This window comes from Streptomyces sp. NPDC102490 (assembly GCF_044765285.1).
GTDB lineage: Bacteria > Actinomycetota > Actinomycetes > Streptomycetales > Streptomycetaceae > Streptomyces.
Genome location: NZ_JBIWJU010000007.1, coordinates 155,686 through 213,356 on the forward strand (window position 1 = coordinate 155,686; position 57,671 = coordinate 213,356).

Below are 57,671 nucleotides of genomic sequence, written 5' to 3' on the forward strand. Positions count from 1 at the left end.
GGTGCAGCGGATCGCGGCGACCGACATCCCGGTGGTGTGCCTGCCGAAGGTGTCGACGCTGATGCGTCTGGAGCACTCGACGCTCCGCGTGCTCCTGCACCCCTCCAACTCCGGGAAGACCTCGCAGGTCCTGCGCATCCCGACCATCAAGCACGCCTTCGTCAACCACGGGGAGAGCGACAAGCTGTCCTCGTGCAACCCGTACGCGAAGGCGTACGACGAGGTTTGGGTGGCGGGCCCCGCGGCGCGCGAGCGGTACGCGCTGGCGGAGGTCGGCGTGGACGACCGGGACGTGGTGGAGATTGGCCGCCCGCAGCTGGACGCCGTACTGCCGTACGCGGGGCCGCCCGCTCCCGGGGCGTTCACCACCGTCCTGTACGCGCCGACCTGGGAGGGCTGGGACGGCAACCCGGGCAACACCTCGGTGGTCGAGGCCGGGGAGAACCTGGTGCGGGCGCTGCTCGCGGACCCGGGCGTACGGCTGCTGTACAAGCCGCACCCGCTGACGGGGTCGGTGGACCCGCGGGCCCGCGCCGCCGACCTGCGCATCCGCGAGCTGGTGCGGGCGGCGAACCGGGAGCGGGGCGGGCCCCGGCCGGACGCGTCGGCGGCCACCGCCCTGGCCCGGCGGGCGGCGGAGCTGGACCGGCTCACCGCGGCCGGTTTCCGGTCGGCGGCGGACCAGGCGGAGCGGATGCTGCGGCAGCCCGCGCCGCCGCCCGGGCGGGCCGAGGCGGTGCGGCGGGCGGCGGTCGCGTGGGAGGAGGCGTACTGGGCGTCGCTGCCCGCGTGGGAGCACCAGGTCGTCGTGGATGCCCGGCCGTCGCTCTACGCCTGCTTCAACCGGGCCGACCTGCTGATCAGTGACGTGTCGAGCGTGATCAGCGACTTCCTGGCGAGCGACAAGCCGTACGCGGTCGCCAACACCAGCACGCTGGCCGAGGACGTGTTCCGCAAGTCGTTCCCGACGGTGGCGGCGGCGACCGTGCTGACGCCGGACGCGTCCGGGGTGCCCGCGCTCCTCCAGTCGGTGCGCCGTCCGGAGCGGGACGAACTCGCCGGGGAGCGCGCCGCGTTGGCCCGGCGTCTGCTGGGTCCGGCCGAGCCGCCGTCCCAGGAGCGCTTCGCCGGCGCGGTACGGGAGCTGTGCGCGGCGGCGGGCCGGCACCGGGCCAGGATGGCGGAGCGGCTCGCCGCGGAGTTCCCCGTCCCCGGCCCGCGGCGCGAACCCGCCCGGCCGTCCGCCCCGTCCGCCGCCCCGGAACCGCGCGGCCACGTCTGAGCCCCGTTCCCGGGCCGTGGTGTGCACCACACCTGTCACAGCATGGTCACGAATCACGGCCCCCGGGAGGGGCGGTCCAGCCCGCTCCCGGTCCCCGACGGCACCGGCCCGGACATCCGGCCGGTGCCGCGCAGGGACAGGTCGCGCCCGGGGCGCGGCCCCTTCGTCGTACTCGCCCTCGTTCCGTCCGGGCCCGTCTCAGCGGGTGCGGAGCCTTCCATGGGCCGTGGAAAAGCGAGTCGGGCACATGGGGCGGAAACCGACGCAAGTCGGTAAAGAGGACAGGGGGTCTGAATGTGAGGAAGTTCTCCAGCCGCTTCCCCGCGGCCCATTCGGGCGGCCGGTCCGGCCATTTCCCGCTGTGGCGGGGCGCAGGGTGTCCGGCTACCGTGCCCGCGGAAACTCCGCGTGAATCCTTTACGCTGATGCGGCGGCGCGCTCCAGGCCCGAGCGGTGCCCGGAGCGCGTTCCGGTCCCAGCCCGCGGTCCCGTGGTCAGTTCTCGGAACAGGTTGTAAGGATGCCCAAGCTCTCTCTCGTTGTCCCCGTGTACAAGGTGCAGGGCTATCTGCCCGAGTGCCTTGACTCCATACTCGGGCAGGACTGCACGGACTTCGAGATCATCGCGGTCGACGACTGCTCGCCGGACGAGTCAGGGGCCATTCTCGACGAGTACGCGAAACGCGACACCCGGATTCATGTGATTCACCTCACGGAGAACGTGGGGCTGGGGCGCGCACGCAACGCCGGACTCGAAAAGGCCACCGGCGATTACGTGTTGTTCCTGGACAGTGACGACACGTTGTCCGACGGTGCCCTTTCGGCCGTCCGGGACCGGCTCGAGACCACGGGCGACCCCGAGATCCTGATCTTCGACTACGCGCGTACCTACTGGGACGGCCGGGTCCGCCCGAACCTGCGGGCCGACCTGCTGAAGGAGGAGGGGCCGGACACCTTCTCCCTCGCCGAGCGCCCCCAGTTGCTCGACCTGCTCCAGATCGTGTGGAACAAGGCCTACCGGCGCGACTTCGTCACCCGGACGGGACTCACCTTCCCGCCCGGGTACTACGAGGACGCCCCCTGGACGTTCTGCTCCCTGATCAGCGCCGAGCGGATCGCCGTCCTCGACCGGGTCTGTGTGCGCTACCGGCAGCGCCGCGAGGGCGGCAACATCCTCAAGACGGTCAGCCGCAAGCACTTCGACGTCTTCGACCAGTACCAGCGGGTCTTCGACTTCCTCGACGCGCACGAGGAACTCACCGAGTGGCGCGGCCCGTTGTTCCGCAAGATGGCAGACCACTACCTGACCATCCTGGAGCGTCCCGGCCGCCTGCCGCAGGACGCGCGCGCGGAGTTCTTCCACCGGGCCTCGGCCGACTACCGCGCCCGGGTACCGAAGGGCTTCACCCGCCCCGGCGGTGGGCGCGGCCACAAGTACGGGATGCTGGAGCGCGACGCCTACACGACCATGGTGAGCGCCCTGGCGGCGGTGAAGCTCCGCCAGCGGGTCAGGACCCGCACCCGCACCGCGATCAACCGCTCCAAGCGCAGCGCGATGGGCGCCTTCTACCAGTCGCAGCTCAGACTGCCGCTCGACGACGACCTGGTGCTGTTCTCCGCCTACTGGAGCCGCAGCGTCTCCTGCAACCCCGCCGCGATCGACGCCGAACTGGCCCGGCTGGCCCCGCACATGCGCCGGGTCTGGGCGGTCCGCGCGGACGACGCGGACCGGGTGCCGAAGGGCGTGAAGGTCGTCCGCGTGGGCTCCCGCGACTACTGGGCGGCCCTGGCCCGCGCCAAGTACCTGGTGAACAACGTGAACTTCGCGGACTCCGTGGTCAAGCGCGAGGGCCAGATCCATGTGCAGACCCACCACGGCACACCGCTGAAGACGATGGGCCTGGACCAGCAGAAGTACCCGGCCTCCACCGACATGGACTTCGAGAAGCTGCTGGAGCGGTGCGACCGCTGGGACTACAGCATCAGCGCCAACCGGTTCTCGACCGTGATCTGGGAGCGGGTCTACCCCTGCTCGTACACCTCGCTGGAGACCGGCTACCCGCGCAACGACGTGCTGGTCAACGCCACGTCCCAGGACGTGCGCGCGGCCCGCGCCGCGCTCGGGCTGGCCGACGGCACCAAGGCGTTCCTCTACATGCCGACCCACCGCGAGTACCAGCCGGGCTTCGTCCCTCCGCTGAACCTGAGCAGGTTCGCCCGCGAACTCGGCCCCGACGTGACCCTGCTGGTACGCGGCCACTACTTCTACGGCAACTCCCCGCACGTCGCCGAGCTGCGCCGCACCGGCCGCATCATCGACGTCTCCGGGCACGCCCGGGTGGAGGAGCTGTACCTCGCGGCCGACGCCCTGATCACGGACTACTCCTCGGCGATGTTCGACTACGCCGTCCTCGACCGCCCGATCATCAGCTACGTCCCCGACTGGGACGTCTACTCCGCGGTGCGCGGCACCTACTTCGACCTGCTCCAGGAACCGCCCGGCGCGGTGGCCACCACGCAGGCGGAACTGCTGGGACTGCTCGCCTCCGGGGGGTACGACAGCCCGGAGACGACCGAGCGCCGGGACACCTTCCGCAGGCGTTTTTGCGAATTCGACGACGGACACGCAGCCGAACGGGTCGTACGACGCGTCTTCCTCGGTGAAGAGAACCTGCCGCCCATCGTCCCCTTCGACGAACGCCACCACGCCCCGACCCCCGCCCAGGCGCTCGAACTGGTCGAGCGGGCCTGACCCCGAAAGGAGATCACCAAGCCATGGCCCCTCGGCTCAGTGTCATCGTCCCCATCTACAACGTCGAGCGTTACCTGCCGGCCTGCCTCGACTCGCTCGCCGCGCAGACCTTCCGGGACCTCGAGGTCCTGATGGTCGACGACGGTTCGCCCGACGGCTCCGCGGCCATCGCCGCCGAGTACGCGGACCGCGACGAGCGCTTCCGCCTGATCCGCAAGGAGAACGGCGGACTCGGAGCCGCCCGCAACACGGGCATAGCCGAGATATCGGCCGAGTCGGAGTACCTGACCTTCGTCGACAGCGACGACGTGATCCCGCCGGACGCCTACCGGCTGATGGTCACCAGCCTCGACGAGTCCCACTCGGACTTCGCCACGGGCAACGTCTTCCACCTCAAGGGCGAGAAGTCCTGGCAGGTGCCGCTGCTGAAGATGCTGGCCGGCGAGGCGCGCAAGCGCACGCACATATCGAAGATCCCCCGGCTGGTGGCCGACCGCATCGCCTGCAACAAGGTCTTCCGGCGCACCTTCTGGGAGAAGCACCACTTCTCCTTCCCCGAGGGCATCCTGCACGAGGACATCCCCGTGGTGCTGCCCGCCCACTACCGGGCCGAGGCCGTCGACATCATCGGCGAGCCGACCTACTTCTGGCGGCTGCGCGAGGGCGAGTCCGCGCCGTCGATCACCCAGCGCCGCAAGGAGCCCCAGGCCATCCGCGACCGGGTCACCGCGGTGAGCATGGTCAGCGACTACCTGTCCCAGCAGCCGGGCCCCGAGTTCGCCGCGTACAAGAACCAGTACGACGAGCGGGTCCTCCGCGACGACCTGCGGCTGTTCATGCGGGTGCTGCCGGACGCGACGGCGGAGTTCCACGAGGCCTTCCTGGAGGCCGCCAACCGCTACCTCGACACCATCGACCCGAAGATCGTCCTGGGTCTGCCGACGGACCTGCGGGTCCAGTGGCTGCTGGTGCGCAAGCACGCCATGCCCGAGCTGATCGCCCTGCTCGCCTCCCAGCGCCGCAAGGAGCCGGTCGAGGTGTCGGGCTCCTTCCGCAAGTACGCCAGCTACCGCACGCTGGAGGAGAGCGGCCTCGAACTGCCCAAGTCGGCGCTGCGCATCGACGGCGACCTGTCGCTGCGTGCCCCGCTGCGGATGGTGTCCTGGCAGGACGGCAAGCTCTACCTGTCCGGCAACGCGTACATCGACAAGATCGACCTGCCGTCGAAGCGCAGCAGCGTCAAGGTCGTCCAGCTCAAGCGGGACGGCTCGCGCCGCCGCATGTACCTGCCGGCCAGGAACGTCTACCGCCCGGAGTGCACCACGGACTCCGGCCAGCAGCGCTACAACTACGACTGGGCCGGCTGGGAGCTGGAGCTCGACCCCGCCAAGCTGCGCAAGGGCGGCAGCTGGCAGGAGGGCCTGTGGCACGTCGGCATCAACGTGTACGCGTCCGGCCTGGTACGCCGCAGCGGCGTCTGGGCCCGCGGCGGCTCCGCCGCCAACTTCCCTCCGTACCAGTGGCTCGACGAGAACTTCCGGATGCTGCCGTCCGTCGAGCGCGGTGCCTTCAAGCTGCGCATCGAGCGCGTCCGCGCCCTGATCACCGACCGTCGCCTGGACGGTGACTCGCTCGCGGTGGCCGGTGAGATCCGGGTGGCGCTCAAGCCGGGCGAGACGGTGGCGCTGCGGCTGACGAACGCCAAGAGCGGCGAGGTCCGCAAGTACCCCGTGGACGTGGCCCAGCAGGGCACCCGGACCACCTTCGACGCCCGGGTGCCGCTCACCGACGTGGCGCTGCTCGGCGACGACACCGTCGAGGAGCACGCCCAGCTGGACCGCCGGCTGTGGAGCACCGCCCTGCTGGCCACCGCGGCGGACGGCACGGAGCGCAAGTTCAGCAGCGTCGTCAAGGAGGGTCTCGAGGACCTGTCCTTCGACCTGCCCGCCTCCTTCGGCGAGCCCGGCGCGCACCGGGAGCTGGCGGTCACCTCCGGCCACAACGGCTACTTGAAGATCATCGGCCGGACCCGCCGGGCCACGATCACCGACGTCGCCCTGCGCGACGGCCGGATCGTGGTCGAGGGCCGCACCAGTCCCGAGCTGGTCGGCGCCGACCTGGTCCTCAAGGCCCGCAACCGCTACGACGAGCGCGTCACGTCCGTGGACTGGTCCGACGACGGCAGCTTCCGCACGTCCTTCGACCCGTCGGTGATGGGCGGCTCCGGCGGGGTCCCGCTCAAGGCCGGCCGGTGGAACCTGCTGCTGCGTTCGGCCGACGAGACCGTGCCGGACGCCGAGTTCGTCATCGACCGCCTGGCCATGCCCCAGTTCCCGCTCCACGCGGAGCTGAACGGGCGCCGCTACTGGTTCGAGAACCGCTGGGGCGACTTCCCGCAGCTCAACTGCCGCTCCGAGCTGAGCGACCTGGAGCGCGGCCCGTACCGCCAGCTCCAGCAGCGCCGCGAGGTCTACGAGCCCAGCCGTGAACTGCCGCTGCGCGACCAGGTGTTCTTCTTCAGCTACAACGGCAAGCAGTACTCGGACAGCCCGCGGGCGATGCACGAGGAGCTGCTGCGCCGGAACAGCGGCCTGAAGTACCTGTGGGCCGTGCGCGACAGCCAGGTCGTCCTGCCGCCGACGGCGGAGAAGGTGCGGATGTGGGGCCGGGAGTGGTTCGAGGCACTGGCCACCTCCCGCTACATCGTCACCAACGGGCACCTGCCCGAGTGGGTGGTGCGCCGCCCCGGCCAGGTGATCGTGCAGACCTGGCACGGCACGATGCTGAAGAAGATCGGTCACGACATCGAGACCCTCTACTTCGACCGCGAGTACCAGAACCGCCTGGCGCTGGAGGCGAAGAACTGGAGCCTGCTGGTCTCGTCGAACCGCTTCTCCACGCCGATCCTGAAGCGCGCGTTCTCCTACGACGGCGAGATCCAGGAGGCCGGTTACCCGCGCAACGACTACCTCTACTCCCCCGACCGGGACAAGATCGCCGCCCAGGTCAAGGAGACGCTGAAGCTGCCCGCGGGCAAGAAGGTCGTGCTGTACGCGCCGACGTGGCGGGACGACCAGTCCCACAGCGCGGGTCAGTACCTGTTCGACCTGCGGATCGACCTGGAGGACGCGCGCCGGCGCCTGGGCGACGACCACGTCCTGCTCATCCGCCGCCACTCCAACGTCGTGGACCAGGTCCCCGGCGCGGGCAACGGCTTCGTGTTCGACGTCTCGGAGTACCCGGACATCGCCGACCTGTACCTCGCGGCGGACATCATGATCACGGACTACTCGTCGGTGATGTTCGACTACGCGCACCTGAAGCGGCCGATGCTGTTCTTCACGTACGACCTGGAGCACTACCGGGACACGCTGCGCGGGTTCTACTTCGACTTCGAGAAGGACTCCCCCGGTCCGCTGATCGGCACCTCCAAGGAACTGGTCGACGCGATCCGGGACATCGACCACGTCCAGGCGGAGTACCAGGAGCGGTTCGACCGCTTCCACCACCTGTTCTGCGACCTGGACGACGGCAACGCCTCCGCGCGGGTCGTCGACCGGATGCTGGAGCAGGCGCGGGAGAGCTGACCCCAGGGCGGAACGGAAAAGGGGCGGGGCCCGGAGGATCATGTCCTCCGGGCCCCGCCCCTTGTGTCCTGCCCCTCGTGTTCTGCCCGACGGGGTCACAGCCGTACGGTCTTCAACGCGAACTGGCACGCGGCCGTGAAGTAGGGCCGCAGTTCCGTACGCCGGTGGGTGGGCGCCGACGGCACCGGCTTGCGGCCGAGCGCCCTGCGGGACTTGCGCACCGCCCGGGTCAGCACGGTCGGCGGCGCCGCCACGGCCTCCTTGAGCACCGGGCGGGCGAAGGTGAACACGTTGATCGGCGCGAGGACGTCGGTCGCCAGCTTGGCCAGCTGCACGCGGGGCGCGTCGGGCGCCGCACGCAGCCAGAAGTCCCAGATGACTTCCTTCTCGTCGTCGTCAGTGTGTTCCCGCACCAGGGCGGCGCAGTCGAGGTCCACCGCCACCCGGCCGTCGCCCTCGTCGCGCAGCGGGAAGGTCAGCACCCGCTCCTTGTCCCGGCGGTGCACGGCCTCCACGATGGCGCCCGCGGCGGGCCGCGCGCCCCACAGATCGGCGCGTACCGCGATGGTCCGTTCGTCGACCTTGACCGGGCCGACCTCGGCGTGCACGTCACGCAGCGCGCTGCGCAGCCGCAGCCCGCCGTCCTCGTGCAGGTACGGCAGCAGCAGCGCCAGGGAAGGACCCTGTGCGCGCGGCAGTTCCACGGAGAGCAGGTCCCGGGTGTCGCAGCCGTAGCCGTCGGTGGTCAGCGCCACCTCGCGCTCGCCCTCGCGGGTGGCCAGGGACAGCTCCCAGGTGCCCTGCGGCAGCCCGGCGTCCCAGGGCACGACGGCGTCGCCCGCGGCGGTGAACGGGAAGCGGTGCGCCTCGCCGCCGGCGCCGCCCTTGCGGAGCACCAGGTCGGCCTGCCCGGCGCTGGGCGGCAGCGTGCCCACGGCGACGTGGACCGAGCCCTCCCGGTCCACCCGGGCCGTGGCGTGGGTGGGCAGCTCCTTGCGGGCGAACGCCTCCTCGAGGATGGCCTCGAAGCGTTCGCGGCTGGCCCGCTCGTGGAAGCGCTCGGCGTTGCGGATGCCGGCGGCGGCCATCTTCAGGCGCAGTCCGTCGTCCTGGACCAGGCGCCGGATGGCCTCGGTCATCGCGTCCACGTCACCGCGCGGGACGATCAGCCCGTCCTCGCCGTCGGTGAGGATGTTGCGCGGCCCGTGGTCGGCGTCCGTGGCGACGACGGGCAGCCCGGCGGCCATCGCCTCCACGATGACGTTGCCGAACGCCTCCCGCTTGGAGGGCAGCACGAAGATGGAGCCCTTGCCGAACTCCGGGGTGACGGGCGAGGTCTGGCCCATCAGCAGGATGCTGTTGGACAGCCCCAGTTCCTCGATGCGGGCCCGCAGCTTCTTCTTCTCGGTGCCGTGGCCGTAGATGCGCAGGGTCCAGTCCGGTGCGTCGGCGTGGACCCTGGCGAAGGCCTCGATCAGCAGGGCGTGGTTCTTGTTGTCGGTCAGGTGACCGGCGGAGACCACCACCTTGTTGGTGCCGCTGGAGCGGATCGTGGAGGCCGGCACGCAGTTGGGCATCACCGCGAGGCGGTTGCGCACCGCGGGCACCTGACGGGCGAGGGCGGCGACCTCCTCCGGGGTGAGCGCCGTGAGGGCGTCCAGGTGCCGGTAGGCCGGGAAGAGCCGCTCCTTGATGTCCTTGGCGTAGATGGCGGGCATCGAGTGTTCCTGGGTGACCTTGAGGTAGTCACCGCGCGCCTGGGTCAGCATGATCGTGTTGCGCGGGCTGGAGCTGACGAGCACGTCGGCGTCGGTGGTGTCGAAGTACTCCAGCAGCCGCAGCTCCGCGAGCCGGCTCACCACCGGCGTCTTGGCACCGGCGTTGGGCGGGTAGATCAGCGGGAACTTCTCGGACAGCGGATTGTCCACGTCGGACACCGGGGAGTGGGGCCGCATGTCGCTGAGCACCCGGACCGACACCCGCGGGTCCAGCGGGAAGTACGACTCGTCGCGCACCTTGCGCAGGGCCACGATCTCGACGTCGTGCCGCTCGGCCAGCGCCCCGGCGAGGTTCTGCGTCGCGCTGACCACGCCCCCCATGTGGCACAAGTCCCGGACGAGGAATGCGATCTTCACTTGGCGACTTCTCTCTGCTCCCGGGAAGGGGCTGGTCAGGCCCTTCCCCCACCCCGGACCACACGGGTGTGGCCACATCCTCCTCATAACGTACACACGGATGTTGGACAGCAGATCACAACCCTGAAACACCTGTGTAACCCTGCGGACGGCAAGGGGCCGTCACGCAGGGCCGTTGTCACAGGCGCCGGGGGCGGCAGCGGCGGGCCGGGGGGTCAGAACGGCTCGAAGCCGTCGAACTCCTCCTGGGCCTCGTCTCGTTCGGCCTCGCGGTCCCGGCGTCGCTGGGCGGCCGGGCGGGGCGCCTCGAAGCGGTGGTCCTCGCCGCGGCGGCCGAGCATCTCGGCGCCCGCCGTGACCGAGGGCTCCCAGTCGAAGACGACCGCGTTGTCCTCGGGGCCGATGGCGACGCCGTCGCCGTTGCGGGCGCCCGCCTTCATCAACCGCTCCTCGACACCGAGGCGGTTGAGCCGGTCGGAGAGGTAGCCGACGGCCTCGTCGTTGCTGAAGTCGGTCTGGCGCACCCAGCGTTCGGGCTTCTCGCCGCGCACCCGGAACAGGCCGTCCTCCTCGCGGGTGACGGTGAAGCCCGCGTCGTCCACGGCCTTGGGCCGGATGACGATCCGGGTGGCCTCCTCCTTGGGCCGGGCGGCACGCGCCGTGGCGACCAGCTCGGCCAGCGCGAAGGACAGCTCCTTCAGGCCCATGTGGGCCACGGCCGACACCTCGAAGACCCGGTAGCCGCGCGCCTCGAGGTCCGGCCGGACCATCTCGGCGAGGTCCTTGCCGTCGGGCACGTCGATCTTGTTGAGGACGACGATCCGGGGCCGGCGGTCCAGGCCGCCGTACTCGCGCAGCTCGGCCTCGATGACGTCCAGGTCGGACAGCGGGTCGCGCTCGGACTCCAGCGTCGCCGTGTCCAGGACGTGCACCAGCACGCTGCACCGCTCCACGTGCCGCAGGAACTCCAGGCCCAGGCCCTTGCCCTGGCTGGCGCCGGGGATGAGACCGGGCACGTCGGCGACGGTGTACACGGTCGACCCGGCCGTCACCACGCCCAGGTTGGGGACGAGCGTCGTGAACGGGTAGTCGGCGATCTTCGGCTTGGCCGCGCTCAGCACGGAGATCAGCGAGGACTTGCCGGCGCTCGGGTAGCCGACCAGCGCCACGTCGGCGACGGTCTTCAGCTCCAGGTGGATGTCCTGGACGTCGCCGGGCTCGCCGAGCAGCGCGAACCCGGGCGCCTTGCGCCGCGCGGAGGCCAGCGCCGCGTTGCCGAGGCCGCCCCGGCCGCCCTGCGCGGCGACGTAGGAGGTGCCGTGGCCGACCAGGTCGGCCAGCACGTTGCCCGCGTCGTCGAGGACCACGGTGCCGTCCGGTACGGGCAGGACCAGGTCCTGGCCGTCCTTGCCGGAGCGGTTGCCGCCCTCGCCGGGCTTGCCGTTGGTGGCCTCGCGGTGCGGGGAGTGGTGGTAGTCGAGGAGCGTGGTCACCGACTGGTCCACGGTGAGGATCACGTCGCCGCCCCGGCCGCCGTTGCCGCCGTCCGGGCCGCCGAGCGGCTTGAACTTCTCACGGTGGACGGAGGCACAGCCGTGGCCTCCGTTACCCGCGGCGACGTGCAGTTCGACGCGGTCCACGAAGGTGGTCATGGGATGTGCCTCCAGTTACTGCTTACTGCGGGGATGTCTCTTGGGTAACACGCGAAAGGCGGACCCGCTTCCCCTCGGGGAAGTGAGGCCCGCCTCGCGAAAGTGTCCGATCAGGCGACCGGGACGATGTTCACGACCTTGCGGCCACGGTGGGTGCCGAACTGCACCGCACCGGCCTGCAGCGCGAACAGCGTGTCGTCGCCGCCACGGCCGACGCCGGCGCCGGGGTGGAAGTGCGTGCCGCGCTGGCGGACCAGGATCTCACCCGCGTTGACGGCCTGACCGCCGAAGCGCTTCACGCCGAGCCGCTGGGCATTCGAGTCGCGACCGTTCCGGGTGGACGATGCGCCCTTCTTGTGTGCCATGTCTCCTCAGTCCCTTACTTCGCAGCCGCGGGGATCTCAGTGACCTTGATCGCCGTGTACTGCTGGCGGTGGCCCTGACGACGGCGGTAGCCGGTCTTGTTCTTGTAGCGCAGAATGTCGATCTTCTGGCCCTTGTGGTGGTCCACGACCTCGGCCTGGACCTTGATGCCGGCCAGCACCCACGGGTCGCTGGTCACAGCGTCGCCGTCAACAACGAGCAGGGTCGAGAGCTCGACCGTGTCGCCTACCTGGGCGGTGGAAATCTTGTCAACCTCAACGATGTCGCCGACAGCAACCTTGTGCTGGCGACCACCGCTGCGCACGATGGCGTACACGCGGATCTCACTCTCTCGCTCGGAACGGCACCCCCGCAGTCCAGCCACCCGGTGACACACGGACAGCCTCTCCCGGCCGGGGCCACGAGGGCCCGTACCCGGAAGGAAAGAGGTTTACGGGGATGTGACGCGTCAGTCGACACGCCGACGCTCAAGATTACGGGGCCGCACGACAGGGGTCAAACCGGGCCCCCGGCGTCAACCGGAGACGGCCGCGACGTACTCGGCGTACGCCTCCCCCGCCCGCGCGGGCGACAGGTCGAGGTGCTCCAGGATCGTGTACCGGCCGGGCCGGGTCTGCGGCGCGAAGCCCACGGCCCGCACGAACTCCGCGTCGTCGAACCCGATCTCCCGGGCGGTCACCGGCAGCCCGTGCCGGCGCAGCGTGTCCGCCGTCAGCAGGGCGCCCTCCCGGTCGCCGCGCAGATACGTCGCGAAGGCCGCGCCGAGGCCCACCTGCTCGCCGTGGCTGGCCGCGCGCCGGGGATACAGCAGGTCGAGGGCGTGGCTGATCTCGTGGCAGGCACCGGACGAGGGGCGGGTGTGCCCGGCGATGGTCATGGCGATGCCGGACAGCACCAGGCCCTCGGTCAGCACGGTCAGGAACGCGTCGTCGCCGCAGCCTCCCGGGTGGCGCAGCACGGCCTGACCGGCCTGCCGGGCGAGGGCGGCGGCGAGGCCGTCGACCTTCTCGCCGTTCACCCGGTGGGCCAGCTCCCAGTCGGCGACCGCGGAGATGTTGGAGACGGCGTCGCCGATCCCGGAGCGCACGAAGCGGATCGGCGCCTCGCGGATCACCGCGAGGTCGACGACGAGCGCGATGGGCGTCGGCACGCCGTAGGAGCCGCGGCCCGCGTCGTTGTCGAGGATCGAGACCGGCGAGCAGATGCCGTCGTGGGACAGGTTGGTGGCCACGGCGACCATGGGCAGGCCGACCCGGGCCGCGGCGAACTTGGCGCAGTCGATGACCTTGCCGCCGCCCAGACCGACCACCGCGTCGTAGCGCCCCGCCTTCATGCCGTCGGCCAGCCGCACCGCGTCGTCGATCGTGCCGCCGCCGACCTCGAACCAGTGGGCGCCGGGCAGGGACGGCTCCAGCCGCCGGCGCAGCCGTGCCCCCGAGCCGCCGCTGACCGCCACGGCCAGCTTCCCGGACTGCGAGATCCGCTGGTCCGCGAGGACGCTCGCCAGGTCGTCCAGGGCGCCCGGCCGGACGTCCACGACGAGCGGCGAGGGGATGAGCCTCGTCAGTACCGGCACGCGGTCTCCTCTCCTCGCCCGTCACCGCGGCGACGCGGCTGTCGTTGATGATGCGCCCGGGAGGACCCGGGGAAACGTGTGGCCCCGTCCGGGCGGAATCCCTCCGGACGGGGCCACACGTTTTTGGACAGGTGCCGGATCAGCCCTCGTCGGTGGCGGCCGTGACCGACGACGGTGCCTGCTGGGCGGCCGCCGCGGTCTTCTTCGACGCCGTCTTCTTGGCCGTGGCCTTCTTGGCGGTCGTCGTCTTGGCCGTCTTCTTGGCGGTGGCCTTCTTCGCGGTCGTCGCCTTCTTGGCCGCGGTCTTCTTGGTGGCGGCCTTCTTCGCCGTCGCCTTCTTGGCCGTCTTGCGGGCCGCCGCCTTCTTGGCCGGGGCGGCCTCGGCGTCGGTCTGCTCCTCGGCCTGCCCGGCCGCGTCCTGTGCCGGGACCGACGGGACGACCACGACGGCCGCCTCCTCGGACGCGGTGGACGTGGTGGGCTTGCGCACCGCGCGGCGCCGCGGACGGGCCGGGGCGGCGCTCTCGGCCACCTCGGCGGCGGCCGGGGCCTCAGGCGCCTGCTCCGGCTGCGCGGACGGCTCCGGCCCCTCGGCCACCACGGTCTCCGGGACCGTCAGGACGGCGGCCTCGGCGCCCTCGGGCGAACCGGCCGGTGCGGACACCTTCCGGGTGGCCCGGCGGCGGGTACGGCCCTTGGGCGCGGCCTCCTCCGGCGCGGCCACCGACGCCTCGGACGGAGCCGGGGCGGGGGCCCCGGAGACCGCGTCCTCGACGGCGGCGGGCTCGGCCAGCACCTCGGCGGCGGGCTCGCGCCGCACGGGACGCTCGACCTCCTCCCGCACCGTGACGTCCTGCGCGGTCGGCGCCTCGGCGGGCGCGGACTCGGCCTTGGCGGCCTCGCCCTGCGCGGCCTTCGGCGCACCGGCCGGGGCGGACGCCCGACGGCTGGCGCGACGGCGGCCACGGCCCCGCGTGGCGGCGGCCTCGGCCTCGGCGGCGCTGCTGTACAGCTCCTCGTCCGCGCTGAAGTCGGGCGCCGGGAGGGCGACCGGCTCGGCCACCTCGGCGGCCACCTCGGCCTCGGACTCGGTGTCCGCCTCCTGCTCCGCCGTGGGGCCGGTCTCGACCCCGGCGACGGCCTCGTGCTCGTGCGGCTGCTCGCCGCCGGCCCGGGCCCGCTTGCGGCGCTTGCCACCGCCGCCGCCCGCGGCGGACGCCGGCTGGTCGAGGTGGACGATGACACCGCGGCCGTTGCAGTGGACGCAGGTCTCCGAGAACGACTCCAGCAGGCCCTGTCCGACCCGCTTGCGGGTCATCTGCACCAGACCCAGCGAGGTCACCTCGGCGACCTGGTGCTTGGTCCGGTCCCGGCCCAGGCACTCCAGCAGACGCCGCAGCACCAGGTCCCGGTTGGACTCCAGGACCATGTCGATGAAGTCGATGACGATGATGCCGCCGAGGTCGCGCAGCCTCAGCTGACGCACGATCTCCTCGGCCGCCTCCAGGTTGTTCCTGGTGACCGTCTCCTCGAGGTTGCCGCCCTGACCGGTGAACTTGCCGGTGTTGACGTCGACGACGACCATCGCCTCGGTCCGGTCGATCACCAGCGAACCGCCGCTGGGCAGCCAGACCTTGCGGTCCAGCGCTTTGGCCAGCTGCTCGTCGATCCGGTACGTGGCGAAGACGTCGACCTCGCTGGTCCACTTGGACAGCCGCTCGGCGAGGTCCGGCGCCACGTGGGACACGTAGCCGTGGATGGTCTGCCAGGCTTCGTCGCCGCTGACGACGACCTTGGAGAAGTCCTCGTTGAAGATGTCGCGCACGACCCGGACGGTCATGTCCGGCTCGCCGTAGAGCAGCGAGGGCGCGTTCGAGCTGCCGCCGCTCTTCGCCTTCTTCTGGATGTCCTCCCACTGCGCCTGGAGCCGCTCGACGTCGCGGCGCAGCTCGTCCTCGCTGGCGCCCTCGGCGGCGGTGCGCACGATGACGCCCGCGTCCTCGGGGACGATCTTCTTCAGGATCGTCTTCAGCCGGGACCGCTCGGTGTCGGGCAGCTTGCGGCTGATGCCGGTCATCGAGCCCTCGGGCACGTAGACCAGGTAGCGGCCGGGCAGCGAGACCTGGCTGGTCAGGCGGGCGCCCTTGTGACCGATCGGGTCCTTGGTGACCTGCACCAGGACCGGCTGGCCGGACTTGAGGGCGGACTCGATGCGGCGCGGGCCGTTGGCCATGCCCAGCGCCTCGAAGTTGACCTCACCGGCGTACAGGACGGCGTTGCGGCCCTTGCCGATGTCGATGAAGGCGGCCTCCATCGACGGCAGCACGTTCTGCACCTTGCCGAGGTAGACGTTGCCGACGTACGAGGTGGCCTGCTCCTTGTTGACGTAGTGCTCGACGAGCACCCCGTCCTCCAGGACGCCGATCTGGGTGCGCTCGCCGTGCTGGCGGACGACCATGACGCGCTCGACGGCCTCGCGGCGGGCCAGGAACTCGGCCTCGGTGATGATCGGCACGCGCCGGCGGCCCTGCTCGCGGCCCTCCCGGCGGCGCTGCTTCTTGGCCTCCAGACGGGTCGAGCCCTTGATGGACTGCACCTCGTCGGACGGCTCGCTCTTCTCCCGCGCGGGCCGCGGCTCGCGGACCTTGACGACGGTGCGCTCGGGGTCGTCGGAGGAGGACTCGGCCTCCCCGGAGCCGTCCCCGGCCCGGCGGCGACGGCGACGGCGGCGCCGGCTGCTGCTGGAACCGCTCTCCCCGGCGGCCTCCTCGCCGTCCTCGGCGTCCTCCTCCGCCTGCTCGGCGGTGTCCGAAGCGTCCTGCTCGGCCCGGTCGGCGGCGGCGTACTCGCCCTCGCCGTCCGCCAGGTCGCCGTCGGCGGCGTCACCCCGGCGGCGGCGGCGGCCGCCCCGGCGACGACGACGGCGCGAGCCGGACTCCTCGTAGCCGTCGGCGTCGTCGTGGTCCTCGCCCGACTCGTCGGACTCGGCGTCGGACTCGGGCTCGGGCTCGGGCTCGGTGTCGGCCTCCGCCTGGGGCTCGGCCTGGGTGACGGCGGCGGTGGCCCGCTCCTCGGCGGCCTCCTCGGCGGCGGCGCCCCGGCGCTTGCGGCGGCGGCGCGATCCTGCGGACTGCTCCTCCGGAGCCTCCGCGCTCTCCATCTCCTCGACGGGCTTCGCCGGCTCGGCACCGGCCGCCTCGGCGGCGGCCTCGGCCGCGGCCCGCTCGGGCGTCTGGAACTGGGGCTCGGCGAACACCGGCGCCTGGAACACGGCGACCGCGGGACGCGACGGGCGCTTGGGCGCCTCCGCCTCGTCCGACGCCGCGGCGGTCTGCGCCGGGGCGGCGAAACCGGTGGCGGCCTTACGGGTGGACCGGCGGCGCGCACGACGCGGCGCGGCGTCCTCGCCGGACTCGGCGCTCTCCACGGGCGCGGCGGGCGCGGCGCTCTCGGCGGGCGCGGTGGTCTTCGTCGCCTTCGCGGGCGCGGGGGCCGCGGCGGCGGGCTCGGGCGCGCTCGCTTCGGCGGCGGCCTCGGCGGGCGCCTCGGCCGGGGCGGTCACGCGGCGCGTGGCACGACGGCGGGTCCGGCCCTTGGGCGCGGCGCTCTCGGCCTCTTCCGTCTCGGCCTCGGCGGGCTCCGGGGCCACGGCGGCGGGCTCGGTGACGGCCGGCTCGGCTGCGGTCGGCTCGGCTGCGGCCTGCTCGCTGGCCGAGGTCACGCTGCGCGTGGCACGACGGCGGGTACGCCCCTTGGGCGCGGCGCTCTCGGTGGCCTCGACGGGCTCCTCGGCCTGCGCCGGTGCCTCGGCGGCGGGGACCGCGGGCACGACGGTCTCGGCCGCCTCCGCCGCCGCGGGCGCCCCGGCGGGCGCGGCGGCACGGCGTACGGCACGGCGCCGCGGCCGGGCGGGAGCGGGCTCCGGAGCCGGCTCGGGGGCCTCGGCCACCTCGGCGGGGGCCGCCTCGGCCGAGGCGACGGTCTCCGCCGCCGCCTCGGCGGCGCCGGACGGCGGACCCGCCGGGCGGGACGCGGCCCTGCGCCGACGGCGCGGCGGCAGGGTGTCGCTGGGGGTGTTCGATGCGGAGTCCGTCGAAGCGGTCGACGACTCGGTGGGTTCGGTCGGTTCGAGCATGCGGGGGTTTCTCCCGTCAGGCTCCCGGGCGCCGCGCCTGGTCCGGCATCGACATGTCGGCCGACCGCCGGTGACGTCCGCGGCTCGCGCGGTGCGCGATTGCCGCCGTCCGGGGCGCGGGCGCCGCTCGGAAGCTCTCCGTGTCTTGTCTCGCCGGTTCCGTACCCCTTGTCGTGCACGGCCTGGCGAAAGTCTTGTGGTCGGTGCGCTGCCCGACCCAGGTGGCTCCCGAGTTCGAGGGCGGCGCTACGACGTCCGTCCCTACGCGGAACCTTCCTTACGCCGGCGCCTTCGCGGCGGCGGAAGCGGCGGCCGGATGCGGCACGGGCGCTTCTGCCTCGCGGTCGGGCGCGAGCGGGTCGGTCACCGCACCGGTCTCTTCATCGAACAGCCCCTGCGCCAGCCTGGTCACCGCTGCGGGGACCGGCGGCGCCAGGTCGGCCACGGCGCGAAGACCGGACAGGACGTCGTCGGGTCGTACGGCAGGCGTCACGTGCCGAACAACCAGCCGCAGTATCGCACAGGGCCGGTCGGTCGGCCTATCAGCCGGTGAATCGTGCGTGGTGACGCTCTCGAGGTGCGCGACGGCGGAGCGGGTGTCGAAGGTGCGGACGCCGTTCTTCGTACGGCGCTGGACCTCCACCGCCGGGGCCGCGTTGAACGCCGCGACGGCGGCTTCGGCCTCGGCGGACTCCACACCGTCCAGCCGCAGCTCCCACACGGAGGCCGTCAGCCGGTCGGCGAGCCCGGAGGTCCGGGCCTCGACCGCCTCGACGACGTCGAGCCCGGCGGGCAGCGACTCGTCGAGGAGCAGCCGCAGCCGCTCCGGGTCGCGCGCTTCGGTGAGCGCGATCTCCAGGTACTCCGCCTCACTGCCCGTGCCGGTGGGTGCGGCATTGGCGTACGACACCTTCGGGTGCGGGGTGAACCCCGCCGAGTACGCCATCGGCACCTCGGCGCGGCGCAGCGCACGCTCGAAGGCGCGCTGGAAGTCACGGTGGCTGGTGAACCGGAGGCGGCCGCGCTTGGTGTAGCGCAGTCGGATGCGCTGCACCGCGGGAACGGGCGGCGGGCCTTCGGGCTGTCGCTTGCCCAGTGTCGTTCAGTCCTTCGTGAGAGCGGTCGTACTCCTACCAAGAGTACGTGCCTCGGCGGCGGATGGTTCCCGCCGGTCCACCGGCCGGCGCCCGGCGGGGTCCCCGAAGAGCATCCGGCGTACATCGGCGCGGGCCTGCCGTACGGACAGCCGGGCCGAGGCCAGCGCCTGCCGGGTCGCCCGCCCCGCGGCGCGGCCCGCCGCGGCGAGCGGCCGCAGGACGGCGTCCCGCACGGCGTGCCCGGCCGGGGTCAGCACACTCCGGTACACCCAGCGCGCCGGTTCGGCCACGGTCCACCGCAGGACGGTGCCGAGGAACCGCCCGATGGCGCGCGAGAGGTGCCCGGCGATCCGCCAGGCGTGCCCGAGGGCGTCCGCCACCTCCCGTCCGACGACGGCGAGCACCCGGCCGATCGGAGTGAACACCCACCGCCACACGGCGAGGGCCGGCAGTACCAGCAGCACCCGGACGGTCCAGTACAGAACGAACCCGACCCCGGTGACGACCAGCCCCACACCCCGCGCCACCTGCCTGCCGCACCAGACGAGCCCCCTGCCGCACCAGGCAAGCGCGTGCCCGACCGGGGTGAGCACCCACCGGTACAGCCACACCGCCGGTACCACGAGCAGGTACCGCCCGAGCCACGCCAGACCGGCGTACAGCCCGCGTCCGATCGCCGCGAGCACCGCGCCCACCCGGGTGAAGAACCAGCCGAGCCCGTGCCCGACCGGGGTCAGCACCCACCGGTACAGCCACACCGCCGGCACCACGAGCAGCACGTGCCCCAGCCACCCCACGCCCTTGGCCAGCGGCACGACGACGTACCGCCACAGCCCGACCAGCGGCCACACGAAGAGGGCCCGCCCCAGCCACGCCAGCGCCCGCCCGGCCGGACGCAGCACCGTGTCCCGCAGGAACCGCCCCGCGACGACCAGCGCGTCCCACACCATGCGCACCGGCAGGACCAGCACCAGCACCACGATCCGCACCGGTATCCGGACCGCCACGGCCAGACACCCCTCGGCGTCCGACCGGCGCACCGGCTCCCCCTGCCCGGCCTGCGGTTCCGCACCGGGCGCCTTCTCCACGTCCACCATGCTCACAAGGACGCCGCGGGACCCGGTTCGGATCCCAGGGAGTCCGACTCAGGACCCGGTGACCGGCACCAGCGTCAGATACGTGATGCCGAGGACGTCGCGATAGCCGTTGATCCAGGAGGACCGCTGGCCGTCGACCCGCTCCCGGGTCTCGGCGGCAAGGGGGTGGTCCGGGTGAGCGGCGAGCCACAGCTCCGTGTCATGGCGGTAGCCGGACTCGAACTCCTCCCACTCCTCCCTGCTCGCCGACTCGATCCAGGCCGGCCGGAAGCCGGACGCGACCGCGAGGTCGACCAGCGGGCCGAGCTCCAGGTGATCGCCCGCGCGCGCCCCGGGCCACATGGCCGCCAGTTCCGCCTCCGACGGGAGGCGCTCCCAGAAGCCCTCGCCGAGCACGACGCGGCCGCCGGGGCGGACCAGGCGGCGCAGCTCGCGCAGCACGACACCGGGATCGTACGGCTGCCCCGGGTCGCACAGCGCCTGGCCGGAGCCCAGGCAGAGCACCGCGTCCACGGGCCCGCGTCGCGTGCCGAGGGCCGACTCCGCCACGAACTCGACCCGATCGGCGAGCCCGCGTTCCTTCGCTAGCTCCCTGCCCCTGGCCAGGTCTTCGGCGTTGACGTCCAGGCCCACGCCCGTCGCCCCGGGGACGGACTCCAGGACACGGAGCAGCAGTTCGCCCCAGCCGCAGCCGATGTCGAGGACGGTCGCGGGCGAGGCGGCGGCGAGCCGCGCGACCATCCGCCCGGCTCGGACTTCGGACAGCGGCCCGTGGAACGTCAGACTGCCGAGACGCGGGGGAAGATCGGAAGCGGTCATACGACGGACGGTAATTCCCCCCGAGCAGCATGCCGAGCGATTTAACTACGGCCCGCCGGCCATGCACGGGACTCCCCGTGGTCAGCCGGCCGGAGCGCTGTTCTTGACCGTCAGCGGCAGCAGCTTCTTGCCGGTGGGGCCGACCTGGATCTCGGTGTCCATCGCGGGGCACACCCCGCAGTCGAAGCACGGGGTCCAGCGGCAGTCGTCGACCTCGGTCTCGTCGAGGGCGTCCTGCCAGTCCTCCCAGAGCCACTCCTTGTCGAGGCCGGAGTCGAGGTGGTCCCAGGGGAGGACCTCCTCATAGCCGCGCTCGCGGGTGGTGTACCAGTCGACGTCGACGCCGGTCGGTGCCAGGGCCTTGTCGGCGCAGGCCATCCAGCGGTCGTAGGAGAAGTGCTCGCGCCAGCCGTCGAAGCGGCCGCCGTCGTCGTAGACGGCGCGGATGACGGCGCCGAGGCGGCGGTCGCCGCGGGAGAGGAGGCCCTCGACGATGCCGGGCTTGCCGTCGTGGTAGCGGAAGCCGATGGAGCGGCCGTACTTCTTGTCGCCGCGGATCTTGTCGCGGAGCTTCTGGAGGCGGGCGTCGGTCTCCTCGGCGGAGAGCTGCGGGGCCCACTGGAAGGGGGTGTGGGGCTTGGGGACGAAGCCGCCGATCGAGACCGTGCAGCGGATGTCGCCGGAGCCGGAGACCTCGCGGCCCTTGGCGATGACGCGGGTGGCCATGTCGGCGATCTGGAGGACGTCGTCGTCGGTCTCGGTGGGCAGGCCGCACATGAAGTACAGCTTCACCTGCCGCCAGCCGTTGCCGTAGGCCGTGGCGACGGTCCGGATGAGGTCGTCCTCGGAGACCATCTTGTTGATGACCTTGCGGATGCGCTCGGAGCCGCCCTCGGGGGCGAAGGTGAGGCCGGAGCGGCGGCCGTTGCGGGTCAGCTCGTTGGCCAGGTCGATGTTGAAGGCGTCGACGCGGGTGGAGGGGAGGGACAGGCCGATCTTGTCCTCCTCGTACCGGTCGGCGAGGCCCTTGGCGACGTCGGCGATCTCCGTGTGGTCGGCGGAGGAGAGGGACAGCAGGCCGACCTCTTCGAAGCCGGTGGCCTTCAGGCCCTTGTCGACCATCTCGCCGATGCCGGTGATGGAGCGCTCGCGGACCGGGCGGGTGATCATGCCGGCCTGGCAGAAGCGGCAGCCGCGGGTGCAGCCGCGGAAGATCTCCACGGACATGCGCTCGTGGACGGTCTCGGCGAGCGGGACGAGGGGCTGCTTGGGGTAGGGCCACTCGTCGAGGTCCATGACGGTGTGCTTGCTGACCCGCCACGGGACGCCGGAGCGGTTGGGGACGACGCGGGCGATACGGCCGTCGGGGAGGTACTCGACGTCGTAGAAGCCGGGGACGTAGACGCCGCCGGTCTTGGCGAGACGCAGGAGGAGTTCCTCGCGGCCGCCGGGGCGGCCCTCGGCCTTCCAGGCGCGGATGATCGCCGTGATCTCCAGGACGGCCTGCTCGCCGTCGCCGATGACGGCGCAGTCGATGAAGTCGGCGATCGGCTCGGGGTTGAAGGCGGCATGGCCGCCGGCCAGGACGACCGGGTCGTCGATGCCGCGGTCCTTGGCCTCCAGGGGGATGCCCGCCAGGTCCAGGGCGGTGAGCATGTTGGTGTAGCCCAGCTCCGTGGAGAAGGAGAGGCCGAAGACGTCGAAGGCGCCGACCGGGCGGTGGCTGTCGACGGTGAACTGCGGGACGGAGTGCTCCCGCATCAGCTCCTCCAGGTCCGGCCACACACTGTAGGTGCGCTCGGCGAGGACGCCCTGCTGCTCGTTGAGCACCTCGTAGAGGATCATGACGCCCTGGTTGGGCAGGCCGACCTCGTAGGCGTCGGGGTACATCAGGGCCCAGCGGACGTCGCAGGATTCCCAGTCCTTGACCGTGGAGTTCAGCTCTCCGCCGACGTATTGGATCGGCTTCTGCACATGCGGGAGCAGGGCTTCGAGCTGCGGAAACACGGACTCGGCGGCCTGGGTGGCTTCGGCAGGCATCTCACGGGACCTTTGTGTGCGGACAGGGGGGACCATCCAGCCTAACCCGGCCGGGACGGTCCCCCTTACCGCTCACCGGGCGGGTGCCGGGCTACGCCGACATCGGTCGCTGCACGGTGATCGACTGGAGCAGGCCGACCGCTATCCACACGGCGAACATGGAGGAGCCGCCGTAGGAGACGAAGGGCAGGGGCAGGCCGGTGACCGGCATGATGCCGAGCGTCATGCCGACGTTCTCGAAGGTCTGGAAGGCGAACCAGGCGACGATCCCGGCGGCGACGACCGTGCCGTACAGGTCGGGGGTGCTGCGGGCGATCTTGCAGGCGCGCCAGAGGACCACGCCGAGCAGGGCGATGATGAGGCCCGCGCCGAGGAAGCCCAGTTCCTCTCCGGCCACGGTGAAGACGAAGTCGGTCTGCTGTTCGGGGACGAACCGGCCGGTGGTCTGGGAGCCGTGGAAGAGGCCGGAGCCGGTGAGTCCGCCGGAGCCGATGGCGATACGGGCCTGGTTGGTGTTGTAGCCGACGCCCGCGGGGTCGAGGGCGGGGTTGGCGAAGGCGGCGAAGCGGGCGATCTGGTACTCGTCCAGGATGCCGAGCTGCCACACGGCGAGCGCCCCGGCGGTGCCGGCGCCGAGCAGTCCGAAGATCCAGCGGTTGCTGGCGCCGGAGGCGAGCAGGATGCCGAGCACGATGATGACCATGACCATGACCGACCCGAGGTCGGGCATCAGCATCACGATGAGCATCGGCACGGTGGCCAGCCCCAGGGCCTGGAGCACGGTGCGCTGGTCGGGGTGCGGCCGGTCCCCCGCATCGACGCGTGCCGCCAGCAGCATCGCCATGCCCAGGATGATCGTGATCTTCACGAACTCCGAGGGTTGCAGGGAGAAGCCGCCCGGGAGCTTGATCCAGGAGTGGGCGCCGTTGATGGTCGAGCCGAGCGGGGTGAGCACCAGCAGGATCAGGAAGACGGACGCGCCGTACAGGAGCGGCACGGCGGTGCGCAGGGCGCGGTGGCCGAGCCAGACGGTGGCGACCATCAGGGCGAGGCCGATGCCGGTGTTCAGGAGGTGCCGGGTGAGGAAGTAGTACGGGTCGCCCTGGTTGAGTTCGGTGCGGTTGCGGGTCGCGGAGTAGACGAGCAGCGAGCCCATCAGGGACAGCGCGACGGCGGCCAGCAGTATCGGCCAGTCGAGCCGCCGCGCCATGGAGTCCCGGGCGAAGAGGCGGGTCCAGCCGGCCTTCTCGGGTCCGTAGCCGGAGACCTGGAAGCTGTTGGCCCCGGTCATGCGCGCGCCCTCCGGCTTCGTCCGTCGCCGCCGCGCCGGGGGCCGCGCCGTGCGCCGCCTCGGCGTCGTGGGCGGCGGGTGTCGCGGTTCTGGCCGTTCTGGTTGGGGGTGGTCGCCGGCTGGTCGCCTTCCTCGACGGGGGCGTACTCCTCGTCCGGGGAGGCCTTCTCGTCGGGCTGGAGCTCCTTGACGACGTCCCTGGGCATCTTCGGCGAGCGGATGGTGCCGTCCGTCTTGATCTTCGGGAGGCTCGCCTGCGGCTTGGGCAGCAGTGCCTTCTTCGGGTCGATGTCGCCGTCGTCGGAGACGCCGTACAGCGCGTCGTAGATGTTGCGGACGGCGGGTCCCGAGGCGCCGGAGCCGGTGCCGCCCTGGGAGATGGTCATGACGATCGAGTAGTCCTTGGTGTACGTCGCGAACCAGGACGTGGTCTGCTTGCCGTAGACCTCGGCGGTACCGGTCTTGGCGTGCATCGGGATCTTGTCCTGCGGCCAGCCGACCTGGGCGAACCGCCAGGCGGCGGTGCCCCGGCTGGCGACGCCGGCGAGGGCCTCGTCCATCTTGGCCAGCGTGGTCTTGCTTATGGGCAGCTTGCCGTGCGCCGTGGGCCGGATCTCGCGGACGTTCTTGCCGTCGGGGCTGACGACGGCCTTGCCGATGGACGGGTCGTAGAGGGTGCCGCCGTTGGAGATGGCCGAGTAGATGGTGGCCATCTGGATGGGGGTGACGAGGGTGTCGCCCTGGCCGATGGAGTAGTTGATGGAGTCACCGGCGCGCATCTTGTTGCCTTCGAGGCAGTTCTCGTACGCGATCTTCTCGACGTAGGAGCCGTCCTTCTTGCCGGACTTGCACCAGGCGTCCTTGTTGGCCTTCCAGTAGTCCTGCTTCCACTGGCGGTCAGGGACGCGGCCGCTGACCTCGTTGGGGAGGTCGATGCCGGTCTTGGCGCCGAGGCCGAACTGGTGGGCGGCCTTGTAGAAGTAGTCGTTGGGGTGCTTGGGGTTCATCCCGCCGTCCTTCTTCCACTCCTGGTGGGACAGGCGGTAGAAGACGGTGTCGCAGGAGAGTTCCAGGGCGCGGCCGATGGTGATCATGCCTTCGTTGGCCGACTCGAAGTTCTTGAAGACCTGGCCACCGACGTCGTAGGCGCTGGAGCAGTCGTAGTTGCCGTCGAAGTCGTAGCCGGCCTCGACCGCGGCGGCCGAGGAGACGACCTTGAAGATGGAGCCGGGGGCCGCCTGGCCCTGGATGGCGCGGTTGAGCAGCGGGTAGTTGGAGTCCTTGCCGGTGAGCTTCTTGTAGTCCTTGGCGGAGATGCCGCCGACCCAGGCGTTGGGGTCGTAGTCGGGGTTGGAGGCCATGGCGACGACCCGACCGGTCTTGGCCTCCATCACCACGACCGCGCCGGAGTCGGCCTCGTAAGTCCGGTTGGTGTTGCGGTCCATCTCCTTGCGGGCGGCCTTCATCGCCTCGTTCAGCTCGTACTCGGCGACCCGCTGGACGCGGGCGTCGATGCTGGTGACGAGGTTGGAGCCGGGGGTGCCCGCGTCGGACTCGGCCTCGCCGATGACGCGGCCGAGGTTGTCGACCTCGTAGCGGGTGACGCCGGCCTTGCCGCGCAGCGCCTTGTCGTACTGGCGTTCCAGGCCGGAGCGGCCGACCTGGTCGGAGCGCAGGTAGGGCGAGTCGGTGTCCTGGGCCTTTTGCAGTTCCTCGTCGGTGACCGGCGAGAGGTAGCCGAGGACCTGGGCGGTGTTGGACTTGCCGGGGGCTGCGTAGCGGCGTACGGCCATGGGTTCGGCGGTGATGCCGGGGAAGTCCTCGGCGCGCTCGCGGATCTGCAGGGCCTGCTTGACGGTGGCCTCGTCGGTGACGGGGATCGGCTGGTAGGGCGAGCCGTTCCAGCAGGGCTGGGGGGTTTTGGCGTCGCAGAGCCGGACCTTGTCGATGACGTCCTGGGGCTTCATGCCGAGGACGCCGGCCAGCTTGGTGAGGACGGACTTGCCGTCGTCCTTCATCTTCAGCAGGTCGGTGCGGGAGGCGGAGACGACCAGCCGGGTCTCGTTGTCGGCGAGGGCGACGCCGCGGGCGTCCAGGATCGAGCCGCGGGTGGCGGGCTGGACGACCTGCTGGACGTGGTTGCCGGAGGCTTCCTCGGCGTATTCGTCGCCCTGACGGATCTGGAGGTACCAGAGGCGGCCGCCGAGGGTGGCGAGGAGGGAGAGGACGAGGATCTGGATGACGACGAGCCGGGTCTGGACGCGGGTGCTGCGGCCGGTCTCGGGAATGTTAGTCATGGGCGCAGCCCATCCGGTTGAGGGTGGTGGTGGGCGACGGGCGGGCGGTCACTGCTGCCTCCCCCTGACGCAGTGGGTACGGGTGTGCTGGCGGGCCGTCACAGCCGCTTGACCCCCTTGATGCGTCCGGCGCGGGCCACGCGCGCGCGGGCCGCCTTCACCCGCAGCCCGTTGCGCTGTTTGCCGATGCGCAGGCCGGTGCCTCCGGAGAGCCAGCCGGAGGAGATGTCGGGGCTCTGGGCGGCGGCGTTGGTGTCGGCCAGCGGGTCGTGCTCGGCGCGCCGGGCGAGCGCCATGATGCCGGGGACGACGAAGGGCGCGAGCAGCAGGTCGTACAGGGCGGCCGTGAACAGCAGGCTGGGCAGGCCGACGTGGCGGGCGGCGGTGTCGCCGACGAGGGCGCCGACGCCGGCGTAGAGCAGGGTGGTGCCGATGGCGGCGGCGACCACGACGACCATGGGGCCGGTGGCCGAGCGGAGCCGTCCGTTGTCCGGTCTGGCGAGGCCGGCGAGGTAGCCGATGACGCACAGCACCAGGGCGTAGCGGCCGGCGGCGTGGTCGGCGGGCGGGGCCAGGTCGGCGAGGAGGCCGGCGCCGAATCCGACGAGGGCGCCGCCGACGTGGCCGTAGACCAGGGCGAGGCCGAGGACGGTGAGCAGCAGCAGGTCGGGGACGGCGCCGGGCAGGTGGAGGCGGGCGAGGACGCTGACCTGGATCACCAGGGCGACGACGACCAGGGCGACGGACAGCAGGATCCGGTTGACGCGCATGGGGTGAAGGCTCCTACGGCTCGGGCTGCTCGTTCTGCTGCTCTGTCTGGTCGTTCTGGCCGGTGGCATCGTCCTGGCCGGTGGCGTCGTTCTGCCCGGTCGCGTCGTTCTGCCCGGCCTCGTCGTTCTGGGCCCGGCCCTCGGGGTCGGCCCCGGGGGTGACGGTGACCGTCACGGTCGGCGTGGGCTTCGGCTGCTTCTTCTCCGGGAGCACCGTGTCGCGCGGGTCCTTCGCCGGGGCCTGGACGACGACGCCGACGATGTCGAGCTTGGTGAAGCTGACGAACGGCGTGACGTCGAGGATGCGGGTGAGGTCGCCGCCGTTGGGGTCGACGCGGGTGATGGTGCCGACGGGCACGCCCGGTACGAACGGCCTGTCGGCCTGGGAGCCGAAGGTGACGAGGCGGTCGCCCTTCTTGACGTCGGCCTTGCCGTTGAGGAGTTCGACGCGCAGCGGGCGGCTGCCCTGGCCGGAGGCGAAGCCGAGTTCGTCGCCGGACTCCATCCGGGTGCCGACGGTGAAGTCCGGGTCGTTGGCGAGCAGCACGGTGGCGGTGTTCGGGCCGACGGTGGTCACGCGTCCGACGAGGCCGTCGCCGTTGAGGACGGTCATGTCGCGCTTGACGCCGTCGTTGGCGCCGGCGTCGATGGTGATGGTCCAGGAGAAGCCCTGGGCGGCTCCTATGGCGATCACCTGGGCGCCCTTGATGCCGTACTGCCCGGCCCCGGCGAGGCCCAGCATCTTGTCGAACTGCTTCAGCCGGCTGCGGCCGCGCTCGTCGCTGCCGAGCTTCGCCTTGAGGGCCGCGTTCTCGGTCTCCAGCCGCGAGAGCCGGTCGTGCCGGTCGCCGGAGTCCCGGATCGCGGAGACCGCGTTGCCGACCGGGTCGACCGCGGAGGAGACCCCGTTCTCGATCGGACCGAAGACATTGGCCGCGGCCTGCCGGGCACCGTCGACCGGTGAGTCCTCCCCGCCGCGGATGTCCACCGTGATCAGTGCGAACGCGATGGCGATCAGCAGCACCAGGAGCAGCCGGCTCTCTTTCGTGTCCCTCACGTGCGGCGGCCGTGCCTTCCTCGTCGGAATTCGGGAATCTCGGAATGTACGTGGCGGTGTTCGGGAATTCAGGTGATGCGGTACGTCGGGCGCGTCACGCGCATCCGGTACCGGAACCCTCTATATCAACGATCCGCCGCACGAGAGGAGATCGTCTCGTACGGCGGAACCGAAGTGTTACGTCATCTGCGGGGCGAGGCGTCCAGCACCTGCTGGAGCGCTTCGAACTCCTCGACGCACTTGCCGCTGCCGAGCGCCACGCTGTCCAGCGGGTCCTCGGCGATGTGGATCGGCATCCCGGTCTCCCGGCGCAGCCGCTCGTCGAGCCCGCGCAGCAGCGCACCGCCGCCGGTCAGCACGATGCCCCGGTCCATGATGTCGCCGGACAGCTCCGGCGGACACTTGTCGAGGGTCGTCTTGACGGCGTCGACGATGGCGTTGACCGGCTCCTCGATCGCCTTGCGCACTTCGGCGGCGGAGATGACGACGGTCTTGGGCAGCCCGGAGACGAGGTCCCGGCCGCGGATTTCGGTGTGCTCGTCAGCGTCGAGGTCGTACGCAGAACCGATCGTGATCTTGATCTGTTCGGCCGTGCGCTCACCCAGCAGAAGGCTGTACTCCTTCTTCACGTGCTGGATGATCGCGTTGTCCAGCTCGTCACCCGCGACGCGGATGGACTGGGCCGTGACGATGCCGCCGAGCGAGATGACCGCGACCTCCGTGGTGCCGCCGCCGATGTCCACCACCATGTTGCCCGTGGCCTCGTGGACCGGCAGGCCGGAGCCGATGGCCGCGGCCATGGGCTCCTCGATGATGTGCACCTGCCGGGCGCCGGCCTGGGACGACGCCTCGATGACGGCGCGGCGCTCGACGCCGGTGATGCCCGAGGGCACACAGACGACGACCCGCGGACGAGCCAGATAACGCCGCTTGTGGATCTTCAGAATGAAGTAGCGGAGCATCCGCTCGGTGATCTCGAAGTCGGCGATGACGCCGTCCTTCAGCGGGCGCACGGCAACGATGTTGCCGGGCGTGCGCCCGATCATCTTCTTCGCTTCGGCGCCGACCGCGAGGATGCCACCGGTGTTGGTGTTGATCGCGACGACGGACGGCTCGTTGAGTACGATCCCGCGACCCCTGACGTACACCAGCGTGTTGGCGGTCCCGAGGTCGACAGCCATGTCACGGCCGATGAACGACATTGAGTTCCCCATCAGGATTCGACTGGCCTTCCCAGGAGCTTTTGAGGGCTTTTCAGGTCGGCGAAGTGGGTGCAGTGACGCGTGGAGGCTTCCATCGTAGACGCGCTTTCGCGAACACTGCGCGAGGGTCTCCGCCATTGTCAGCAGATGGCGCACCGCCTCGCTTGTGGAGACGGGCCAACGGTGGGATCCGTTCCCCCGATCAGGCGCGCATATGCCACAGGGCGGTCGCTTTCGCGCGACCGCCCCGGCGCCGCCCGGTCCATTCGGCTGACATGGCGTCAGGAAAAAGAGGCTCCCGGCGTGTCCCGAAGGAGGATCAGACCCGGCCCGGGAAGAAGATCTTCAGCTCACGCTCGGCGGACTCCTCGGAGTCGGAGGCGTGGATCAGGTTCTCGCGCACGATCACCCCGTAGTCCCCGCGGATGGAGCCCGGGGCGGCGGCGATCGGGTCGGTCGGACCGGCCAGCGCGCGCACGCCCTCGATGACCCGCTCGCCCTCGACGACCATCGCGACGACCGGCCCGGACGCCATGAACTCGACCAGCGGCTCGTAGAACGGCTTGCCCTTGTGCTCGCCGTAGTGCTGCTCCAGCGTCTCGTTGTCCAGGGTGCGCAGTTCCAGCGCGGTGATCTGCCAGCCGGCCTTGCGCTCGATACGGCTGATGATCTCGCCGGTCAGGCCACGACGGACGGCGTCGGGCTTGAGGAGGACGAGGCTGCGCTGGGTCACGAGGGCTCCCTTGGAGATGTGCGGTCGTGCGGGTGATGAATGAGGTTACCGGGCGTGTCGCGGTCCCCGTCACGCAGCGTCAGGCACACCGGGTCCGTCGGCCGGGGCCGCGCCCTCCCGTCAGGCGGGGTCGGGCGCGGAGGCCTCGGCCTGGGCGGCGAACCTCGCCTTCGCCTCGTCGATCTTCCGCCCGTAGTGCACGGAGGCCCACCACAGGGCGGCGAAGATCACGCCGAGGAAGAACATGGTCGGCACCACGAAGCCGGAGGCGATCAGCGCGACCTGGAGCGCCCAGCCGAGGGCGATCCCGCCGGGCCGGGTGATGACCCCGCACAGCAGCACGCTGAGGACCATGGCGATGCCGCTGACCGTCCACACCGTCCCCACGGACAGGTCCGGGTCCTTCATGGCGACCAGTCCGGCGAAGCCGATCACGAAGAACTCGCCGATCAGAGTGGAAGCACAGAGCGTACGCACGGTTTCTCAGCCCCTCCTCAGGAGCAGTCGGGCCTCGCCGACGGTGATGACGGAACCGGTGACGAGCACACCGCCGCCCGCGAACTCGCCCTCCTCCTCGGCCAGCGTGATCGCGGCCTCCAGGGCGTCGGGCAGCCGCGGCTCGACCTGGACGCGGTCGTCGCCGAAGACCTCCACGGCGATCGCGGCCAGCTCGTCGGCGTCCATCGCGCGGTGGCTGGAGTTCTGGGTGACGACGACCTCGGCGAAGACCGGCTCGAAGGCCTCGAGCAGCCCCCGTACGTTCTTGTCGGCGCTGGCACCGACCACCCCGATGAGCCGGCTGAACTGGAACGCTTCCCCCACCGCCTCGGCGGTGACGCGGGCGCCGGCCGGGTTGTGCGCGGCGTCGAGGACCACGGTCGGCGAGCGCCGCACCACCTCCATCCGCCCCGGCGAGGCGACGGAGGCGAAGGCCTTGCGGACGGTGTCGAGGTCCAGCGACTCGGGGCGCTGCGCGCCGACGCCGAAGAACGCCTCCACGGCGGCCAGCGCCACCGCCGCGTTGTGCGCCTGGTGGGCGCCGTGCAGCGGCAGGTAGACCTCGGTGTACTCGCCGCCGAGCCCGCGCAGGGTCACCAGCTGCCCGCCGACCGCGATCTCGCGGGCCACGACGCCGAACTCCAGCCCCTCGCGGGCCACGGTGGCGTTGACGTCGACGGCCTTCTTCAGCATCACCTGCGCCGCGTCCACCGGCTGCTGGGCGAGGATGACGGTGGCGTCCTGCTTGACGATGCCGGACTTTTCGACCGCGATCTCGCCGGGCGTCCCGCCGAGCCGGTCGGTGTGGTCCAGGTCGATGGGGGTGACGACGGCCACGTCCCCGTCGATGACGTTGGTGGCGTCCCAGGAGCCGCCCATGCCGACCTCGACGACGGCCACGTCCACGGGCGCATCGGCGAAGGCGGCGTACGCCATGGCGGTCAGCACCTCGAAGAACGACAGCCGGTACTCCTGCTGGGCGTCGACCATCTCGACGTACGGCTTGATGTCCTCGTACGTCTCGACGAACCGCTCGGCGGAGATCGGGGCCCCGTCCAGGCTGATCCGCTCGGTGATCGACTGCACGTGCGGCGAGGTGTACCGCCCGGTGCGCAGCTCGAAGGCGCCGAGCAGGGCCTCGATCATGCGGGCGGTGGAGGTCTTGCCGTTGGTCCCGGTGATGTGGATGGAGGGGTACGAGCGCTGCGGCTCGCCCAGCACGTCCATCAGCGCGGCGATCCGGGTGACGGACGGCTCCAGCTTGGTCTCGCCCCAGCGGGTCGCCAGCTCCGTCTCGACGGCGCGCAGCGCCGCGTCCACCTCGGGGTCCTCCGGGCGCCCGGGGACGTCGGCCTCCGGGGGGCCGCCCTGGGTGCGCAGGGTGCGGCTGCCGGCCTCGATGACGGCGAGGTCGGGGTCGCGGGTGGTCTCCGCGTCGATGATCTCGTCGAAGGAGTCGAGGGGGTCGGAGGGGTCGGGCTGGTCGTTCTCGCCGGGGTTGTCGCTCACGGGGACTAGTCTACGTACCCGGTCCCCCGTAACCGCGGGCAGTCGTGCCGCCTGGGGCGGCACGGGTGGGCGCGGCGGCACCCCGTGAGCGCCGGGCTGCGCGACCCCCTGCGGGGCGCCGGCGGAGTGGGGTGGCTTGGGTCCCGCGGCGAGTGCGGCACCGTTGTGGCCGGTCGCGCCCAGGCGGCGGAGCCGCATATCGATACAGCCCCGCGCCCCTGGGTAGGTGACGGCCCCCGGCGCCGGCACGGTACCGGGGGCCGTCCTGACGTAACGGCGGCTACGCCTCCGGCAGCTTTTCCAGCTGGGCGGCGATGCGGGTGATGTCCTCGTCCGCCTTGGCGAGGCGGCCCCGGATCTTGTCCACCACGTGGTCCGGCGCCTTGGCGAGGAACGCCTCGTTGCCGAGCTTGGCGTTCGCCTGGGCCTTCTCCTTCTCCGCGGCGGCGAGGTCCTTCGCCAGCCGCTTGCGCTCGGCGGCGAAGTCGATGACACCGGAGAGGTCGAGGGCCACCTCGACGCCCGCCACCGGCAGTGTCGCCGTCGCCGTGAAGGACTCGCCCTCCGGCTGGAGCCGCAGCAGCTGCCGGACGGCCGCCTCGTGCGCCGCGAGCGGGCTGCCCGCGAGCGTCAGCCGGGCCGGGACCCGCTGGCCGGGCTGGAGCCCCTGGTCGGCACGGAAGCGCCGGACCTCGGTGATCACCGACTGGACGGTCTCGATCTCCCGCTCGGCGTCCGCGTCCCGGAAGCCCGAGTCGGTGGGCCACTCGGCGATGACGACCGACTCGCCACCGGTGAGCGTCGTCCACAGCGTCTCGGTGACGAAGGGGACGACCGGGTGGAGGAGGCGCAGCGTGACGTCCAGGACCTCGCCCAGGACCCGCTGGGAGACCTCGGCGGCCTCGCCGCCCGCCTGGAAGGTGGTCTTGGACAGCTCGACGTACCAGTCGAAGACCTCGTCCCAGGCGAAGTGGAACAGGGTGTCGGAGAGCTTCGCGAACTGGTAGTCCTCGTAGTACGCGTCGACCTCGGCGACGACCGAGTTGAGCCGGGAGAGGATCCACCGGTCGGTCGAGGACATCTTCGACGCGTCCGGCAGCGGGCCGTCCACCGTCGCGCCGTTCATCAGCGCGAAGCGGGTGGCGTTCCAGATCTTGTTGGCGAAGTTCCGGGAGCCCTGGACCCAGTCCTCGCCGATCGGGACGTCGACGCCCGGGTTGGCGCCGCGCGCGAGGGTGAAGCGCAGCGCGTCGGAGCCGTACTTGTCCATCCAGTCCAGCGGGTTCACGACGTTCCCGAAGGACTTGGACATCTTCTTGCCGTTCTGGTCACGGACCATGCCGTGCAGGGCGATGGTGTGGAACGGCGGGGTGCCGTCCATCGCGTAGAGGCCGAACATCATCATCCGGGCGACCCAGAAGAAGAGGATGTCGTAGCCGGTGACCAGGACGGAGTTCGGGTAGAACTTCGCGAGCGACTCGGTCCGCTCGGGCCAGCCGAGGGTGGAGAAGGGCCACAGGCCGGAGGAGAACCAGGTGTCCAGGACGTCGGAGTCCTGGTACCAGCCCTCGCCGCTCGGCGGCTCCTCGTCGGGGCCGACGCAGACGACCTCGCCGTCCGGGCCGTACCAGACGGGGATGCGGTGGCCCCACCACAGCTGGCGCGAGATGCACCAGTCGTGGAGGTTGTCGACCCAGTCGAAGTACCGCTTCTCCATCTCCTGCGGGTGGATCTTGACCTTGCCGTCGCGGACCGCGTCACCGGCGGCCTTCGCCAGCGGGCCGACCTTGACCCACCACTGCATGGACAGGCGCGGCTCGATGGTGGTCTTGCAGCGCGAGCAGTGGCCGACGGAGTGGACGTAGGGCCGCTTCTCGGCGACGATCCGGCCCTCGGCGCGCAGCGCGGCGACGATGGCGGAGCGGGCTTCGAGGCGGTCCAGGCCCTGGAAGGGGCCGTGGGCGGTGATGACGGCGTGCTCGTCCATGACCGCGATGGCGGGCAGGTCGTGGCGCCGGCCGATCTCGAAGTCGTTCGGGTCGTGGGCGGGCGTCACCTTGACGGCGCCGGTGCCGAACTCGGGGTCGACGTGCTCGTCGGCGACGACCGGGATGGAGCGGTCGGTCAGCGGCAGCTTGATCTGCTTGCCGACCAGGTGCTTGTAGCGCTCGTCCTCGGGGTGGACGGCGACGGCGGTGTCGCCGAGCATCGTCTCCGCGCGGGTGGTGGCGACGACGATGGTCTCGTCGCCCTCCCCGTACTTCATGGAGACCAGCTCGCCGTCGTCGTCCTGGTACTCGACCTCGATGTCGGAGATCGCGGTCAGACAGCGCGGGCACCAGTTGATGATGCGCTCGGCGCGGTAGATCAGCTCGTCGTCGTAGAGCCGCTTGAAGATGGTCTGGACGGCCTGGGACAGGCCCTCGTCCATCGTGAAGCGCTCACGCGACCAGGCGACGGCGTCGCCGAGGCGGCGCATCTGGCCGCTGATCTGGCCGCCGGACTCGCTCTTCCACTGCCAGACGCGCTCGACGAAGGCCTCCCGGCCCAGGTCGTGCCGGGACTTGCCCTCCTTGCCCAGCTCGCGCTCGACGACGTTCTGCGTGGCGATGCCGGCGTGGTCCATGCCGGGCTGCCACAGCGTCTCGTAGCCCTGCATGCGCTTGCGGCGGGTCAGGGCGTCGATGAGCGTGTGCTCGAAGGCGTGCCCGAGGTGCAGGCTGCCCGTGACGTTCGGCGGCGGGATGACGACGGTGTACGGCGGCTTCTCGCTCTTCGCGTCGGCCTCGAAGTAACCCCGTTCCACCCAGCGCTCGTACAGCTGCCCCTCTACCTCGGCCGGCGTGTACTGGGTCGGCAGTTCGGTGCTGGGTGCGGGCTGCGGCTGCTGAGAGTTCTCGGTCACGGGGGTCAGTTTACGGGCGTCACGGCCCGGTCCCGAAACGCGTTTCTTCTGTAACGGTGCGGCCCCCGGTGACCTGCGCACGCCAGGTCTGAGTCAGGATGTCAGCATCACGTAAAGCATCTGAGGGGGAACCCAGGAATGAGTCACAACCAGCCGGGCCCGTACGGCGGGCAGCCCCAGCAGCCCGGACCGTACGGCCAGCCGGGACCGTACGGCCAGCAGCCGCCGCAGGCCCCCCAGCCCGGCTACGGCTACCCCCAGCAGACGCCGCCCCCGCAGCCGGGTTACGGCTACCCGCAGCAGCCCCAGCAGGGCGGCGTCCCGCCGCAGGCTCCGCCGTACGGCCAGCAGCCCGCGTACGGTCAGCAGCCCCCGTACGGTCAGCAGCCGCCCTACGGCCAGCAGCCGTACGGCATGCCGCAGCCCCCGGCCGCGGGCGGTGGCGGCAAGAAGAAGGCCGGTCTGATCATCGGCGCGGTCGCCGTCGTCGCGGCGATCGGCGTGGGCGCCTACTTCGTGATCGGCGGAGGCGGCGGCGCGGGCGGCCTGGAGGACGACGGCGCCCACAAGCTGACGACGCCGGCGACGGTGCTCACCGATTACAAGCGCGCCAGCGACGAGGCCGCCGAGACCGACTCGGACACGGTCAAGGACCTTGAGAAGAGCGGCGTCAAGGACGGCACGAGCGTGACCGGGTTCTACACCACCGCCGACCTCACCGGGTACGACCCTTCGGACCCGAGCACTGCCCCGGACCCCAGTGAGATGGCGACCGCCAAGGGCATCACCTACATCGGCGCGTACGGGAAGATCTCGGACCCGGAGGCGGTGCTCGACAAGTTCTTCGCCGAGTTCAAGAAGGAGTCCGAGGAGAACTCGTCCTCCTCCTCCGAGACAGGAGGTGGCGGCAAGGCCGTGGGCGAACCCGAGTCGGTCGACATCGACGGCGCGGTCATGAAGTGCCAGGGCGTGCAGGGCACCAACCCGGTCTCCAAGAAGGAGAAGACCGACTGGATCTGCGCCTGGGCCGACTACAGCACGATCGCCCTGGTCTCCCCGGGCGACGCCACCAAGGGTGTGACGAAGGACGTCGCCGTCGACATCACCACGAAGCTCCGCAAGGAGATCCGCGTCAAGGCCTGACGCCGAGCGACCACGTGGAAGGGGCCCGGTCTCTCGACCGGGCCCCTTCCACGTGTGTCCGTACCGTGCGGCTACGCCGTCTTCTGCTCGCCCGGGCCCCGCCCCCGCGAATCCCGGGGGATCAGCGTGGGGTTGACGTTGGAGAGGACCACGTCGGCGGTGATGACGACCCGGGCCACGTCCTTGCGGGACGGGACCTCGTACATCACGCCCTGGAGGACTTCCTCCATGATGGCCCGCAGGCCGCGCGCGCCGGTCTGGCGGAGGATGGCCTGGTCGGCGATGGCTTCCAGGGCCTCGCGCTCGAAGTCCAGCTCGACGCCGTCGAGTTCGAAGAGGCGCTCGTACTGCTTGACGAGGGCGTTGCGCGGCTCGACCAGGATCTGGAGGAGCGCCTCGCGGTCGAGGTTGTGCACCGAGGTGATGACCGGGAGCCGGCCGATGAACTCGGGGATCATGCCGAACTTGACCAGGTCCTCCGGCATGACCTGCTCGAACTGGTCCTTGGACTCGATCTCCCGCTTGGAGCGGATCTGCGCGCCGAAGCCGATGCCCTTGGCGCCGGCCCGGCCCTCGATGATCTTCTCCAGGCCCGCGAAGGCACCGCCCACGATGAACAGCACGTTCGTCGTGTCGATCTGGATGAACTCCTGGTGTGGGTGCTTGCGTCCGCCCTGCGGCGGGACGGAGGCCGTGGTGCCCTCCAGGATCTTCAGCAGGGCCTGCTGGACGCCCTCGCCCGACACGTCGCGCGTGATGGAGGGGTTCTCACTCTTCCTCGCGACCTTGTCGATCTCGTCGATGTAGATGATCCCGGTCTCGGCCTTCTTGACGTCGTAGTCCGCGGCCTGGATCAGCTTGAGCAGGATGTTCTCGACGTCCTCGCCGACGTACCCGGCCTCGGTGAGCGCCGTGGCGTCGGCGATCGCGAAGGGCACGTTCAGCATGCGGGCGAGGGTCTGGGCGAGGAGGGTCTTGCCGGAGCCCGTGGGGCCCAGCAGGAGGATGTTGGACTTCGCCAACTCGATGGCGTCCTCGCGCCCTTGGGCGCCGCCGTTCTCGCCGGCCTGGACCCGCTTGTAGTGGTTGTACACCGCGACGGAGAGGGCCTTCTTGGCCGCTTCCTGGCCGACCACGTAGCTCTCGAGGAACTCGTAGATCTCGCGGGGCTTCGGGAGCTCCTCCCAGCGCACCTCGCTGGTCTCGGCCAGCTCCTCCTCGATGATCTCGTTGCAGAGGTCGATGCACTCGTCGCAGATGTACACACCGGGCCCTGCGATGAGCTTCTTGACCTGCTTCTGGCTCTTTCCGCAGAACGAGCACTTGAGCAGATCGCCGCCGTCACCGATGCGTGCCACGGTGTGCTTCCCCTTCGCCTGGGAGACTCCCGGACGTCGACGTCGCGTCGACGGCGGGCGGACTCCTGGTGCTGCCTTATGTCCGACGGTACCTTGCCGGGCCCCTCGTCCGGGCCCCCCTTGGCACGGTTCCCTTTGACGTGAATCGCGTCAAACCGTGCCAAGGAGCGGCAGACGATACAGCCTCCCGCCTAGCGGAGAGAGGAGTTGTCCATCTTCCGGGTGGTGATGATCTGGTCGATCAGGCCGTAGCTCAGCGCGTCCTCGGCCGTGAGGATCTTGTCGCGCTCGATGTCCTCGCGGATCTTCTCGACCGGCGTGGTGGAGTGCTTGGCCAGCATCTCCTCCAGCTGCGAGCGCATCCGCAGGATCTCGTTGGCGGCGATCTCCAGGTCGGAGACCTGACCGCGGCCGGTCTCGCTGTACGGCTGGTGGATCAGGACGCGGGCGTTCGGCAGCGCCATGCGCTTGCCCGGCGTGCCGGCGGCCAGCAGGACGGCGGCGGCGGAGGCGGCCTGGCCCATGCAGACCGTCTGGACGTCCGGCTTCACGTACTGCATCGTGTCGTAGATGGCCGTGAGCGCGGTGAAGGAGCCGCCGGGGCTGTTGATGTAGACCGAGATGTCCCGGTCGGGGTCCATCGACTCCAGGCACAGCAGCTGCGCCATGACGTCGTTGGCCGAGGCGTCGTCGATCTGGACGCCGAGGAAGATCACCCGCTCCTCGAAGAGCTTCGCGTACGGGTCGTACTCGCGCACGCCCTGCGAGGTGCGCTCGACGAAGCGCGGGATGACGTAGCGGGACTCGGCGGTCGGGCCGGTGTACTCGGCACGCGAGCGGTCGTACAGGCCGCTGCCGGGGAAGTCGTTCACAGTGTCTCCTGTAAAGGGGCTGAGGCGGTCGGCTCGGGGCGGAGGATGGCTCAGGCGCCCGTGCCGCCGCCGCCCGGCATGCCGGCGGCCGTGGGGATCACGTCGTCGATGAGGCCGTACTCCTTGGCCTCGAAGGCGTCGAACCAGCGGTCGCGGTCCGAGTCGCGGGTGATCTGCTCGATCGTCTGGCCGGTGTGCTGGGCCGTGAGCTCGGCCATGCGCTTCTTGGTGTGCAGCAGCCGCTCGGCGTGGATCTTGATGTCCGACGCGGAACCGGCGAGGCCGGCGGAGGGCTGGTGGATGAGGATCTCGGCGTTCGGCAGGGCGAAGCGCTTGCCCGGGGTGCCCGCGCTGAGCAGGAACTGTCCCATCGAGGCCGCGAGCCCCATCGCGATCGTCACCACGTCGTTCTTGATGAACTGCATGGTGTCGTAGATCGCCATACCGGCCGTGATCGAACCGCCCGGGCTGTTGATGTACAGGAAGATGTCCTTGTCCGGGTCGGCGGCAAGGAGCAGCAGCTGTGCGGTGATCTTGTTGGCGATGTCGTCGTCGACCGGCTGGCCGAGGAAGATGATCCGCTCGCCGAGCAGTCGGTTGTAGACCTGGTCGCCGAGGCCGCCACCGATAGAGGGCTCGCCGGCGGCTGAGGGCATCAGATTCGTCACGTATCCACCTGCTCGTCTTACGACGGCGCCGGGCCGTCTCACGTTTCCCTGCGGGGCTGGAGCCGCTTTCGGGGACTCCCCTGCCCTCGTATTCATGGACCCTAACGCGGTGGGCCTGCGGCGCCATCCCGGTTCCTGCGGTGTTCGCCGGGGGCGTAGCGCCGTGGCAGTGCCAATGGGTCGCCGGGTGCGGGCGCGTCGTCGTTGCTCGCGCAGTTCCCCGCGCCCCTGGGTGGAGCTGTCCCGCCGTATGGGGAACGGGCCCCGGCATGATGTCCGGGGCCCGTTCTGCGTCCGTCTGGGGAGACGCGAGGGGGTCAGCCCTCGGTCTTCTCCTCGGCCTTGTCGTCGGCCTTCTCGGCGTCGGCGGACTCGGCGGCGGCCTCGGTGGCCTCCGTCTCCTCGTCCTCTTCGTCGTCCAGGTCGACGATCTCGCCGTTGGTGTCCTTGACCGTCGCCTTCTCGACCACGGCGGCCAGGGCCTTGCCGCGGGCGACCTCGCCGACGAGGAGCGGGACCTGGCCCTGCTCGACGACGGCCTGGGCGAACTGGTCGGGGGACATGCCGGAGGAGGCGGCGCGGCGCATGAGGTGCTCGGTCAGCTCTTCCTGGCTGACGTTGAGCTTCTCCTGCTTGACCAGCTCGTCGAGGACGAACTGGGTCTTGATGCCCTTGACCGCGGCCTCACGGGTCTCGGTCTCGAACTCCTCGGCGGTCTTGCCCTGGAGCTCCAGGTACTTCTCCAGGTCGAGGCCCATCTGGCCGAGCTGGTGGTGCTCCAGGTTGTGCTTGCGGGTGTTGATCTCGTCCTCGAGGAGCTTCTCGGGGACCGGGACCTCCACCAGTTCCAGCAGCTTGTCCAGGACGCGCTCCTGGGCCTGCGTGGCCTGGTCGTACTGCTTCATGTTGGCCAGGCGCTTGCGGCTGTCGGCCTTGAGCTCCTCCAGCGTGTCGAACTCCGAGGCGAGCTGCGCGAAGTCGTCGTCCAGCTCGGGCAGCTCGCGCGCGGCGACCTGGGTGACCTTGACGGTGACCTCGGCCTCCTTGCCGGCCGCCGAGCCGCCCTTGAGCTCGGAGGTGAAGGTGGCCTCGCCACCGGCCTCCAGGCCCTTCACGGCGTCGTCGATGCCGTCCAGCAGCTCGCCGGAGCCGACGGTGTAGGACACGCCGTCGGCGACACCGTCCTCCAGGACCTCGCCGTCGACCTTGGCCTTCAGGTCAAGGGTGATCACGTCGCCGTCGGCGGCGGCGCGCTCGACCGGGGAGGTGGAGGCGAAGCGCTCGCGCAGCTGCTCCACCGACTTCTCGACGTCCTCGTCGCTGACCTCGACGGCGTCGACCTCGACCTCGATGCCGGAGTAGTCCGGGATCTCGATGGCGGGGCGGATGTCGACCTCGGCGGTGAAGTTCAGCGTCTCGCCGTCCTTCAGCTCCGTGATGTCGACCTCGGGCTGGCCGAGCGGGTTCAGCTCGGCCTCGTTGACCGCGTCGGTGTAGAACTTCGGAAGCGCGTCGTTGACCGCCTCCTCCAGCACCGCACCGCGGCCGAACCGCTGGTCGATGACCCGGGCCGGGATCTTGCCCTTGCGGAAGCCCTTCACCGTGACCTGCTGGTTGATCTTCTTGTACGCCGCGTCGAGGCTGTCCTTGAGCTCCTCGAAGGGCACCTCGACAGTGAGCCGAACCCGGGTCGGGTTCAGGGTCTCCACGGCGCTCTTCACGGTTCGGTCTCCTTGGTGGCTGACTTCTTGGGTTCTGCCGGAACCAGAGTGTCCGGCAAATTTCGCCGCCCGGAGACTTCAGACGCTGATGACACACGGGCGTGCAGCTTGCATAGTAACGGCAGCGACTACACGGCCCAAAAGGCGATCACTCGACGGATCGGCCGGTGGTCGGGGTGGCGGGATTTGAACCCACGGCCTTCCGCTCCCAAAGCGGACGCGCTACCAAGCTGCGCCACACCCCGTCTGGTGCGACACGTAGGGTACATGCCGCCAGGCACCGGGCGCGGCAGAGTTTCCCGGGGGTCCGTGAAGGTCCGGCGCGGACCGGAAGGGGTGTGCGGCGAGGGGGGACGACCCGCTACGATGCGTGCAGTGCCGCGGTCACCGACCCGCGGTGCGTGCTGTGCGGGCGTAGCTCAATGGTAGAGCCCCAGTCTTCCAAACTGGCTACGCGGGTTCGATTCCCGTCGCCCGCTCCGAGAGGCCTCCGGCCCGGTCCCCCAGGGGATCGGGCCGGAGGCCTTTGTGCGGTCCGGGGGCTGCCCGGGTCGCACGGGGGCCTGCGAGCGGCGGGCTAGAACTGGATGTCGTTGATCGTCTCCGCTATGGAGTCCAGGAAGCGTTGGATGTCGTCGGCCACGCCGGTCGAGGCCAGGAAGAAGCCGAAGAGGACCGCGACGATCGCCGGCCCCCCCTTGATCGAGCCTCCGCGCAGCAGCACCACCAGGATGATCCCCAAGAGCAGCACCACTGACAGTGAAATGGCCACAACTGATCACACCCTCGGTCGGTCCGCACTGCCGCCCGGAGGTGCGGCACCGCACACCCCCGCCAGAACCATCGTGCCACCAACCGGGCCCCGTCATGCGGCGGGTGACACATCGTCCGGCCGGTTCCTCCGGCGACACGCTCCCCCGCGCACGCGGGCGCAACCCGGCACCGCACCCCGTACAGAATTTCGAAGGGGTACCCGTGCGGGGAATTCGGGCCGCTTCGTTTCCATGTCCACACAACGCGTTCGCAGATATTTCGAATAGCCGCGGCGGACACGTCGGCGAGGACATCGGCGGCGCATCGGCGGGTACCCCGACACGGTCATCACAGGGAGATCACAGGATCACCCATGAGGCCTGTAAGCGCATTGAAGCGGACATTCCAGCGGAGTCGCCCGCCGGTCTTATGCGCGGTTTAGTCATGATGTGTCACGACAAGTGGGGTGCTCCAGGAGGAACTTGGGCGCGCGGGGACGGGTCGGGGATGTGGGGGCCGTCACGCGGCCGGAGAGGCCGAGTTCCCGAAATACCGGGGTAGCCGAACGGTACTCACACCGTGCTCAGGACCCGAAATGCAGGAATAACGTCGAGGGTTTTACTGATTCCCACGGAGAACGCTAGGGTGCCTCAGATGTTCTACGCTGCCTCGTCCCCCACCAGAGCAGCGAGGTCCTGTGACCACTCGCCGAGTTCTCGGCGGGGGGTCGCATGACTAGCTCGCTGCGACCTCAGGGCGACCGGAAGTCGCCGTCCCCGCCCTCCCCGCCGAGCCGGCAGCGCGACGCGTTCTTCGACAACGCCAAGTACCTGGCGATCGTGCTGGTCGGTGTGGGCCACGCCTGGGGACAGATCCTGGACGGGAACCGGACCGTGGAGACCCTCTACCGGGTCCTGTACACGTTCCACATGCCGGCGTTCATCGTCATCTCCGGCTACTTCTCGCGCAGTTTCGACCTGAGCCCCAAGCGCGTCAAACGGCTGATCACCGGTGTCGCCGTCCCCTACCTCGTCTTCGAGGTCGCCTACACGCTGCACCGCCGGGTCAGCGAGGACCCGCAGAGCGACTTCAGCCTGCTGGACCCCACCTACCTCCTGTGGTTCCTGTGCGCGCTGTTCGTCTGGCGGCTGACCACCCCCATCTGGCGGACGGTCCGTTGGCCGCTCCCGATCGCCCTCGGCATCGCCGCGCTGGCCTCCGTGACGCCCAGCGTGGGCAACGACCTGAACATGCAGCGGGTGTTGCAGTTCCTGCCGTGCTTCGTGCTGGGTCTGGTCCTGCGGCCCGAGCACTTCCAGTGGGTGCGGCGCCGCTCGGTGCGGGTCCTGTCCGTGCCGGTGGTCGCGGCGGCGGTGGTGATCGCCTGGTGGTCGGTGCCGCGCATGGAGACCGGCTGGTTCTACCGCAACGCCGCCATGCAGGAGACGGGCGCCCCCTGGTGGTCCGGGCCCGTCCTGACGCTGGCGCTCTTCGGCTGCTCCGTGGTGCTGACCGCGTGCTTCTTCGCGTGGGTGCCCGGCCGGCGCATGTGGTTCACGGCGCTCGGCGCCGGCACGATCTACGGCTACCTGCTGCACGGCTTCCTGGTGAAGGAGGGCACCTACACGGGCTGGTTCCACCACCCCTTCCTGGACCGGCCGCTCGGCGAGATCGGGCTCACCGTCCTCGGCGCCGGTGCCGTCACCCTGCTGTGCACCAAGCCCGTCCAGCGGGTGCTGCGGTACGTGGTGGAGCCGAGGATGGACTGGGCCTTCAAGCGGGACCCCGGGGACGCCGCCCGGGGCCGCGAGAAGCGGGAGCGGTCCGAGGCGCGCGACACGGCGACCGCGTCCGCCGCGCCGACCCCCAGCGGCGAGAAGGTCTCCGTCTAGGACCGGTGGGTCACTCCTGGCCGAGAAGTGCGCGCATGTGCCGGTACTTCTCGGCCAGTCGTGTGCGGGTGGCCTCGTCGAGGACGGCCAGCCGCGCGGGGTCCGCGTTGTGCGCCAGGTCCGCCTCCTTGACCAGCCGCGCGCCGGGGGTGGCCAGGATCCGCGCGGCGTACGCCTCGGGCGGCTCCCCCGGCCGCTTGGTGAGGGCCAGGACGATGTCCTTGGTACGGCGGCTCAGCGGCGCGCCCTCCAGCCAGCGTTCGCTCAGCGCGTCGTCCTCGACGGCGTCGTGCAGCCAGGCGGCCGCGATCTGCTCGTCGTCGCCGCCGCGCGCCCGTACGCCCTCCGCGACGGCCCGCAGGTGTTCCGCGTACGGCCGGCCCGCCTTGTCGGTCTGTCCGGCGTGGGCGGCGCGGGCGGTGGCCTCGACCTCGGCCGGGGAGAGCGGCGGGGCGGGCGGTGCGGAGTCGTGGGACGAGGGCGGCATGGGCCCAGTATGCCGGGGCGGGCCGCAGGGCCTCAGTCCGTGGCGGTGGCCGGGGCGGACTGGGCGGTCGGGCCCTCCCGGCAGATCAGCAGCAGCGCCCGGTCGTCGTTGACGTCCTTGGCCACCGCCTCGATCAGGTGCCAGGCCGCGCCGTGGAAGCCGCCCGCGACATAGCGGTCGGCCTCGCCGGTGAGGCGGTCGATGCCCTCGGCGATGTCCCGTTCGGAGGTCTCCACCAGGCCGTCCGTGAACAGCATCAGCACGTCCCCGGGCCGCAGCGAGCCCTTCACCTGGTCGAACTGCGCACCGTCGTACACCCCGAGCAGCGGACCCTCGGCCGACTTCTCCTCCCAGCGGCCGGTGCCCGCGCTGAGCTGGAGGCCCGGCGGATGCCCGGCCGAGTACAGCTCGTAGTCGCCGGAGTCGAGGTCCAGGACGAGGTGGATGGAGGTGGCGAAGCCCTCGTCCCAGTCCTGGCGGAGCAGGTAGCCGTTGGCGGCCGGCAGGAAGGCGTGCGGGGGCAGGCTGCCCAGCAGTCCGCCGAAGGCGCCCGACAGCAGCAGGGCGCGCGAGGCCGCGTCCATGCCCTTGCCGGAGACGTCGGTGAGGACGACCTCCAGCGTCCGGCCGCCGTTCGTGCGGGCCGCGACGACGAAGTCGCCGGAGAAGGACTGCCCGCCCGCCGGGCGCAGCGCCATCTCGCGGTGCCAGCCCTTCGGCAGTTTGGGCAGCTTGCTCTGGACGCGGATGCGTTCGCGCAGGTCGAAGAGCATGGTGCCGCCGCGCCGCCAGGGCACGCCGACCCGGCTGCGGAACTGGGCGACGAGGAGTCCGAAGAAACCGCAGGCCGCGACCACCAGGACCACACCGGGCGTGACCCGGGAGGGGCCCTCGGTGTACGGACCGAGCTGCACGGATTCCACGATCAGCGCGGTGGCCGCCGCGGCGTACAGGCCGAGCAGGCTCGCCGGGCGCAGCAGCAGGCCGCCCGCGACGATCGGGATGACCAGCGCGGAGGGCGAGCACCACACCGAGTTGGCCATCGTGGTGGCCGCGATGACGGGGATGGTCAGCAGCAGTCCGGCGAGCGCGATCCAGTCCGAGCCGTCGCCGCGGAAGTAGTCGACGGCGGCTCGGCGCACGCCGACGCGGGCCCGGTGCCACTGCTTCTTCCACCGGGCCGTGAACGTCTCGGCCTCCGCGCGCCGCTGTCGTCCTGCTGCCATTAGTTCGGGACCCTATCCATCGAACCGGCCGCTTGGCACGGGAGGTCCTACTTGTCCCCCGTCCGGGGCCGGACTTCACAGTGAACTTCACGAACGGCTCCCGCGCCGCACCCCGGCGGAAATTCCCTCGCCCGTCCCGCGCGGCCCTGATACGCATGCTGCATGGAAAGCTCCACGGGTAAAGACGGCGGTGTGAAGACGGAGCCGCGAGTGCTGCGGCGCGACGAGTGGGACGAGTGGTACGGGACGCTGATCCGTGCCTTCAGCGGGGTTCCGGAGCCCGCCGAGGAGTTGGAGCTGTACCGGGAGCTGACGCAGGTCGACCGGTCGATCGGGGTCTGGGAGGACGACGCGGAGGGCGGCGCGTGCGTCGGGACGGCGGGGGCGTTCGCCTTCCGGATGACCGTGCCGGGCGGCGCGCTGGTGCCCGCCGCGGGCGTGACGATGGTGAGCGTCGCCGCCACGCACCGGCGCCGGGGCGTACTGACGTCGATGATGCGGCGGCAGTTGGACGACGTACGGGCCTGGGGCGAGCCGCTGGCCGTGCTGACGGCCTCCGAGCCGGCGATCTACGGCCGGTTCGGGTACGGCGCCGCGACCTTCGGGCTCAGCGCGGAGATCGACACGAGCCGGGTCCGGCTGTCGGTGCCGGCCGGTACGGATGACGTACGGCTGCGGTACGAGGCGCCCGCGGACGTGCTCGACGCGTGCGAGGCGGTGTACGCGCGGCTGGTGCCGGGGCGGCCCGGGATGCTGGAGCGGCGGCCCGGCTGGGAGCGGCTGGCGCTGCTCGACCCGGAGAGCGGGCGGGACGGCGCCTCGCCCTTGCAGTGCGTGGTCGCCCGGCGGGACGGCGAGGTCACCGGGTACGCGCGGTTCCGGGTACGGCCGGCCTGGGGGCCCGAGGGTCCCAAGGGCACGGTGGCCCTCGACGACCTGGCCGGCCTCGATCCGGCGACCGAGGCGGCGCTCTGGCGCTTCCTGTACGACATCGACCTGACCTCCACGCTGGCGGTGCGGGGGCGGCCGGTCGACGAGGCGTGGCGGCACCAGGTGTCGGACATCCGGCGGTGCCGGCCGGAGCTGCGGGACGCGTTGTACGTACGGCTGGTGGACGTGGGGGCGGCGCTCGCGGCGCGGACCTACCAAGCGCCGGTGGACGTGGTGTTCGAGGTCGAGGACGCCTTCTGCCCCTGGAACGCGGGGCGTTGGCGGCTGAGCGGCGATGCGAAGGGGGCGTCGTGCGAGCGTACGTCGGACGCGGCCGATCTCGCTTTGTCGGTACGGGAGTTGGGGGCGGCGTACCTCGGGGGCGTGAGCCTCGGTTCGCTGGGGGCGGCCGGGCGGGTGCGCGAGGCGCGGCCCGGGGCGCTGGCGGCGGCGTCGGTGGGCTTCGGCTCGGACGTGGCGCCGTGGCTGCCGCACGGGTTCTGAGCACGGGCGCGGGGCGCTAACGCCGCTGGCAGGCCGGGCACCAGAAGAGGTTGCGGGCGGCGAGGTCGGCGGTGCGGACCGGGCTGCCGCAGAGGTGGCAGGGCTGGTTCGCCCGCCGGTAGACGTAGACCTCGCCGCCGTGGTCGTCGACGCGGGGCGGGCGGCCCATGGCCTCGGGGGTGTGCTCGGGGCGGACGGTGTCGATGCGGTTGTTGCGCACGCCCTCGCGCATGAGGGCGGTGAGGTCCTGCCAGATCGCGTCCCACTCGGCGGGGGTGATGTCCTTGCCGGGGCGGTACGGGTCGATGCCGTGGCGGAAGAGGACCTCGGCACGGTAGACGTTGCCGACGCCGGCGATGACCTTCTGGTCCATGAGCAGGGCGGCGATGGTGGTGCGGCTGCGGGAGATCCGGCGGTGGGCGGCCGCGGGGTCGGCGTCCGGGCGCAGCGGGTCGGGGCCGAGGCGGTCGTGTATCGCCTGCTTCTCCGGGGGTGTGATCAGGGCGCAGGTGGTGGGGCCGCGGAGGTCGACGTACGCGGTGTGGTTCGCGAGGCGGAGGCGGACGGTGTCCGTGGGCGGGGGCGCGGGGGTGGGGCCGAAGGTGACCTTGCCGAAGAGGCCGAGGTGGATGTGGACCCAGGTGGGGTTCTCGTCCGCGTCCCCGGCTGTGCCGAAGCCCAGGAAGAGGTGTTTGCCGTGGGCGTCGGCGGTGGTCAGGACGGTGCCGTCGAGGAGGGCCGCGGAGTCGGCGAACTTGCCCTGGGGGCTGGTGACGTGGACTGCCGTCCGGGCGAAAGCGGCAGTGTAGTCCTGGGCCAGCCGGTGGATGGTGTGCCCCTCTGGCACGGGAGTGTCCTTTCGGTACCTTTTGCCCACGGGGTGCTCCGCGGGGTCTTGGGTTGCCTTTGCCCACGGGGTGCTCTGCGGGGTCTTGGCCTGCGTTTGCCCACCCGCCCGCCCGACTCGGTGGGTCGAGAGGCTCGACCAGCCGCGGGGCTCCGCCCCGCACCCCGGCGGGGACTCCGTCCCCTGCACCCCTCCGGGCCGGTTTCCCTGCACCCCGCCAGGGCCGTTCCCCTGTACCCCTGCGGGCTCGGTGCCCCGCACCCCGCCAGGGCCGTTCCCCTGCACCCCACCAGGCCCGTCTTCCTGCGTCCCGCCAGGGCCGTTCCTGCACCTATCCGGGCCAGTTTCCCGCACCCCGCCAGGACCGTTTCCCCGCACCCCGGCGGGGACTCCGCCCCCTGCACCTCTCCCGGGACGTTCCCCTGCGTTCGGCCGGCCTGGGGGGTCATCCCCATCCGACAGGCTCGCGTGCCCGGGTCGGCGCCGCCCCCGGGCTGACGGGGGCGGGGCCGGTTGGGGGTGTTACTGCTGGGGGTGGTGGGGCGGGATGGGGGGGAGGTCGCCTGTGGTCTCGTAGGACGTGAGCATGTCGATGCGGCGGATGTGGCGTTCGTCGCCGGAGAACGGGGTGGCGAGGAAGGTCTCGACGAACTTCGTCGCCTCGTCCTGCGTGTGCATGCGGGCGCCGACCGCGACGACGTTGGCGTTGTTGTGCTGGCGGCCCAGCGACGCCGTCTCCTCGCTCCAGGCCAGCGCCGCGCGCACGCCCTTCACCTTGTTCGCCGCGATCTGCTCGCCGTTGCCGGAGCCGCCGATCACGATGCCGAGGGCGTCGGGGTCCGCGGCCGTGCGCTCGGCGGCGCGCAGGCAGAAGGGCGGGTAGTCGTCCTGGGCGTCATAGAGGTGCGGGCCGCAGTCGACGGGCTCGTGGCCCGCCGCCTCGAGCCATTCGACGAGGTGGTTCTTGAGTTCGAAGCCCGCATGGTCCGAGCCGAGATACACGCGCATGCGTCGAGTGTGACACGCGGGGCGAGACGCGGACTCCCGGGGTGGCAGCCCTGAGAAGAGCACGTGAAGCAATGGAAGCTCAGGAAAAGCTCAAGTAACGATCCGGATTCAAAGGTTCCCGAATCCGTTCACCTCCGTTTCACTGGTCCGGCTCGTACACCGCTCGTACGGGAAAGTGCACGACCGGCGCAAAGGAAAACCCTCCCCATGACTTCGCAGCCGACCTTGACCACACCCGAGGAGGAGCCCGCGGGCCCCTCGCGACCCGGGTCCGGGCTTCAGGCCGGGCTCAAGAACCGCCATCTCTCGATGATCGCCATCGGCGGCGTCATCGGGGCCGGACTGTTCGTGGGTTCCAGTACCGGAATCGCCACCGCGGGACCCGGCATCCTTCTCTCATACGCCCTCGTCGGCACGCTCGTGGTGCTGGTGATGCGGATGCTGGGGGAGATGTCGGCCGCCAATCCGACCTCGGGTTCCTTCTCCGCGCACGCCGACCGGGCGCTCGGGCCCTGGGCCGGGTTCTCCATCGGCTGGCTGTACTGGTTCTTCTGGGTCGTGGTGCTCGCCGTGGAGGCGACGGCCGGGGCCAAGATCCTGGAGGGGTGGATCCCCGCCGTGCCGCAGTGGGGGTGGGCGCTGATCGTGATGGTCGTGCTGACCGCCACCAACCTCGCCTCCGTCGGCTCCTACGGCGAGTTCGAGTTCTGGTTCGCCGGGATCAAGGTCGTCGCCATCGCCGCGTTCATCGTCGTCGGCGGGCTGGCCGTCTTCGGCGTGCTGCCCGGCGTGGACAGCGAGCAGGCGGGGCTCGGCAACCTGACGGAACACGGCGGATTCCTGCCGAACGGGCCCGGGGCCATCCTCACCGGTGTGCTGCTCGTCGTCTTCTCCTTCATGGGCAGTGAGATCCCCACCCTCGCCGCCGGTGAGTCCGAGGACCCGCAGCGGGCGGTCACCAAGGCGACCAACAGCATCATCTGGCGCATCGCCGTCTTCTACCTGGGCTCCATCTTCGTCGTGGTCGCGCTGCTGCCCTGGGACGCGCAGTCGATCGTCGACAAGGGCTCGTACGTCGCCGCGCTGGACTCGCTCGGCATCGCCAACGCCGGTCAGATCATGAACTTCATCGTGCTGACGTCCGTGCTGTCCTGCCTGAACTCCGGGCTCTACACCGCTTCCCGCATGGCCTTCTCGCTCGGTGAGCGCGGTGACGCGCCGCGGGCCTTCGCCCGGACCACCCGGCGTGGGGTGCCGCGGACGGCGATCCTGGTCTCCGTGGTGTTCGGCTTCGTCGCCGTCTTCTTCAACTACGAGTTCCCGGACTCCGTCTTCCTCTTCCTGGTCAACTCCTCCGGTGCCGTGGCCCTCTTCGTGTGGCTGGTGATCTGCTTCTCCCAGCTGCGGCTGCGCCGGATCATCCAGGCCGAGGCGCCGGAGAAGCTGGTGGTGCGGATGTGGCTGTTCCCGTATCTGACCTGGGCCGCCGCCGCCCTGATCGTCTTCGTGCTGGGCTACATGCTGACCGACACCGAGCACGACGGGCGCACCACCGTGCTGCTGTCGCTGCTCGTCGCCGCGCTGGTCCTCGTCGTCGCCTTCGTCAAGCAGCGGCTCGGGGCGGGCAAGAAGGACTGATCTGCGGCGCGGGTGCCTGAACACGTGAAAGAGGCTCGCGGGGAGTGCTTGCAAGCACTCCCCGCGAGCCTCTTTCCGTGGGCCCGTCGGCCGCTAGCGCTTGTCGACCAGCTTCCACGCGGTGGGCAGGACGCCCATCGCCAGCGCGGCCTTGAGCGCGTCGCCGAGCAGGAACGGGGTGAGGCCGGCCGCGATCGCGGCGGTGAAGGACATGTCGGCGGCGAGGGCCAGGTAGGGCACGCCGACGGCGTAGATGATCGCCTCGCCGAGCAGCATCGTGCCGGCCGTGCGCAGCACCGAGCGGTCGGCGCCGCGGCGGGCCAGGGCGCCCACGACCGTGGCGGCGAGCAGCATGCCGAAGACGTAGCCGAGGGAGGGCGCGGCGGTGCCGGAGCCGCCCTCCGCGAACCACGGCATGCCCGCCATGCCGACCAGGGCGTACAGCGCGAGGGAGAGCAGGCCGCGGCGGGCGCCGAGCGTGGTGCCGACGAGCAGGGCCGCGAAGGTCTGGCCGGTCACCGGCACCGGGGAGCCCGGCACGGGCACCGCGATCTGGGCCGCGACGCCGGTGAGCACGGCGCCGCCCGCCACGAGCGCGACGTCCCGGACTCGGGAGGAGGGGATGAGGTCGGCGAGGACCTGCCCGGAGCGGCGGGCGGAAACGGCAGCGGTGCTCATGGGGACTCCGCGGTGGTGTGGACATGTCGGGACACCGCGACGCTATCCCAGCGGCCGGGACCGATCACCAGCAGCGCTCGACAAAGGCACGTTCGTCGCCTTGGTGGGCTCCCGACAAAGGAGGCGGGCTACACATGGACGCGGGTGACGCCGGTCACCGAGGGGGTGAGGCGGGCATCACCCGTCAGCGGAACACCGCATTCGGATGATCACGTTCCGTATCCGGTTCGTCCGTATCGTGGGCATCCGCTGTCGCCGGGCGGCGCGAGACCGGAAACTGTGGGCGCTTTTGCCCTGTCCCAGTCCCCCACGCATCGGACGAGCCGCTCCATGTCCCACAGCACCACCACCGAGGCGTCCCCGCAGCCGGTGGACTCCTCGCTCTCCCACGGCCTCAAGCAGCGCCATCTGTCGATGATCGCCCTCGGCGGGGTGATCGGCGCCGGGCTGTTCGTCGGCTCGGGCGCCGGTATCGCCGCCGCCGGGCCCTCGATCGTGGTCGCCTACACCCTCTCCGGTCTCCTGGTGATGCTGGTGATGCGGATGCTGGGCGAGATGTCCGCCGCGTATCCGTCCTCCGGTTCCTTCTCCGCGCACGCCGAGCGGGCGATCGGCCCCTGGGCCGGCTTCACGGCGGGCTGGGCGTTCTGGGTGCTGCTGTGCACGGCCGTCGGGCTGGAGGGCATCGGCGCCGCGCAGATCGTGCACGGTTGGCTGCCGGGCACGCCCGAGTGGGCGTGGGTGGCGCTGTTCATGGTGGTGTTCTGCGGGACGAACCTGGCCGCCGTGAAGAACTTCGGCGAGTTCGAGTTCTGGTTCGCCGCCCTCAAGGTCGGCGCGATCTCGCTGTTCCTGGTGCTGGGCGTGCTGGCGATCTGCGGCGTCCTGCCGGGCACCGACTCCCCCGGCACCTCCCACCTGGGCGACTTCCTGCCCAACGGCGGCGACGGCCTGATCATCGGCCTGCTCGCCTCGGTGTTCGCCTACGGCGGCCTGGAGACGGTCACCATCGCGGCGGCCGAGTCGGAGAACCCGGTCAAGGGCGTGGCGAGCGCCGTGCGGACGGCGATGTGGCGCATCGCGCTGTTCTACATCGGCTCGATGGCGGTCATCGTGACCCTGGTGCCGTGGGACTCCCCCGAGGTGGTCGAGAAGGGCCCGTACGTCGCCGCCCTCGACGAGCTGGGCATCCCGGGCGCCGGTCAGCTCATGAACGTCGTGGTCCTGGTGGCGCTGCTCAGCGCGATGAACGCCAACATCTACGGCGCCTCCCGCATCGGCTACTCGCTGGTCGAGCGCGGCCAGGGCCCGCAGGCGCTGGGCCGGGTGTCGGGCGGGGTGCCGCGGATCGCGGTGCTGGTCTCCTCCCTCTTCGGCTTCGGCTGCGTCCTGCTCAGCTACTGGCGGCCGGACGACGTCTTCTCCTGGCTGCTGAACATGATCGGCGCCGTCATCCTGGTCGTCTGGATCTTCATCGCCGCCTCCCAGCTGCGGCTGCGCCGCCGCCTGGAGCGGGAGGCGCCCGAGAAGCTGGTCGTGCGCATGTGGGGCTTCCCGTGGCTGACCTGGGTGGCGCTGGCGGGCATGGCCGCGGTGTTCGTGCTGATGGCCCGTGAGCCGGACACCCGGGTGCAGCTGTACTCGACGGGCGGGATGACGCTGGCCCTGGCCGCCGTCGGCTACGCCCGGCAGCGGCGGGCGGCCGCCCGCGGCTAGCCCCGGCGCCCGCTTCCTCCCGAGGGCCCCCGCACGGACGCGTGCGGGGGCCCTTTCGTGCGCACCGGCACGCCCCTCCACCCCTCCGGACACTCTTGCTGCTAGCGTGCACTTGCAAGCCTTTTGCAATAAGAGGTCGGAGGGGATCCGCCATGTCCGTCTACACGCTTCCTGAACTGCCGTACGACTACTCCGCGCTGGCTCCCGTGATCAGCCCCGAGATCATCGAGCTGCACCACGACAAGCACCACGCGGCCTATGTGAAGGGCGCCAACGACACGCTGGAGCAGCTCGCCGAGGCGCGGGACAAGGAGACGTGGGGCGCGGTCAACGGCCTGGAGAAGAACCTGGCCTTCCACCTCTCCGGCCACATCCTGCACTCGATCTACTGGCACAACATGACCGGTGACGGCGGCGGCGAGCCCCTGGACAAGGACGGCGTGGGCGAACTGGCCGACGCGATCGCCGAGTCCTTCGGCTCCTTCGCCGGCTTCAAGGCGCAGCTCACCAAGGCCGCCGCGACCACCCAGGGCTCGGGCTGGGGCGTGCTGGCCTACGAGCCGCTGAGCGGCCGGCTGATCGTCGAGCAGGTCTACGACCACCAGGGCAACGTCGGCCAGGGCTCCACCCCGATCCTGGTCTTCGACGCCTGGGAGCACGCCTTCTACCTCCAGTACAGGAACCAGAAGGTCGACTTCATCGACGCCATGTGGGCCGTCGTCAACTGGCAGGACGTGGCCCGGCGCTACGAGGCCGCCAAGTCCCGCACCGACACGCTGCTGCTGGCTCCCTGAAAGCCGGCCCCCGGTCGTCCCGCCTCGTGATCGTCTTCTCAACCTTCACCGGGCGGGCGGAATGAGGGAAGCCCCCGCGAGGACGTGACTCGCGGGGGCTTCCTGTGCGCGGGGGCCTACAGGTTGCTGAAGTCCGGGCCCTTGGTGCGGGTCCGCTTGATCTCGTAGAAGCCCGGCACGGACGCCACGGCGAGGGTGCCGTCCCAGAGCTTGGCGGCGTCCTCGCCCTTGGGGGCGGGGGTGACGACCGGGCCGAAGAAGGCGAGCTGCTCGCCGTCGGCGCCGGGCACGGCGATGACCGGGGTGCCGACCTCCTGGCCGACCTTGTCGATGCCCTCCTTGTGGGAGGCGCGCAGCTGGGGCTCGTAGGGGGTGTCGTCCCAGTGGTCCATGAGGGACTCGGGCAGGCCGACGTCCTTCAGGGCGGCGGCGACCGTGTCCCGGCCCGGGCCCTCGTCCTGGTTGTGGATGCGGGTGCCGAGCGCCGTGTAGAGGTCGCCGAGCACCTCGGTGCCGTGCTCCTCCTGGGCCGCGATGACGACGCGGACCGGGCCCCAGGCCTTGACCTCCAGCATCTCGCGGTACTCCGCGGGCAGCTCGTCGAGCTTGTCCTCGTTGAGCACGGCCAGGCTCATCAGGTGCCAGCGGACCTCGATGTCCCTGACCTTCTCCACCTCCAGGACCCAGCGGGAGGTCATCCAGGCCCAGGGGCACAGCGGGTCGAACCAGAAGTCGACAGGCGTCTTCTCGGACATGTCTCTCCTCATGAGGCGCGCGAGCAGATCTTTCTCGGGGCAACCGGCCGGTCGGCCCGCCCATTCCCCGCTGCCGTGCGTCAGGGCCGCATGGCAGGATCGGTGCTGTCCGCATACTGAACACCACGGAACACCAGTCGTATACCGAACACCATCCGAGGAGTGCCGCCCGTGCCCGGTGAGAATCTGTCCCGCGACGAGGCCCGGGAGCGGGCCGCCCTGCTGTCCGTCGACGGGTACGAGGTGTCCCTCGACGTGCGCTCGGCCGTCGGTGACGCGCGGGACGAGGGGCCGCGCACGTTCCGGTCCGTCACCACGATCCGCTTCCGCTGCAACGAGCCCGGCGCGAGCAGCTTCGCCGACCTGATCGCACCGAGCGTCACCGCCGTCTCCCTCAACGGCCGCGACCTCGACCCCAGCGAGGTCTTCGACGGCTCCCGGATCGCCCTGGAGGACCTGGCCGCCGACAACGAGCTGGTGGTCGACGCCCAGTGCGCCTACTCCCGCACCGGCGAGGGACTGCACCGCTTCGTCGACCCCGAGGACGGCGAGGTGTACCTGTACACCCAGTACGAGCCGGCCGACTCCCGCCGGGTCTTCGCCACCTTCGAGCAGCCGGACCTCAAGGCGCCCTTCCGCTTCGAGGTGCGCGCGCCCGAGGAGTGGACGGTGTGGTCCAACGGCGCGGGCGAGCGCGCCGACGGCGTGTGGCGGTTCGCGGAGACGAAGCCGATCTCGACGTACATCACCTGCGTGGTCGCGGGGCCGTACCACTACGTGACGGACTCCTACGAGCGGACCTTCGAGGACGGCACCCGGCTGGAGATCCCGCTCGGCGCGCTGTGCCGCAAGGGGCTCGCCCCGCACTTCGACGCCGACGACGTCTTCCTCGTCACCAAGCAGGGCCTGGACTTCTTCCACGACCACTTCGACTACCCGTACCCGTTCGGGAAGTACGACCAGGCGTTCGTGCCGGAGTACAACCTGGGCGCGATGGAGAACCCGGGGATGGTGACCTTCCGGGAGGAGTACATCTTCCGCGGGAAGGTGACGCGGGCGTCGTACGAGGGCCGCGCCAACACGATCCTGCACGAGATGGCGCACATGTGGTTCGGCGACCTGGTCACCATGGAGTGGTGGGACGACCTGTGGCTCAAGGAGTCCTTCGCCGACTTCATGGGCGCGTTCGCGAACGTCGGCGCGACCCGCTTCAAGGACGCCTGGATCACCTTCGCCAACCGCCGCAAGGCGTGGGCCTACCGCGCCGACCAGCTCCCCTCCACGCACCCGATCACGGCCGACATCCGCGACCTGGAGGACGCCAAGCTCAACTTCGACGGCATCACCTACGCCAAGGGCGCCTCGGCGCTGAAGCAGCTGGTGGCGTACGTCGGTCAGGACGCGTTCCTGGAGGGCGCGCGGCGCTACTTCAAGCGGCACGCGTACGGCAACACCCGGCTGGGTGACCTGCTGTCGGTCCTCGAAGAGACCAGCGGGCGGGACATGGCCGCCTGGTCGCGCTCCTGGCTCCAGACGGCGGGCGTCAACTCGCTGACCCCGCAGGTGCTGCTGAGCCCGGCGGGCACCGTCGACGAGCTGGCCGTGGTGCAGGAGGCGGCGGAGTCGCATCCCGAACTGCGCCCGCACCGGGTGGCGGTGGGCCTGTACCGGCGTACGGCCGAGGGTGCGCTGGAGCGGTACGCGCGCGCCGAGGTGGACGTCGAGGGGCCGCGCACGGTGGTCGCGGAGCTGGCCGGTGCCGAGGCGCCGGAGCTGGTCCTGGTCAACGACGACGACCTCACGTACTGCAAGACGCGCTTCGACGCCACCTCGCTGGCGACGCTGCGCGAGCACCTGGGCGCCCTGACCGACCCGCTGGCCCGTGCTCTGTGCTGGTCGGCGCTGTGGAACATGACGCGGGACGCGCTGCTGCCGGCCCGGGACTTCGCGGCGCTGGTGCTGCGGTTCGCGGGGCGCGAGTCCGACATCGGCGTCCTTCAGATGCTGCACGCCTGGACCGGCTCGGCGCTGGTGCACTACGCCGCGCCCGAGTGGCGGGAGACCGGCGGGCGGCTGCTCGCCGAGGGTGCGCTGCGCGAGCTGCGGGAGGCGGCGCCGGGCAGTGAGCAGCAGCTGGCGTGGGCGCGGTTCTTCGCGTCGGTGGCGTCCGAGGAGGCGGACCTGGCGCTGCTCCGGGGGCTGCTGGAGGGCACCGAGAAGATCGACGGCCTGGACGTGGACCAGGAGCTGCGCTGGGTCTTCCTCGCCCCGCTCGCGGCCCACGGCGCGGCCGGCGAGGACGTCCTGGCCGCCGAACTGGCCCGCGACGACACGGCCTCCGGCAAGCGGCACCAGGTGCGCTGCCTGGCCTCACGGCCGTCGGAGGGGGTGAAGGCGCAGGCGTGGGCGCAGGTCGTCGAGTCGGACAAGCTGTCCAACGCCCTGGTGGAGGCGACCATCGCCGGTTTCGCGCAGCCCTCGCAGCGGGAGCTGCTCGCGCCGTACACCGAGAAGTACTTCGCGGCGATCGAGCGGGTGTGGGCCGAGCGGTCCATCCAGATCGGGATGGACGTGGTCCGGGGCCTGTTCCCGTCGCTGCGGGACTCCCAGGACACGCTGGACGCGACCGACGCGTGGCTGGCGGCGCACGAGGGGGCGGCGCCGGCGCTGCGGCGGCTGGTGCTGGAGGCTCGGGACGATCTGGCGCGGGCTTTGCGTGCGCAGGCTTGTGACGGGGCCTCCGGCGGTCGGTGAGTTATCGGGCTCGGTTGTTCGTCGGGTGCGGGTGCGTTGTGGTTGATCGCGCCCACGCGGCGGAGCCGCACATGGATACAGCCCCGCGCCCCTTAGGGGGTTGTCCTGCCCCGCGTCGATGAGTCATGGCCAATGATTGAGCGTTCCGTCGTCGTTACGGAATCCAGGCAAGAGCAGCCGTAACCCCTGGGCCGCCCTGTGGCGGACCAGGGGTTTTCGGCATCCGAACACGTGTCCTTTAGTCCGAGCTTGTCCCGGTTCGGCGATGGGTGTGTAACAGGGGTTAAGGGGCGGATCGGGCGCGGGAAATTGCCGGTCATGACGCACAACACCCCGCTCTCGCCCCGCCCCCGCCCGCTCCACGAACTGGCCGTCGGCCGGAGGCGGTTGATGACGGCCGCCCAGTTGCGGGCGCACGGTGTCTCCGCCGCGCAGACCAACGAGCAGTGCCGGCCCGGCGGCCCCTGGCAGCAGCTCCTGCCGAACGTCGTGCTGCTGCATCCGGGCCCGCCGACCAGCGACGAGCGCCTGCACGCGGTGCTGCTCTACGCGGCGCGGGACCGCACCACCGCCGGCCCGGCATCCGGCGCGACCGCCTCCGTGCCGGTCCAGCCGGGCGGGGAGCAGCCGCCGGTGCCGGCCTACGCGGAGGCGATGATCACCGGTCTGGCCGCGCTGACGCTGCACGGCTTCTCCGCCACTCCCCCGCTGTCGTCGCTGGACCTCATCGACGTCCTGGTCCCGCGGCTGCGCCGGCTGCGCACGACCGGCTGTGCGCGCGTCGTCCGCACGGCCGCGCTGCCGACCGCCGTGGAGCTGACCGGGGTCCCGGTGGCGCCGGTGGCGCGGGCCCTGGCGGACGCGGTGGCGGAGCTGACCGACCCGGCCACGGTCCGCCGGCTGCTGACGGAGGCGGTGCGCGGCGGGCACTGCGAACCGGCCGCGGTGGTGCGGGAGCTGAACCGGGCCCGGCTGCTGAGCCGCCCGCACGTGGTGGACGCCGTGGACTCGCTGGTCGCCGAGGGGCGGGCGCTGGCCGAGCAGCGGCTGTACCGGATGGTGCGCGAGCACGCCCTGCCCGAGCCGGTCTGGAACGTCGACCTGCGCCTG

At 71.1% G+C, this 57,671-nt stretch carries 41 protein-coding genes and 2 tRNA genes (2 of these 43 only partly in view); 12 read left to right on the top strand and 31 right to left on the bottom strand.

The window, feature by feature from the left end:
• From ACIRGB_RS17660 to ACIRGB_RS17670, 3 genes are all read left to right on the top strand, one after another.
• Positions 1-1,282, top strand: partial view of a hypothetical protein gene (locus ACIRGB_RS17660; RefSeq protein ID WP_403865231.1) — the 3' portion only. The gene continues 881 nt to the left of window position 1, outside the view; the window shows 1,282 of its 2,163 coding nt (coding positions 882-2,163); the start codon falls outside the window, past its left edge; it ends in the stop codon at positions 1,280-1,282.
• Between the two features lie 519 nt (positions 1,283-1,801).
• Positions 1,802-4,033: a CDP-glycerol glycerophosphotransferase family protein gene (locus ACIRGB_RS17665; protein WP_403865234.1), complete on the top strand. Its 2,232-nt coding sequence runs from the start codon at positions 1,802-1,804 to the stop codon at positions 4,031-4,033.
• Positions 4,034-4,056: 23 nt separating this feature from the next.
• On the top strand, positions 4,057-7,620 hold the full coding sequence (locus tag ACIRGB_RS17670; protein WP_403865237.1) for a CDP-glycerol glycerophosphotransferase family protein: 3,564 nt from the start codon (positions 4,057-4,059) through the stop codon (positions 7,618-7,620).
• Positions 7,621-7,715: 95 nt separating this feature from the next.
• Here the strand turns inward: ACIRGB_RS17670 and ACIRGB_RS17675 are convergent, their stop codons facing one another.
• The 19 genes from ACIRGB_RS17675 to ACIRGB_RS17765 all read right to left on the bottom strand — a co-directional run bounded on the left by ACIRGB_RS17675 (position 7,716) and on the right by ACIRGB_RS17765 (position 34,817).
• A complete protein-coding gene (locus ACIRGB_RS17675) occupies positions 7,716-9,755 on the bottom strand; it encodes a glycosyltransferase family 4 protein (protein WP_403865239.1) in 2,040 nt (679 codons plus the stop codon).
• A gap of 215 nt (positions 9,756-9,970) precedes the next feature.
• Complete coding sequence (gene obgE, locus ACIRGB_RS17680; protein WP_403865241.1) at positions 9,971-11,407, bottom strand: GTPase ObgE; 1,437 nt, start codon at positions 11,405-11,407, stop codon at positions 9,971-9,973.
• Positions 11,408-11,517: 110 nt separating this feature from the next.
• Positions 11,518-11,772 (bottom strand): 50S ribosomal protein L27, encoded by a 255-nt coding sequence (gene rpmA, locus ACIRGB_RS17685; protein WP_003976205.1) that lies wholly within the window; start codon positions 11,770-11,772, stop codon positions 11,518-11,520.
• Positions 11,773-11,786: 14 nt separating this feature from the next.
• On the bottom strand, positions 11,787-12,107 hold the full coding sequence (gene rplU, locus ACIRGB_RS17690) for a 50S ribosomal protein L21 (protein WP_007449531.1): 321 nt from the start codon (positions 12,105-12,107) through the stop codon (positions 11,787-11,789).
• A gap of 198 nt (positions 12,108-12,305) precedes the next feature.
• The gene (locus ACIRGB_RS17695) at positions 12,306-13,367 is read right to left on the bottom strand and encodes an iron-containing alcohol dehydrogenase family protein (RefSeq protein WP_403865244.1); all 1,062 of its coding nucleotides are present in this window, start codon (positions 13,365-13,367) and stop codon (positions 12,306-12,308) included.
• A gap of 139 nt (positions 13,368-13,506) precedes the next feature.
• Positions 13,507-17,502, bottom strand: a complete 3,996-nt coding sequence (locus ACIRGB_RS17700) for an Rne/Rng family ribonuclease (RefSeq protein WP_403865247.1) — start codon at positions 17,500-17,502, stop codon at positions 13,507-13,509.
• Positions 17,503-17,779: 277 nt separating this feature from the next.
• On the bottom strand, positions 17,780-18,556 hold the full coding sequence (locus tag ACIRGB_RS17705) for a TIGR03936 family radical SAM-associated protein (RefSeq protein WP_403865250.1): 777 nt from the start codon (positions 18,554-18,556) through the stop codon (positions 17,780-17,782).
• A gap of 48 nt (positions 18,557-18,604) precedes the next feature.
• Positions 18,605-19,696 (bottom strand): hypothetical protein, encoded by a 1,092-nt coding sequence (locus ACIRGB_RS17710; protein ID WP_403865253.1) that lies wholly within the window; start codon positions 19,694-19,696, stop codon positions 18,605-18,607.
• Positions 19,697-19,744: 48 nt separating this feature from the next.
• Positions 19,745-20,515, bottom strand: a complete 771-nt coding sequence (locus ACIRGB_RS17715; RefSeq protein WP_403865256.1) for an SAM-dependent methyltransferase — start codon at positions 20,513-20,515, stop codon at positions 19,745-19,747.
• Positions 20,516-20,596: 81 nt separating this feature from the next.
• Positions 20,597-22,555, bottom strand: coding sequence for a TIGR03960 family B12-binding radical SAM protein (locus ACIRGB_RS17720; protein ID WP_403865258.1), 1,959 nt, complete (start codon positions 22,553-22,555; stop codon positions 20,597-20,599).
• A 91-nt stretch (positions 22,556-22,646) separates the two neighbouring features.
• A complete protein-coding gene (gene rodA, locus ACIRGB_RS17725) occupies positions 22,647-23,846 on the bottom strand; it encodes a rod shape-determining protein RodA (protein WP_403865261.1) in 1,200 nt (399 codons plus the stop codon).
• Positions 23,843-26,143 (bottom strand): penicillin-binding protein 2, encoded by a 2,301-nt coding sequence (gene mrdA, locus ACIRGB_RS17730; protein WP_403865264.1) that lies wholly within the window; start codon positions 26,141-26,143, stop codon positions 23,843-23,845. The genes rodA and mrdA overlap by 4 nt, the downstream gene beginning before the upstream one ends.
• 98 nt (positions 26,144-26,241) lie before the next feature.
• A complete protein-coding gene (gene mreD / locus ACIRGB_RS17735; protein ID WP_403865267.1) occupies positions 26,242-26,913 on the bottom strand; it encodes a rod shape-determining protein MreD in 672 nt (223 codons plus the stop codon).
• 13 nt (positions 26,914-26,926) lie between these two features.
• On the bottom strand, positions 26,927-27,970 hold the full coding sequence (gene mreC, locus ACIRGB_RS17740) for a rod shape-determining protein MreC (protein WP_403865270.1): 1,044 nt from the start codon (positions 27,968-27,970) through the stop codon (positions 26,927-26,929).
• Positions 27,971-28,152: 182 nt separating this feature from the next.
• Positions 28,153-29,172 (bottom strand): rod shape-determining protein, encoded by a 1,020-nt coding sequence (locus ACIRGB_RS17745; RefSeq protein WP_052838153.1) that lies wholly within the window; start codon positions 29,170-29,172, stop codon positions 28,153-28,155.
• Positions 29,173-29,491: 319 nt separating this feature from the next.
• On the bottom strand, positions 29,492-29,905 hold the full coding sequence (gene ndk, locus ACIRGB_RS17750; protein WP_403865273.1) for a nucleoside-diphosphate kinase: 414 nt from the start codon (positions 29,903-29,905) through the stop codon (positions 29,492-29,494).
• A 120-nt stretch (positions 29,906-30,025) separates the two neighbouring features.
• Entirely contained in the window at positions 30,026-30,382 is a 357-nt protein-coding gene (locus tag ACIRGB_RS17755) for a DUF4233 domain-containing protein (RefSeq protein ID WP_403865276.1), read from the bottom strand.
• A gap of 6 nt (positions 30,383-30,388) precedes the next feature.
• On the bottom strand, positions 30,389-31,912 hold the full coding sequence (locus ACIRGB_RS17760; RefSeq protein ID WP_403865279.1) for a bifunctional folylpolyglutamate synthase/dihydrofolate synthase: 1,524 nt from the start codon (positions 31,910-31,912) through the stop codon (positions 30,389-30,391).
• Positions 31,913-32,192: 280 nt separating this feature from the next.
• Positions 32,193-34,817, bottom strand: a complete 2,625-nt coding sequence (locus ACIRGB_RS17765) for a valine--tRNA ligase (protein WP_403865282.1) — start codon at positions 34,815-34,817, stop codon at positions 32,193-32,195.
• 138 nt (positions 34,818-34,955) lie between these two features.
• Here ACIRGB_RS17765 and ACIRGB_RS17770 point away from each other — a divergent pair, with 138 nt between their 5' ends.
• Positions 34,956-35,960, top strand: a complete 1,005-nt coding sequence (locus ACIRGB_RS17770; RefSeq protein ID WP_403865284.1) for a hypothetical protein — start codon at positions 34,956-34,958, stop codon at positions 35,958-35,960.
• A 71-nt stretch (positions 35,961-36,031) separates the two neighbouring features.
• Here ACIRGB_RS17770 and clpX read toward each other — a convergent pair whose 3' ends face one another.
• From clpX to ACIRGB_RS17795, 5 genes are all read right to left on the bottom strand, one after another.
• Positions 36,032-37,318: an ATP-dependent Clp protease ATP-binding subunit ClpX gene (gene clpX / locus ACIRGB_RS17775; RefSeq protein ID WP_003976182.1), complete on the bottom strand. Its 1,287-nt coding sequence runs from the start codon at positions 37,316-37,318 to the stop codon at positions 36,032-36,034.
• Between the two features lie 191 nt (positions 37,319-37,509).
• The gene (locus ACIRGB_RS17780) at positions 37,510-38,190 is read right to left on the bottom strand and encodes an ATP-dependent Clp protease proteolytic subunit (protein ID WP_403865287.1); all 681 of its coding nucleotides are present in this window, start codon (positions 38,188-38,190) and stop codon (positions 37,510-37,512) included.
• A 50-nt stretch (positions 38,191-38,240) separates the two neighbouring features.
• The gene (locus ACIRGB_RS17785; protein WP_166661663.1) at positions 38,241-38,846 is read right to left on the bottom strand and encodes an ATP-dependent Clp protease proteolytic subunit; all 606 of its coding nucleotides are present in this window, start codon (positions 38,844-38,846) and stop codon (positions 38,241-38,243) included.
• 329 nt (positions 38,847-39,175) lie between these two features.
• The gene (tig, locus tag ACIRGB_RS17790) at positions 39,176-40,579 is read right to left on the bottom strand and encodes a trigger factor (protein WP_403865290.1); all 1,404 of its coding nucleotides are present in this window, start codon (positions 40,577-40,579) and stop codon (positions 39,176-39,178) included.
• A 168-nt stretch (positions 40,580-40,747) separates the two neighbouring features.
• Positions 40,748-40,824, bottom strand: a tRNA-Pro gene (locus ACIRGB_RS17795).
• Positions 40,825-40,987: 163 nt separating this feature from the next.
• Between ACIRGB_RS17795 and ACIRGB_RS17800 the strand changes: the two genes are divergently transcribed.
• Positions 40,988-41,058: transfer RNA gene (locus tag ACIRGB_RS17800), tRNA-Gly, on the top strand.
• Positions 41,059-41,156: 98 nt separating this feature from the next.
• Here ACIRGB_RS17800 and ACIRGB_RS17805 read toward each other — a convergent pair.
• Positions 41,157-41,351 carry a hypothetical protein gene (locus ACIRGB_RS17805; RefSeq protein WP_403865293.1) on the bottom strand — a complete coding sequence of 65 codons (195 nt, stop codon included), beginning with the start codon at positions 41,349-41,351 and terminating at the stop codon, positions 41,157-41,159.
• A 712-nt stretch (positions 41,352-42,063) separates the two neighbouring features.
• Here ACIRGB_RS17805 and ACIRGB_RS17810 point away from each other — a divergent pair.
• A complete protein-coding gene (locus tag ACIRGB_RS17810) occupies positions 42,064-43,224 on the top strand; it encodes an acyltransferase family protein (protein WP_403865296.1) in 1,161 nt (386 codons plus the stop codon).
• Positions 43,225-43,234: 10 nt separating this feature from the next.
• Here the strand turns inward: ACIRGB_RS17810 and ACIRGB_RS17815 are convergent, their stop codons facing one another.
• Complete coding sequence (locus ACIRGB_RS17815; protein WP_403865299.1) at positions 43,235-43,711, bottom strand: HD domain-containing protein; 477 nt, start codon at positions 43,709-43,711, stop codon at positions 43,235-43,237.
• 32 nt (positions 43,712-43,743) lie between these two features.
• Positions 43,744-44,937 carry a PP2C family protein-serine/threonine phosphatase gene (locus tag ACIRGB_RS17820; protein ID WP_403865302.1) on the bottom strand — a complete coding sequence of 398 codons (1,194 nt, stop codon included), beginning with the start codon at positions 44,935-44,937 and terminating at the stop codon, positions 43,744-43,746.
• Positions 44,938-45,099: 162 nt separating this feature from the next.
• Here ACIRGB_RS17820 and ACIRGB_RS17825 point away from each other — a divergent pair, with 162 nt between their 5' ends.
• On the top strand, positions 45,100-46,371 hold the full coding sequence (locus ACIRGB_RS17825; protein ID WP_403865305.1) for a GNAT family N-acetyltransferase: 1,272 nt from the start codon (positions 45,100-45,102) through the stop codon (positions 46,369-46,371).
• Between the two features lie 16 nt (positions 46,372-46,387).
• Here ACIRGB_RS17825 and ACIRGB_RS17830 read toward each other — a convergent pair whose 3' ends face one another.
• Together ACIRGB_RS17830 and ACIRGB_RS17835 are read right to left on the bottom strand one after the other, a co-directional pair.
• Complete coding sequence (locus ACIRGB_RS17830; protein WP_403865308.1) at positions 46,388-47,218, bottom strand: Fpg/Nei family DNA glycosylase; 831 nt, start codon at positions 47,216-47,218, stop codon at positions 46,388-46,390.
• Positions 47,219-47,740: 522 nt separating this feature from the next.
• Positions 47,741-48,226, bottom strand: coding sequence for a ribose-5-phosphate isomerase (locus ACIRGB_RS17835; RefSeq protein ID WP_104633597.1), 486 nt, complete (start codon positions 48,224-48,226; stop codon positions 47,741-47,743).
• 207 nt (positions 48,227-48,433) lie between these two features.
• On the opposite strand from ACIRGB_RS17835, the gene ACIRGB_RS17840 reads away from it, so the two are divergent.
• The gene (locus tag ACIRGB_RS17840) at positions 48,434-49,864 is read left to right on the top strand and encodes an amino acid permease (protein WP_403865312.1); all 1,431 of its coding nucleotides are present in this window, start codon (positions 48,434-48,436) and stop codon (positions 49,862-49,864) included.
• Positions 49,865-49,957: 93 nt separating this feature from the next.
• Here the strand turns inward: ACIRGB_RS17840 and ACIRGB_RS17845 are convergent, their stop codons facing one another.
• Complete coding sequence (locus ACIRGB_RS17845; protein ID WP_403865315.1) at positions 49,958-50,542, bottom strand: biotin transporter BioY; 585 nt, start codon at positions 50,540-50,542, stop codon at positions 49,958-49,960.
• 330 nt (positions 50,543-50,872) lie between these two features.
• On the opposite strand from ACIRGB_RS17845, the gene ACIRGB_RS17850 reads away from it, so the two are divergent.
• Positions 50,873-52,258, top strand: coding sequence for an amino acid permease (locus ACIRGB_RS17850; RefSeq protein ID WP_403865318.1), 1,386 nt, complete (start codon positions 50,873-50,875; stop codon positions 52,256-52,258).
• A gap of 152 nt (positions 52,259-52,410) precedes the next feature.
• Entirely contained in the window at positions 52,411-53,052 is a 642-nt protein-coding gene (locus tag ACIRGB_RS17855; RefSeq protein ID WP_403865321.1) for a superoxide dismutase, read from the top strand.
• A gap of 116 nt (positions 53,053-53,168) precedes the next feature.
• On the opposite strand, the gene ACIRGB_RS17860 is transcribed toward ACIRGB_RS17855, so the two are convergent.
• Positions 53,169-53,807: a DsbA family protein gene (locus ACIRGB_RS17860; protein ID WP_403865324.1), complete on the bottom strand. Its 639-nt coding sequence runs from the start codon at positions 53,805-53,807 to the stop codon at positions 53,169-53,171.
• A gap of 171 nt (positions 53,808-53,978) precedes the next feature.
• Here ACIRGB_RS17860 and pepN point away from each other — a divergent pair, with 171 nt between their 5' ends.
• Together pepN and ACIRGB_RS17870 are read left to right on the top strand one after the other, a co-directional pair.
• Positions 53,979-56,561, top strand: a complete 2,583-nt coding sequence (gene pepN, locus ACIRGB_RS17865) for an aminopeptidase N (protein WP_403865327.1) — start codon at positions 53,979-53,981, stop codon at positions 56,559-56,561.
• A gap of 318 nt (positions 56,562-56,879) precedes the next feature.
• Positions 56,880-57,671 carry the 5' portion of a hypothetical protein gene (locus ACIRGB_RS17870; RefSeq protein ID WP_403865330.1) on the top strand. 282 nt of this gene lie beyond the right edge of the window, so the window shows 792 of its 1,074 coding nt (coding positions 1-792); its start codon is at positions 56,880-56,882; its stop codon lies off the right edge, out of view.

What these genes read in the sequence shown, in the direction of transcription:
- rpmA (WP_003976205.1), bottom strand. Translation starts at nt 11,772, where the DNA reads ATGGCACACAAGAAGGGCGCATCGTCCACCCGGAACGGTCGCGACTCG.
- ACIRGB_RS17840 (WP_403865312.1), top strand. Translation starts at nt 48,434, where the DNA reads ATGACTTCGCAGCCGACCTTGACCACACCCGAGGAGGAGCCCGCGGGC.
- ACIRGB_RS17860 (WP_403865324.1), bottom strand. Translation starts at nt 53,807, where the DNA reads ATGTCCGAGAAGACGCCTGTCGACTTCTGGTTCGACCCGCTGTGCCCC.
- mreD (WP_403865267.1), bottom strand. Translation starts at nt 26,913, where the DNA reads ATGCGCGTCAACCGGATCCTGCTGTCCGTCGCCCTGGTCGTCGTCGCC.
- ACIRGB_RS17835 (WP_104633597.1), bottom strand. Translation starts at nt 48,226, where the DNA reads ATGCGCGTGTATCTCGGCTCGGACCATGCGGGCTTCGAACTCAAGAAC.
- ACIRGB_RS17715 (WP_403865256.1), bottom strand. Translation starts at nt 20,515, where the DNA reads ATGACCGCTTCCGATCTTCCCCCGCGTCTCGGCAGTCTGACGTTCCAC.
- obgE (WP_403865241.1), bottom strand. Translation starts at nt 11,407, where the DNA reads ATGACCACCTTCGTGGACCGCGTCGAACTGCACGTCGCCGCGGGTAAC.
- ACIRGB_RS17850 (WP_403865318.1), top strand. Translation starts at nt 50,873, where the DNA reads ATGTCCCACAGCACCACCACCGAGGCGTCCCCGCAGCCGGTGGACTCC.
- ACIRGB_RS17670 (WP_403865237.1), top strand. Translation starts at nt 4,057, where the DNA reads ATGGCCCCTCGGCTCAGTGTCATCGTCCCCATCTACAACGTCGAGCGT.
- ACIRGB_RS17855 (WP_403865321.1), top strand. Translation starts at nt 52,411, where the DNA reads ATGTCCGTCTACACGCTTCCTGAACTGCCGTACGACTACTCCGCGCTG.
- ACIRGB_RS17665 (WP_403865234.1), top strand. Translation starts at nt 1,802, where the DNA reads ATGCCCAAGCTCTCTCTCGTTGTCCCCGTGTACAAGGTGCAGGGCTAT.
- ACIRGB_RS17770 (WP_403865284.1), top strand. Translation starts at nt 34,956, where the DNA reads ATGAGTCACAACCAGCCGGGCCCGTACGGCGGGCAGCCCCAGCAGCCC.
- ACIRGB_RS17785 (WP_166661663.1), bottom strand. Translation starts at nt 38,846, where the DNA reads ATGCCCTCAGCCGCCGGCGAGCCCTCTATCGGTGGCGGCCTCGGCGAC.
- ACIRGB_RS17745 (WP_052838153.1), bottom strand. Translation starts at nt 29,172, where the DNA reads ATGTCGTTCATCGGCCGTGACATGGCTGTCGACCTCGGGACCGCCAAC.
- ACIRGB_RS17700 (WP_403865247.1), bottom strand. Translation starts at nt 17,502, where the DNA reads ATGCTCGAACCGACCGAACCCACCGAGTCGTCGACCGCTTCGACGGAC.
- ACIRGB_RS17845 (WP_403865315.1), bottom strand. Translation starts at nt 50,542, where the DNA reads ATGAGCACCGCTGCCGTTTCCGCCCGCCGCTCCGGGCAGGTCCTCGCC.
- ACIRGB_RS17815 (WP_403865299.1), bottom strand. Translation starts at nt 43,711, where the DNA reads ATGCCGCCCTCGTCCCACGACTCCGCACCGCCCGCCCCGCCGCTCTCC.
- ACIRGB_RS17825 (WP_403865305.1), top strand. Translation starts at nt 45,100, where the DNA reads ATGGAAAGCTCCACGGGTAAAGACGGCGGTGTGAAGACGGAGCCGCGA.
- rodA (WP_403865261.1), bottom strand. Translation starts at nt 23,846, where the DNA reads ATGACCGGGGCCAACAGCTTCCAGGTCTCCGGCTACGGACCCGAGAAG.
- ACIRGB_RS17820 (WP_403865302.1), bottom strand. Translation starts at nt 44,937, where the DNA reads ATGGCAGCAGGACGACAGCGGCGCGCGGAGGCCGAGACGTTCACGGCC.
- ACIRGB_RS17720 (WP_403865258.1), bottom strand. Translation starts at nt 22,555, where the DNA reads ATGCCTGCCGAAGCCACCCAGGCCGCCGAGTCCGTGTTTCCGCAGCTC.
- ACIRGB_RS17810 (WP_403865296.1), top strand. Translation starts at nt 42,064, where the DNA reads ATGACTAGCTCGCTGCGACCTCAGGGCGACCGGAAGTCGCCGTCCCCG.
- ACIRGB_RS17710 (WP_403865253.1), bottom strand. Translation starts at nt 19,696, where the DNA reads ATGGTGGACGTGGAGAAGGCGCCCGGTGCGGAACCGCAGGCCGGGCAG.
- mrdA (WP_403865264.1), bottom strand. Translation starts at nt 26,143, where the DNA reads ATGACTAACATTCCCGAGACCGGCCGCAGCACCCGCGTCCAGACCCGG.